This is a genomic window from Sulfurimonas sp. NWX79, assembly GCF_039667035.1.
In the GTDB taxonomy this organism is placed as follows: Bacteria; Campylobacterota; Campylobacteria; order Campylobacterales; family Sulfurimonadaceae; genus Sulfurimonas; species Sulfurimonas indica.
On the sequence record NZ_JALCZL010000004.1, the window covers coordinates 57,672 to 115,342 of the forward strand.

Genomic DNA, 57,671 nt, shown 5'->3' on the forward strand with positions numbered 1-57,671 from the left:
AGTCCACGTCCTCGTGCAGCTGATTCGCTGAGGGTGAGTGCCGTACCACTTGGTGCATCTTTTTTATGTCTGTGATGCATCTCTACGATTTCAATATCAAAGCCTTCTAAAGCTGCAGAGGCTTGATATACCAGTCTGTTTAAGAGTGCAACTCCTAAAGACATATTTGTAGCATAAAGTACAGGCATAAGCTCACTTGCCTGCTTTAAGAGGTTCAGTTGATGCGTATTGAGCCCTGTAGTTCCGATAACTAATGGTTTAGGAGTCTTTATCGCCTCTTCTAAGAGTAGTTCACAGGCTTCAGGAAGTGAAAAATCAACAATGATATCACTTGCACTTAAAAATGCATGCATATCAGATGTAACAAGCACGGAAGGATCGATTTGAAAATCGAGAGAGTTTCTAACATAGACACTGCTTAGACTCATACCCTCAGTAGCTTTTAAATCTTCAATAAGCAGTTTTCCAACACGACCGCTTGCCCCAAATACACCTACTTTAATACTTGCCATTTTTTTCCTTTAGTTTAATAATTCGTCAACATAACTAATTGCAGCAATACCTGCAACCGCACCGTCACCTGCAGCACTGACAACTTGTTTTGGTGCTTCAATACGCATATCACCTGCAGCAAAGAGACCAGGTATTGATGTTTTCATACTTAAATCAACGATAACCTGTCCTTGTTCATTTACATCACATAAAAATGTACCATCATTTTGGATGAGTGTTTGGTTATTTACATCGTTACCGACAAAAGTAAAGACGCCAGGGACTTCGATATCACGAATATTTCCTTCTTTGTCTTTGACTTTAATGCCTGTTACACCCATTGCATCTCCATAAACTTCCTCGGGAGTAGAGTTAAGAATGAGCTCAATTTTCTCATTGCCTTCTACACGTTTTACCGTATTTGGTGCTGCTCTGAAGGTATCACGTCTGTGGATAAGATAAACTTTTGAACAAATCTTTGCTAGGTAAAGTGCTTCTTCAAGTGCAGTGTCACCGCCACCGATAACAGCTACCTCCTTGTCTTTATAAAAAAATCCGTCACATGTCGCACAGGTACTTACACCTTTTCCGAAAAACTCATCTTCTCCTTTAAATCCTGCACGGCGTGGCGATGAACCGGTACATACAATTACAGAGCGTGAATGTGTAATACTCTCATCGCTCATAATAACAGAGAAAATATCTCCATCTTTTCTAATTTGTTTGACTTCAACCATTTCGTGTTTAAGTCCAAATTTTTGGCACTGCTCGGGCCATGGCATCATTAGGTCCATCCCTGTGATATCACCTGTGACTCCAGGATAGTTTTCTATCTCTGAACTTTGCGTGATTTGTCCGCCTGGCATACCTTTTTCAAACATTGTTACATTCTCAAGTCCACCACGAGTTGTATAAAGCCCTGCAGTAAGTCCGGCAGGACCTCCGCCAACGATTGCACAATCTAAAATATTTTTGCTCATAATTTTTTCACCTCTTTGCTTAATTCATCTAAATTATCAAGTTTACGTATCATACTATCTTGTTTATAAAGAGACTCTTTGATTCTTTTTATAAAGAAAATGGAAGGGACTTCATAAATATTAAATCGCTGAATGAATTTAAGCGATGTATTTGTCCCAGAACGTAAAAAAGTTGTTGTTTTTGAGTTTGCACTTATCTGATTGTAGTAGTCAATAGCAAGAATAGGGTTGTTTAAATCCAATTTTACCAACTTTTCTATACTCCCTTTTGTACGAGAGGAGTAAAAGACTACGATGTAGGTCTCTTCTTTTGGTGTGAAGATATCACTCTTCTCATAAAAAGCCCACTCTTTGAAATCGATAAATTTATATTCAGAAAATTTGTAATTGAAGTAAGCAAAAGCGCCGGCTATCATAGCGGCACCAAAGAAAGAGGCTAAAAGTGTGGAGAGAGAGAAGAGGCTTTTGCCTCCTTTTCTTGCCACCTTTTAATACCTTAAAATTACGCTAAAAGATCGTTGAGTTTTTGAGCGAATGCATCTTTAGAAGCTGCACCAACCATTTGGTCTACTAACTCACCGTTTTTGAAGAACATTACTGTTGGAATAGAGCGGATACCAAATTTTACAGCAATCTCTTGCTCTTCATCAGTATTTACTTTACAGATTTTTGCTTTTCCATCATAATCTTCAGCTAACTCTTCGATAACTGGAGCAATCATACGACAAGGACCACACCATGGAGCCCAAAAGTCTACTAGTGCTACACCTTCTGCAAGTGTTGCTTCAAAGTTATCAGCAGTTAATTCAATATATTTACCCATTAGGATTTCCTTTTTACATTTATTGTTTGAAGTATTATACAAGTGATATTATTAATTATAACTTTAAATATACTTATAGAAATTATTTGTATAATTCTGTCAAATTAATACGTGAAGGGAAGCAATTATGGAATTAAAAATTACAGATGGCAAACTTGGAGTTCGCCCTCCAGTTGCCAAACCACATCCCGGTTTTTTCTATGAAGTTGGTGAAGAGAGATTTCGTAAACTTGTTAATGATCATTACGATTCTATAAAAACAAGCGATATTGCATTTTTGTTTCCTGTCTTTGATGATGATGACTTTGCAGAAGCACAAAAGCATGCAGCAGATTTTTTGATAGAGATCTCCGGTGGACCTGACTACTTTACACAAACCCGTGGTGAACATCAGATGGTAGGGCGTCATGCACCGTTTCGTATTGACGAAAAAGCAAGACGTACATGGTTGGAACTCTATCAACCGCTTTTGATGGAGCTAGAAAATGAGGGGATTACGCAAGAGTATATAGAGTCCTTTTGGAACTATCTGGACCTGTTTTCTATTTGGGTTATCAATACACCTATACTAGAGAGTTAAAAACTTTCTCTCTCTGTTGACAAAATAGGCACATTCCCGGTAACCCACATCTTTTGCCATTCTGATGACCGCATCATTATAGAGTCCGACCTGTTCTGGCTTATGGGCATCTGATGAGAGTGTGATGGGAATATCGAGTGCATAGGCCTGTGTGAGAAGTTCTAGCGATGGATAGGCTTCCGCCACAGGTTTTCTGTATCCTGCGACATTGATCTCTAAAACCATATCACTTTCTTTAATAGCCAAAAGAGCATTTTTAGCCAGTTTGCCAATCTCTTTTGTCGGCATAAAATTAAAAACTTTGATAAGGTCCAAGTGCCCTACAATATCAAAAAGTTTGCTTTTGGCCATTGTTTCAATAGTGTCAAAATATTTCTGCCATACTTCATTGACATCCTGTTCTTTCCATTTTCCAATAAATTCTGGATTATCAAAGCTCCATCCCTCGATAAAGTGCACAGACCCAATAAGATAATCGACATTAGCCTCAAGTACTCTTTTATCCATATGCCCGGGAAGATAGTCAACCTCATAGCCTAAAAGGATTTCGATCTTCTCTTTATACTTCTCTTTTGCATTTCTTACTTGCGTCTCATACTGCTGCATATCTTCAAATTTCATACGATAAGCCGGGTCAAAATCCATAGGAGCATGGTCAGAAAAACCGAAAATTTTTGTCCCCTTTTCAATAGCTGCCTCGATGTACTCTTCTACTTCTCCTTCGGCATGATTACAAAGCGGTGTGTGGTTGTGCAAATCTACTATCATTTTTCTCTCGGATTTTTATATATTTTATGCTATTATAGTGACATTTAATAAATCAGCCCAATTTTGACGATGGAGAACCTTATGACACAAGAAGAATTAGATGCATTGATGAATGGTGATATGGACATAGATGAACTATCAGAGGAAGAATCATCACAAGAAGAAGTATCTCCTGAGAATGACGAAAAGCATGAAGAGGACTCTGCAAATCTTCTTGAAGAAAATATTAAATCTGCAAAACTGCCACTTCCTGCAACTGATGAGAACAAAATGGTCCATCAACTTGATGATGTGACAAAAGAGTCTGAAGAAAAAGCGAGTGAAATCTTTGACATTATTGAGACAATCAGTAATGATTTGATGGAGAAAGAGGAGTCATTAACGACTGTTCTTGAAGTACTTAATGCAAATATAGAGCTCTTTGAAAAATTAACAACAAAATTTCCTGATATTGAGATTTTTAAAACACAGTTGGAGTTAAATCAAAAAGCAGTTGAAGATACAAATAGTACGATTGAAGCATTGCAAAACAGTGGTGATTCGATTATGACAGTTATGGATATTATGCAGTATCAAGATATCCACAGACAGAAAATCGAGCGTGTTATCAATGTTATGCGTGCTTTATCGAAATATATGAATACTCTCTTTGAAGGTAAAATCGATGATGAAAAACGTGTCTCTTCGGCAACACACATTGCAGGTGATACACATAATGATGTAGCCTCAACTGAAGATATTGAAGCGCTTCTTGCGCAGTTTGGAAACTAATGGGTACAAAAGTCGAATTACTCTCTCCTGCAGGGACACTGGAAAAACTAAAAATTGCGTTTGACTATGGTGCAGATGCTGTATATGGTGGTGTGAGCCACTTCTCGCTGCGTATACGCAGTGGTAAAGAGTTCTCTTTTGAGGATTTTGAGGAGGGCATCAAGTATGCTCACGCAAGAGGAAAAAAAGTTTATGCCACAATTAACGGATTTCCTTTTAACTCTCAGCTGAATCTTTTAAAAAAACATATTCTCAAGATGGCAGAGTTACAGCCAGATGCTTTCATCATAGCAACGCCGGGCGTGCTTAAGTTGGCACATGAACTAGTGCCGGATATGCCACTACATCTCTCTACGCAAGCTAATGTTATGAATGTACTGGATGCAAAAGTCTACCATGACATGGGGGCTACAAGAATCATCACGGCACGTGAGATATCACTCAAGGACCTAAAAGCAATTAAAGAAGAGTTACCGGATTTGGAGCTTGAGGTTTTTGTGCATGGTTCAATGTGCTTTGCATATTCTGGGCGCTGTCTTATCTCAACGCTGCAAAGTGGTCGTGTACCAAATCGTGGAAGCTGTGCAAATGACTGCCGTTTCCCATATGAGATATATGCTGCAAATCCTGAGACGGGTACACTCTTTAAGCTGGAAGAGGAAGAGGGCATAGGGACTTACATTATGAACTCAAAAGATTTGAATCTGGCTTCACATATGCAAGAAATCTTGGACTCTGGTGTGGTTGACAGTGTAAAGATAGAAGGTCGTACCAAAACAGCATACTATGCAGCAGTAACTGCAAAAGCTTACAGAATGGCCATTGATGATTATTATGCTGATAAACTAGATAGCACAAAGTATCAGTATGAACTTGAATCACTGCAAAATCGTGGCTATACAGATGCTTATCTTGTTTCACGTCCTTTTGAGAAGCATGATACGCAGTCACTTGATTTTACCATGCAACTTGGAACGCATCAGGTAACAGGTGTGACAAATGAAGCAGGAACGCACTATATGTGTAAGTTTACAACACGTCCTGGTGATGAACTTGAAGTTGTGGCTCCACAAGACGCTAAGATAGAGCTGGTGGATAATGAGAATGGTAGAACTTATGAAAAAAATGGAAGACTTTATTTGCAATTTAAGCAATTAAAAGCCGAGAATGGAAAACTTTGGGAAACAGTCCATAGCGGAAATATCAACCCAATTGAGTTACCTACAAAGTTTCCTGCTTTTACATTTTTTAGAATTCCTTCACATCCTGATATGGGAACATATCCAAAAAGTTAAATGCCTAGAATGAAAATTTATCGAAGATGAAAAAGCTGCTTTTATGATATAATTGCAGCATAAAAAATTAAGGAAAAAAGATATGAAATTTGTTTCAATTGTCATAGGATCGAAGAGTGATTATGAGGTCATGAAGTCATGTTCTGATACATTGGAGAGTTTTGGCGTAAACTATGAGATGATTATCTCTTCTGCTCACCGTTCACCGGAGAGAACAAAAGAGTATATCGAAAATGCGGAGAAAAAAGGGGCTCAGGTATTTATCGCTGCTGCTGGTATGGCTGCACACCTTGCTGGTGTTTTGTCTTCTAAAACAGTAAAGCCTATCATTGGTGTTCCAATGTCAGCTTCAGCACTGAGCGGAATTGATGCCCTGCTCTCAACTGTTCAAATGCCAGCAGGTATGCCGGTTGCTACAGTTGCTATTGGAAAAGCAGGAGCGATTAACTCTGCATATCTGGCAATGCAAATTTTGGCACTTGATAATGAAGAGTTAGCTATAAAACTTCAAGAAGACCGTATCGCAAAAGCGAAAAAAGTGGAGATGGACTCTTTAGAGATAGAGACTATTATTAAATAGTTAACAGAAGCAGGAGATAATAATGAAGTGGATGAGCGACGACGAATACAGTGAGTTGACAGGCTTGGAATTATCAGCGATTGATGATTTGGTAGAGCGTGGTAAACTTACTGTAAAAGTTGAGGATGGTGTCCGTTATATTGACCCGTCAAAAGGTGCCACTGAAGTTATTGTTCCTGCAAAATTAAATGAACTGAGTGAAAAAAACAAGCATGAGATGCTTGTACAACCTGAGTTCGTTGAAAAAACAATTGGAACAATCATAAATCTTCATGAGAAAGTTCTTGATGCAAAAGATGAAACACTTGAAGCAGTACGTACAGAGAATGAATTTTTACGTGAGGCTTTGGCATCGCTCCAAGAACTTTATGATGAAGATAGAAAAACTATTCATACCCTGCAAGAGCAGCTCAAGCTCTCGCAACAAGAGGTAGAGTTTATGCGACGTAAGTATAAACTCATGTGGAACAAAGCTATCGAAGAACATACAGACAGTAACTCATGAAAATAGCGCAGGAGTGTGTTGGCTGTATTATCAACCAAAGTCTCAAAGTCGCTGATGCGATACATGCAGACAAAAAGCTCAAAAACAAACTGCTCTCTACTGTTGAACAGATGAGTCGAGATTTCTCATTTCAGCTTTCTCCTCCAGAAATCGCTGCAGATGTCTATGAAAAGATGGCTCAAATCGCTAACAAAAGGGACCTTTATGATGAGGTCAAAGCACTCTCAACAGATAAAGCACAATCTTTTCTCCCTTTTTTACAAGAAAAACTCTCAAAGAGTACAGATAAGCTTTTAACAGCGACCAAGATTGCCGTTGCAGGAAATGTTATAGACCTTGCTGCTGCAGTAGAGTTTGACCTAGAAGAAGAGCTTGAAAAAATCTTTCATACAGAGTTCTCACATAATGATTTTGAAATGCTCACGCAAGAGCTGGAAAATGCGAAAAGTGTTGTTGTTTTAGGAGATAATGTAGGTGAGCATATCTTTGACTATATGTTTATGGAAGTTTTAAAAGAGCTCTATCCGCACGTAGATTTTTCGTATATGGTACGAGGCAATCCAATCATCAATGATGTTACGATGAAAGAGGCATGTGAAGCCGGATTTGATACGTTGTGTGAACTTATTGATAGTGGTGTGAATACTCCCGGATTTACCTATAATCGTGCTAATGAATATGCACAAAAAAACTTTGACAAAGCAGATTTAGTGATTAGTAAAGGAATGGGCAATTATGAATGTCTTTCACCGTCACACCACAAAAACATCTGTTTTTTACTCAAAGTCAAGTGTGATGTTGTAGCACGCTCTTTAGGACAGAATGTCGGTGATATAGTTTGTAAAGTGGTAAAGGAGAAAGAATGATAAAAAAAGTCTTATTCGTTTTATTGTTGCTTAGTAATATAGTTACAGCCGAGACAAAAATGGAGTATAAAATCTCTTTTGTAGGTATGAACATGGACTATCGTGAGTATGACAGGTCTGGTAATATTCTTGATAGTGAAAAATCAAACTATTTAGATGTTATAGGTGCAGAGTTTGAATATAGATATTTTTTGGATGAACGTTCAAATATTGATTTTAAAGTCTTGGGAGTTGAGGGTGAGAGTGAATATGTAGGTTCATATATTGGTTCAGGAGCTGGATATGGTTCTGTTGTAAGTACAACATCAAATGCCATTCGAGATATCTCTCTTGGATACAATGCTACAAATATATCAGATTTTAATATTATGATGCTTGGTGGTCTTGGCCTAGGGTATAGATACTGGCAAAGAACACTTTCCTCTACACAGGTGGAAGTATATGAATGGTACTCTTTACGTGCTAATGTAGGAATGCGGTTTGTGCATAAAAATCTGACTGCATCTTTGATCGCAGAGTATCAGTATGGTATTAAGCCGACAATGACAGCTACGGGTATAGCAGATGATTTTGAACTCTCCTCTGCAAATATAGTAAAACTTTCTCTTCCTATTCGCTACATGATAAGTGAAAATATTGATTTAATCTGTACATATGTTTTTGAATATCAAGAGATACAAGAGTCTAATGTTGTTTATGACGCTGCAGCAAATGGATATGTTGAGCCAGACTCTACAGCATACAATCAATATCTGAAAGTTGGAATGGTTTTTAAATACTAAAAAAGCCACTTTAGATATAATACGAAAAATAAAATAAGGCAAGATATATGATAACTTTTAGTGAGATGTTACTTAAACTTCAAGAATTTTGGATGAAACAGGGGTGTAATATTGTACAGCCTTATGATATTCCAGCAGGAGCAGGAACATTTCATCCTGCTACATTTCTTCGCTCACTAGACTCTACTCCTTGGGCAACAGCTTATGTTGCACCCTCACGCAGACCGACAGATGGACGCTATGGAGAGAATCCAAACAGACTTGGAAGCTACTATCAGTTTCAAGCACTTATAAAACCTTCTCCTGACAATATTCAGGAGCTTTATCTACAATCACTAGAATATCTTGGACTTGATGTAAGTAAACATGATATCCGTTTTATTGAAGATAACTGGGAATCTCCAACACTTGGTGCTTGGGGACTTGGTTGGGAAGTATGGCTTAATGGTATGGAAGTGACACAGTTTACTTACTTTCAGCAGGTTGGAGGCATTGAGTGTTCTCCTGTAGCAGTTGAGATTACTTATGGGACAGAGCGTTTAGCAATGTATCTGCAAGGGGTTGATACTGTCTTTGATATTGTTTGGAATGAGGCACCTGATGGAAGTAAGACACTCTACAAAGATGTGCATAAAGAGAGTGAGATAGAGTTCTCTAAGTACAACTTTGAAGTGGCTGATACGGCTATGCTCTTTGATGAGTTTAATGCTAAAAGTGCAGAGTGTATGCGTACTCTTGAAGCAGGATTGCCACTACCTGCATATGATCTGTGTATGATGGCGTCGAACGTTTTTAATGTACTGGATGCAAGAAAAGCTATCAGCCAGACAGAACGTCAAAACTATATCTTAAAAATCCGTGAACTCTCACGTGGATGTGCTGAACTCTACAAAGCACAAGAAGAAGAGCGCAATAAAAGAGTAAACGGTTAAATCTTTCATTTTGTCATATTTTTTTAGAGTTTTTTGATTTTTTGTTAAAGTGGTAGTGTTCCTACCGATTATTCGGTAGGACAAATTCCAGACTGTAGGAGGTCGCTTTTGAAGCGATTTACCCTAAAAATCAGGCTAAAACTTAGACCTTTTAGCTTGAAAATAGAGGTAAGTGGGAATTAAGCCCACTCCTTAGTCTGGTATTATAACAAAAAAATAAAAATTCGTAAATGGATTGAAAGATGCAACTCACAAAAGAGCAAGAAGCAAAATTTAAAAAACTTGGTATTAATTCTATTAGCGAGCTTGCTCTTTTAATTCCCCACTCTTATGAAGATTATCGGCTTCAAGAGAAGCTCATACCTCACGCCAACCAACTTATTGATGCAACTGTTGAGTCTGTTTATCGTGCTCCTAATTCCATTCAGATAACCTTTTTCGCACATAATTTTGGACATAGAGTAACAGGTGTTTTGTTTCGTCCCAAGCCTTATATGATGCATCAGTTTAAGGTAGGGGATAGAGATTACTATTATGGAATGATAGAGTGTAAGATAGGAAACTGTTCTATGAGTATGCCAAGAAAAGTTACAAGTATTGGACAAATTACTCCTAAGTATAAATCTGCACTCAGGAGCGATGTGATGTTTCGCCTTACTCGTGAACTTCTTAACTTTGAGAACTTGCGTGAGGAGAGGCTTCCTGAGAAGATTATAGAAGAAGTTTTAGCACTTCATTTTCCAACTCTAGAAGTTCTTCAAAACAGAGAGTTAAGCCAAGAAGCTGTAGAAGCTTTAAAATATTTGGAACTCTATAATTATATGAAACAACTCTCTCTCAAACGAAGATATTTTCAGCCATTGGTATCAAAGAGAGGTTTTTATGATGCTTTTGTGAACTCATTACCGTTTCAACTTACAGATGAGCAGCTAAAGACGATACAAGATATACAAAAAGATTTCGCAAAAAGTGTAGCAGCAAAACGTATGATAGTCGGAGATGTTGGTAGTGGTAAGACTATGGTTATCTTAGCAGCTGCAATTATGATGATGCCACAGAGGTCAATTCTGATGGCTCCCACAACTATTTTAGCAAACCAGCTTTATGAGGAGGCTCTTAAATATTTGCCACGAATGAAGATAGCCCTTGTGACAAATAAAAGGAAAAAAGCTTCGTTAGAGGAGTATGATTTTATCATTGGAACACATGCCCTCTTGTACAGAGAATTACCAGAAGCAGCACTCGTTATGGTTGATGAACAGCATCGTTTTGGAACACAACAGCGAAATATGCTGGAAAAACTGATATCAAAGGGAGAAAAAAAGCCTCATTTCCTGCAATTTTCTGCCACTCCAATTCCTCGAACTTTAGCGATGATAGAGTCTGCACATATTGATGTGAGTCTTATTACATCTACACCTTATAAAAAAGATATTGATTCTCGAGTCATTCATAAGAGTGATTTTAAAGATTTGCTATTACATATAAAAAGAGAGATAGAGAAAAAAAATCAGATTCTTATTGTTTATCCTTTGGTTGAGCAGAGTGAAGTCTTGGATTATCAGAGCATTGATGAAGCACGTGAGTACTGGGAGAGAAATTTTAAAAATGTTTATATTACCCATGGAAAAGATAAAGAAAAAGAGCAAGTTTTGCTTGATTTTCGAGATAATGGAGATATCCTTATCTCAACTACTGTAGTAGAAGTAGGTATATCACTGCCAAGGCTTACAACAGTTGTTATTGTAGGAGCTGAGAGATTAGGACTTTCAACTTTGCATCAATTGCGTGGGCGTGTGAGTCGCACAGGGCTTAAAGGTTACTGTTTTTTATATACGAATCAAAAAAGCTCGGAACGACTTGATGAGTTTGTAAAGACCAGCAGTGGTTTTGATATAGCAAATCTTGATCTAAAGTATAGAAAAAGTGGTGATCTGCTTAAGGGAATAAATCAAAGTGGTTCACAATTTAAGTGGGTGGATTTTATAGAAGATACTCAGATAGTACAAAAGGTAAAAGAAGATCTGCTTCTTTTACCTAAAAGTGATTAATAAAGACCGAATTTACCATCATTTCTTTTGTAAAGAACACGTGTTTTTTGCTCATTGTCTACAAAAATTTCAAACATTTTTCCACTCTCTTTGAGGTCATTTAAAACATCTTCAACCTCACGTGGTTTGTAAAGATCAAGCTCAACAGGAATGATTTCATCTTCCATCTCTGAAGCTGCTTCTTTTACATCAACGATCTCAGCTTTTGCTTCATTGAGACCTACTTTTTGATGGTCAACTTCTCTGTCATGGAGGCGACGCATCGCTTTTTGTGCTCTCTCTGTTGCTAAATCGATCGCTGCATAGAGGTCTTGGTCATTTTGTTTGATAACAATAGTGTTTTTATGCGCTAGATTAATAACAAACTCAACAATAGAGTGCTCTTTGCCTTTTTTGGATTGTGTTGATACAATCACATTGACTGAAATGATATCAAGATTAAATTTTTTAAGTGTCTCAATAGAAGCAGTGATATGCTCTTTGATAGGCTCTGTTAGTTCTATATTTCTTCCTGTCATTGATATATTCATGATAAATCCTTTAATTTTTTTAGATTATATCACGAAAAAGTTTATAATGACACAAGAATTATAATTTTTGTATAGTTCTTCTAAAATATCTTACAGGCTCAGATGTAACATTTCTATCAGTAGGGACACTGACTGTTACATCGAGGATAACAGTACCATCTGAAGCAGTGTTGGTTGTATTGGCATAAACTACACCGGCTGCTGTAGCATTACCGTCACAGGAACTACCGGCAACTGTAATATAACTCATGGATGCATTAATATCATAAATATTGTTATAGGAGAAGTTAATGCTGCTGATGCTACATGGATTTGCTTGAGACAGTTTTAACATGACATACTCGGTAGCACTATGAGAAAGTATCGATGCTTGTTCATAGAGGTAGAGATCTGTGGTTTTCTTTGTTGTTTGTGACGTAAGGGCGAGAGAAAGTGCTAAAATGGTTGCAATGATGACAATAACAGAAATAGCCATAATCATTGCTATACCACTTCTTTTCATTAATGAAGAGCTCTTTAATAAATTGTTTTTTCTTTGCATAGTGCATACTCCTCACCTGTTAATTCACTTTTTGCACATACCTGAACCTTTATCAAAGAACCTGCGGAGCGGAATCTAAAAGTATTTATACCTTCTGCTAAAAGGACTTTTTTACCATTATTTACATAAGTTTCACCTTTCCAAGGTCTATAGTCATAATAAAAATAGAGATTACCTATGTGTGATGTGTCATTGTAGTCTCCAAGTTCAATTGCATAGGCTGTCCAAGCAAGTTTATAATATTCAAAAACTTCTTTTCCACTAAAGTCTGAACCATTAGGTAATAATTCATCTATATTTGTTCCTGCTTGAATAGGGTGAAGCGTCTCATTTTGATCATTAATGGGACCTTCGTATCCCCATGGATTTGCAGCAGAAAGATAGGAACCGATGAAATAAATAGCAGTATCATTTACTGTAGCATTATTAACATAGGAAAGAATACCGATTTGAGTGTTCAGTGCATTTGTATCGGTCGCCGGGGAGATTAGTTTTGTAGCAGTTGAAGCATTTAGATCAATAACTCCACTCCATAAAGGAGCATTTGTTCCTCGAAAACCATCAGTGTCTGCTGAAATCCACTCTAAAACAGTAGCATTTGGGTCAGAGAGACCAGTATCACTAAGATAATTATAGTCATTTATTATTAAATTTCTTGAGATAATAGAATTTTTTATACGATACTCTAAGCGTTTCGCGATAAACTCAACTGCAGCAGCACTCTTCGACTGTAGATCATTGTTGATTTTTGAAAATATAAAACTTTCATACGCTTGGGCAATAAATTCTACACCAAACTTTCCTAATATTCCCATAATGACAATAACAAAAATAAGTTCGAGCATACTAAATGCATTACGTCTGTTTTTAAACATCATTAAAAAATCCTACTTTCAGGCTTTACTTCACCGATATTTGCAGTATAGGCACGTAGCACTACTACCGTGTTTCCTGAACTATCTGTAATTTTTATTTCAGTCTCTTTAAGGTTAGAGTTATTTGTTTCTTGTCCAAACTGTATATAAGAATTAGGAGATATACATTGTGTGACAGTTGCTGTTGCATAATAGCTGTTTTTATATGTAGCGCTACCTGTTCCTGCGCTACCAGTTTCAAATACTAGTCTATTACTATAGATACTAGATGCATATTCGACTGATGTCGCATCACCAACTGTATTTACTACTGTTGAATTATTGTCTAAACATTGTCTATTTACATGACCAACTCTTTTGAATGGAGGTCCTCCGATAGTACAATCTCCTGTATTTACAACCCTTGAATAGCCACCTGAGATACTATTGTCTTCTGCTGAGTTAACATCCCAGTAGTATGTTGTAGACTCATTTAAAATGGTCTCTGCAGCAAATATAGCTTCTTGAATGATATTGTTTTCAATCCCTTTTGTCGTTGTTTGAATCATCATGGGCAAAGAGACAATTGATATTGCAATAATGACTATTGCAAATATCAACTCAATCATTGTAAAAGCATTTTTTTGAAGAGATAAATGTTTTCTTACCACATTATTCTCCTATTTGTTTTGCCTGCAGCTTCAGTATGCGTTGTCGTATTGTCTTCATATTTACCACTCCATCCACCATCACCTACAAACTGGATGATAAAAGTATTTGCTGTTGCATTTGCATCAGTATCATTGTTGATAAGCCAAGGAGATGATTGCATCTGCATAATAGCATCATATGGCAATGGACCACTATATTCAATCAGCGCTTCTGTTTCATATTTATTTGCTGTGATATTTCTAGTAGCCACTTCATTTACATTACCAGTAGCTGCAATTTCTGTAATCGTGCCTATGGTGCCATCTGTACCATCTGCAAGCCATCCGCCATCAATTTTATCATGATTTCGATTTTCGAACCATCTAACATCAGCAACTTGCCCAGCCCCACTTGGTAGATTGAGAGTATCACTACATGTTGTTGTACTAGGATTACAGTAAATAACGTAACTAATTAGCTCTTTAATATTATTATTATTTGTTGCATTCATTCCTGTTTTACAAGGTTTTTGATTACAAATAACCGTAATTTTTGGAGCAATTGTACGACCATAATAGTGTAGAACTCTCTGATTGACAGATACATTCCCTTCAGCATATTTATTGTTTGTGAGATCAGCATTGAAAAGTGTTGCATTGTCATCAACACTTATAGTTGTAAAGTTAATATCCTCAGGGTTTGCTGTTACATTGACATCTCTATTAAAATTGAGATTGGTCACTATCTGTGTTGTTCCATTCATATTTTTATGGAAGTAGGCACTTGTTGTTGTAAATGTAGGGTTTAGAGTTGTATTTCCTGCTGCTATTGTTTGATTGATATCATTTGCAGAGACAATCGTACCATTAATATCTTGATTGTGTACTCTGTAACTGTATCTCAGTGCTGTATTTGTTGTCGCTGTTTTGCCAATCTCAAGATTCATTGGTTTGGCAAAACATCCTGTAACATAATTGCTTAGAGGTGTTGTGCTATTTTTACCTATAGCTGATATCGTTGTATTTAAGTGTACAGACATATTTTCATCTTGAGCAACATTTGCCATATAAACGAACGGTTTAAATGTTGTTGGTGGTGTAACATTCCCTGTACGCAGTGTTACATTGTTGCTGACACTGTATTGGTATGGATGGAAAGTTATATTGAGGTCATTGTATCTGACATTGGTACTTGGATTAAGATGTGTTGTACTGATATCACAACCATTGTTTGTAGCTGCATTTACTAATTGAGTTGCTGAAGAATTTTGGACACAGTCGAGAGTAAGAAAAAAGTATGGACTGACATGGTGTGCCATAAATGTTGGATCACTATCAACTGCGGTCCATGTTTTATCGAGAAGATGGAGTCGATATTCACCTACTTGAGCCACTGAAGTATTTGCATCTACTTCACCATTGACAAAACGAATCTCTAGTGATTTGTTATCTTCATCATTACATGCACCTGTTGTAATACTTGTTCTTGGCTCCCATCTATACTCTGCAATATCATTTGGTGTTGTTGTGTTAAATGAACGAGTATAACCTAGTGAAGAGATATTGTTAATATGATTACTTGCATTAATCTCAATGTTATATTTGTAATCAGCTGCTAAATCAACTACTGGTGCTGTTGCCCCAACTGCACCAGAATAATTAGTTGTTAGTCTACTTTGACTTGTCTGTGCAGATTGGTTTTGATCATCAAGATTTAGCATGAATGCTTCTGGACGGATGGCGAAGTTGTCGCGTGAGCAGACAAGACGAGTATTATAACCATATACGCATTCCATACAAATAGCAATGTCTTGATATGTTAAATGATCACTATTATTTCCACAATAGGTTGCCACTGTATCCGTATTGTTGAGCTTGCCATCCATATCTTGAGCACATGTAGAGATATCTTGTACTAGTTCTGTAAAGTTAATACTACATTCTCCAGAAGCACAATCGCTTGGAGTAATCGTAACTAAATCATTATTACCATCATTTGTTTGATTATAGCTAATCCTAAAAGCGGTATTTTGTTTAGCATATTTATAAAATTCACTACTTGAAGCTAAAGAGGTCATACCCTGTGTTATGGCGTTCTCTAAAGCCTCTTTGTTAAATGGTGTTGAGCTTGTATTTCCATCAGTTATATTGCCAAATTTTACCCAAACCCTTGGTGTTATTGCACTTGCTAACTCCATACAGGATGCATTTGTATCATGAAAGGCAGATGCGTCAATCATCTCAACAGCAACTATAGTAGAAACTTCTTTTAAATCATCCAGGTTATCAGGGTCCATAGAAAGAACTTTAAAATTTCCTTCTCTTGATGTAACTTGTGTCGGAAGATTGTAGTATTTATTTCCGCTGCTTCCATCCCATGTATAGTAGTTATTGTGTACAATATTAAAAATACCTTTTGCCGGAGCATATTTAAAGTTAGAAGTAGAACACATTTCCATATTCTGTCCAAGTTGTAGCGAATAAGGAATAGTAACACCATTTAGGGTTAGATTATAGTTTGCACGTACATCAATTGTTCCGTTTAAATCAGAAACCAAAGGATCTAAACTATAGTAAACATAAAAGTGTTCGTTTGATTTTACTGTGCCTATATCGATACCTTGTATAAAACTATCTGAGACGGTTAAAGAGCTATCTGAAATCGATTGAGGAATAAGGTCTCCTATAGCGGCAAGTTTTGTGGTGTTTCTTATGTAGGTGGTCTGCGATGTATTGATATCAAGAATACTTACATTCATATCTGTAACTTCTAAATCAGAATCAACAAGATTACGAATAAAGATAGTCATCTCTATATCTTCGTGAGGAAACACTGTACCTGTTAGACGTGGCATTTTAGAACCATCATTTTTCTCTGTAAAATAGATACCTTGTTGTTTATAGGCATAGTCATAACAGAATTTTGGGGCATAAAGTTCAGTTGCAAAGACAAGCATACTTGGAGTGATATAGTCATTATTAGATTCCCACTGAATATATAAAGAGGTCAGATTTGGATTGGCATCCCTATATCCTTCCATCAGTGCTGAAACGTCGAAAGTATCAACATCGACACCATCATTGTTTATCTGTAAATTATTACTTGAACCATTAATGTCATCCCGTGTAATACCTGTTAGTTTTCCATCAAATATATTACTCTCGTCAATGCCTGTTGGAACAGGCATATTGTCATAGTTGATACCATCAGGACTTATCTGTATTCTGTCATATGCCCGTGTACTACCATCTCTATGCCCATATAGATACTCACCTTCGCCTGAGAAAAGAGAGAGTGTTGCATTGACGGTATTTTCTTTTGGTAAGATAAAGTCTGTTATTGTAAAAGGATCACTTGGATTATCAATAATATCAAACCCGCTGTAAACAGAGATATTACGCATTTTTCCTGACGAATTTTCAGCATAAATAACGACTAAAGACCATCCACCAAAAACACCGGGACTTGGTTCTCTACCTTCATCGGTTGTTAAGTTTGCTACAGTAAAAACATGTTTTCCATCACTTTGAACTTCTGAACTTATAATACTTGTGACATCGGCAAAAGCTGCATAGGTTGTACCGTCACTACTGTTATAAGTATAGATGGTATCAGCAACAACATTTTGGTATGCATTGCTATCTACTTTTAATTTTATATGATCTGCATTTGTATTAAGTAGTTCTGTTTCTGAAAAGTTACTGCCGTAGGTGCCGTCACTTGTTGTCTGGTAGCTAAATCCACTACCATTTTCATAGCCAAAACGAAGATCATACTCACTATCAGCACTAATTCTTCCTTGCCAAAAAAGACCTGCCCAAAGAACACCTTTTCCGCCTGTTGAAGGTGTATCGAAACTTGTTGGGATGGTAATATATGAAGAGGTGGAGTTCCATGTTGAACTATCATCATCAATATCGATGTATTTACTTACATGCAGGTTACTTGTTATTAATTCATAGTCGGTCATTCCATGGCATGTACCACCATATCCATCAGTTTTTTCTGTCAGACACATAACAGTATTCCCTGCAATGGCATAGTTCCCTTGCACATTGTAGGTGTCTGCCGGGTTGACCTTGTCAAAATCATGCAGTACTGCACTCCAGCCATTGCAAGCAAAAAGTAGTGTAAATAGAGAGAGGAGAAATTGTTTTGGTATTGTAAAAGTTTTCATAAGAAACCCCTTTTTGAAGTAAAAATCAGTGCAGTCAACATTTGGGCTCAGCACTAAAGTTCACTTGTCCTTATTTTATTGTAGCACTTTTTTTACAAAACTGTCTGAAATTTTTACGAAAACTATTTTTTTGATAAAAAAATAGACGTTTATTTATGTTCTTATTCTGTTTTTTTGGATATTTTGTTTGAAAAAAGAATCTATTTTTATTGTTTAATGCCTATTATATATCTTTTGGATAAAATAACAATCTAACTATAGTAAGGAATATTTTATTATGCGAAAAAATTTACACTATTTTTCTTTTTTTATTGCAATAACACTTCTCTTTTCAGCTTGTTCAAAAGAGGTGGATGAGTATAATAAACCGGCAGTTTATTGGTATGGAAAAATAGTAGAGTCTATCAGCAGTGGTGATATTGACCGAGCAGATGATTACTACTCATCACTTCAGGGAGAGCATATCGGTTCACCTCTTTTACCAGAAGCTACGATGATTTTAGCTATAGCACATATGCATTTTGAAGAGTATCTTTTAACGGAACATTTTTTAAATGAGTATGGTAAACGCTATGCAAACGAAAATGAGATAGAGTATGCCGAGTTTTTAAAGATTAAAGCAAAATATATGGCATTGCCAAATCCAAGACGTGATCAGGTTTTAATTGCCCAAGCCATTAAAGATGCAAATGCCTTTAAAGAGAAGTATCCACACTCTATGTACTACTCTTTAGTGGATAGTATGTTGACAAATCTTTACCTTGCAGATGGCGTATTGAATGAGACTATCGCTTCGCTTTATGAAAGAGTTGACAAACCAAAAGCAGCTGCTTATTATAGAGCAATCATGCCAGAGAAGTGGATAAAATGGGATGAAATTGAGCGTGCGAATACTCCTTGGTACAAAGCAATGTTTGAAGGAGACGGAACATCGTCTTGGTATGAAATAATAATCCCTGATACGAAAAGTGTTGTATCGCGTAATACTGTTAACGAAGATATAAATAATACGAAATAACTATAAAAGGATAACTGTTTATGAAGTTAAGTAACTATGGAGAATTTCCAGCTGACATTCCTGTAATAGCAGAAGATGAGATTTTTTTATATCCATTTATGATTTCTCCTCTTTTTTTGAGTGATGAGAAAAATATAGCAGCAGCTACAAAAGCGATAGAAGAGAACTCTTTAGTCATAGTCTGTCCTACAAAAACAGGTCATGAAGGTGAACGTGATTATGAATCACTCTATGATGCAGGTGTTGTTGGCTCTATCATGCGAAAAGTATCTCTTCCGGATGGAAGGGTGAAAGTTCTTTTTCAAGGACTTACACGTGCAAAATCACTCTATAAAGTGAGCGATGAACCATTAATTGCCCATGTGGATATTTTAGAAGCTACTCCGGTGAACTCACTTAAAATTGATGCGATTTTAGAAGTTGTACGTGAGAAGGTACGAGCTCTTTCTGCTGTAAGTAATTACTTTCCGCCTGATCTATTGCGAACAATTGAAGAAAATCATGATCACAACCGTATTATTGATTTGATATGTTCAACTGTAAAACTTAAAAAAGAGCAGGCCTATAAACTCTTTGTTGAGACTGATACAGAAAAAAGATTTTTAGATCTGATTGATATTCTCATCGATGAGATAGAGGCCAACAAACTTCAGCGTGAGATCCGCTCAAAAGTACATACACATATTGAAAAAGTGAACAAAGAGTACTTTTTAAAAGAACAGCTTAAACAGATTCAAAAAGAACTCGGTACCGATACGGCACGTGAAGAGGAGATAGAAGAGTACTATAAAAAGCTTGAAGCTAAAAAGTCTAAAATGGGTGAAGATGCCTACAAAGAGATAAAAAAACAGCTTGAGCGTTTTGCGCGAATGCATCCAGACTCTTCAGATGCCTCTATGACACAGACATATTTGGACTGGGTTTTGGAGATTCCATTTGGTTCATATTCTAAAAAATCACTCAAGATTGAAACTGTTGAATCGCAGCTTGATAAAGACCACTTTTCATTAGAAAAACCAAAAGAGAGAATAGTAGAGTATTTTGCTGTTAAAGAGCTTTTGGAGTTGCGTGGAATAGCACTGAAAAAGAGTGCAGGGGCAATTTTATGTTTCTCTGGACCTCCAGGTGTCGGTAAGACATCTTTGGCAAACTCCATTGCAACAGCACTCAAACGTCCACTTATCAGAATAGCCCTCGGTGGACTTGAAGATGTAAATGAACTGCGTGGGCACCGTCGTACCTATGTTGGTGCAATGCCGGGGCGTATCACACAGGGACTCATTGATGCGAAGAAGATGAATCCTGTTATAGTGCTTGATGAGATAGATAAAGTCTCACGCTCGCAACGTGGTGATCCAACCGCAGCACTTTTAGAGATACTTGACCCTGAACAAAACAGTGAGTTTAGAGATTATTATCTCAATTTTGACTTGGATCTATCAAATGTTATCTTCATCGCTACTGCAAATGATGTCGGACGTATTCCTGCCCCTCTGCGTGATAGAATGGAGTTTATTACACTCAGCTCTTACACGCCACAGGAGAAGTTCGAGATAGCAAAAAGATATCTCATTCCTCAAGAACTGAAAAAACATGGACTCAAAAAATCAGAGCTGAGTATTTCCAAACCGGCATTGCGTGAGCTTATTCACTCTTATACGCGTGAAGCAGGTGTGAGAAATTTGCGTCGCAGAATCGCTGAGATGTGTAGAAAAGCTGCTCGTGCGATACTTAAAGATGCAAGTGTAAGTAAGGTTTCTATTACGGTTAAAAATCTTAAAGAGTATTTTGACAAGTCAGTCTTTGAGATTGAGAAAACAGATAAAGTACCTGTAGTTGGTGTTGTAAACGGTCTTGCATGGACGGCAGTTGGTGGAGATGTTCTAAAAATAGAGTCTATTCGTATCAGAGGTAAAAGTAATTTGCAACTTACAGGAAGTCTTGGTGATATAATGAAAGAGTCAGCTCGTATTGCTATGAGTGTAGTAAAAACACTCATAGACAAAAGAAAGCTTAGAATCTCTGCAGATAATATTCCAGTGACTTACACAGAGAAACAGGAGAAAGTGAAAGTCGATGCAAGTGAGGTGTATAAACGTTATGACCTTCATATCCACGTTCCAGATGGTGCTACACCAAAAGATGGTCCAAGTGCAGGTATCGCGATGGTAAGTGTTATCGCTTCAATTTTGAGCTCACGAAAAATTCGTTCGGATATTGCCATGACAGGAGAGGTTTCACTTAGTGGAGAAGTACTGCCAATAGGCGGACTCAGAGAAAAACTCATTGCTGCGCATAAGGCTGAGATGAGTAAAGTGTTGATTCCTGCAAAAAATTATGAGAGAGATTTGGATGATATTCCAAAAGAAGTTCAAGACTCTTTAGAGATCATTCCTGTAAAACGTGTAGAAGAGGTGCTAAAACAAGTCCTTATTTAGACTTGTTTTAAACGATGACAGTCTCCATTTTGCTGATGAGGTCATCGTTTCTGATAGGCTTCATTAAAAATCCATTTGCTCCATACTCTAGTGCCTCAGCTTTTTTCGTCTCATCTGTCGTTAATACAATGATAGGAAGCTGACGAAGATTATCATCGGCACGGACAACTTTTAACATATCAATTCCACCCATTATAGGCATAATGATGTCCAGGAGAATAAGATCGATATCATTACGTCCTTTTAACTCTCCAATAGCATCTGAACCATTTTTAGCTTCGATAACTTCTTTTACATGACCACTTTTCATTAGCATAGATTTTAAAAGCTTTAAATTGATAATATCATCATCTACTGCTAATACTACTAAGTCTGTTCTTGTCATATTTTTACCTTTTATATAAATTTTTCTATTACACCGCGAAGTGTATCTTTGTTTATGATATTTTTCATAATTTCATCAACATAGCTCAAATCTGTTGCATCTTCTGGCATTGAAGGGTCAGCAAGTAAAATGAGTGCTGAGTGAATGCCTTTAGCCTCATTCTCTGACTTCACAAAGTTTGCAAATGTAACAAGATCAAGCTTTTCGGACTCTTTATCGAAAAGAACGATTTTATATGCATTCGATGCTATCTTATCATTCAACTCTTCGGATGAAGTAGCAACTTCATAGCTATATCCAAGTGAATCTAGAAGTTTTGTAAAGAGTTTTGTCTCAAACGGGCTTTTCTTCGCAAGAAGAATATCTGCATTATACTGAACTTCTTCTACTTCTGGAAGTGTTTCTTCTTCAACAGGCTCCGGAGTTTCAATTTGTTCTTCTTCTTCTTGTGCTTCTTTCTCTAAAGTATCATCTGTATCAAAACCTTCTTCTTGGAGTATCTCTTCATCTATCTCTATAGCAGGGATCTCCTCTTCATCACTCTCTGATGAGAGTTTTGGAACAATAAGCTCTTGTTGAGTTGTCTCTACTGCTGTCGTTACTTCATCTGCTTTTTTAGCTTTTTCTTTTAAAGCGTCTGCATTTGCCGGAACTGCATCATCAGCATCAACAATGTGGTCAGCAAGGAAATGATTTAGAAGTGTAACGATCTCTGCACGTACAAGTGGTTTTGTTGTATATTCATCAAGCCCTGCACGTAAGAATCGTTCTCTATCGCCTTTTAGTGCATTTGCAGTCAGTGCTAAAATTGGTACGTGAGGCTGGTTATAATCCTCTTCATACTCTAAAATCTCTTTTGTAGCTTCCATACCGTCAAGGAATGGCATCTGAATATCCATAAAGATAAGGTCATAGTTGCCATCTTTGCGTTTTTGGAATGCTTCAAGGCCATTTGAAGCAATATCAACAGTTAATCCTAAATCTTCAAGTGTACGTTTGATAAGCTTTTGATTAATGATATTATCTTCAGCTACTAAGATATTTGCATCAAACTTTGAAGATTCGGCATTGAACTTTTTACGATTTGCTTTTTTCGCTTTTTGGGCTTTAAAGTTTTCGTTGTTGTAATTTTCAAGAACTGCTTTGAGTTTTGTATTATTGAGTGGTTCATAGATAGTTTTGAAAATATCCAGAGCCATTGAGTCAATTTTTCTCATAAGGTATGATTTTGTAAGTAGAACTAACTCTTCAGGCATTCCACTATATGCCTCCAGCTCATCTTCTTTAGTATACTCATAATCAACAAACAGCAGGTCATAACTTACCTGTTTTTGTAGCATTTCAAGTTCATTTCTATCTGTAAACGTTGTATAGCTGATACCATAGAAGTCTAAATACTCACGCAGATAAGTGTCTTGTCTCTTTGTTTTGTGCGTTGACTCTAAAATCAGTGCATTGATACTTGAGAATGTACCTTTTGAACTCTCATTAAGTACTTCAATCTCTTCAAAGTCAATCGTAAAGAAGAATGTAGTACCTTCACCCGGTTCAGAATGCAGGTCAAGTTGTCCACCCATAAGTTCAATAAAGCGGGCAGAAATTGTAAGACCAAGACCTGTACCACCATATTTACGAGTAATTGATGTATCGGCCTGTGAGAATGCCTCAAAGATTCTCGCTTTTTGTTCACCTGTTACACCGATACCGCTATCTTGTACTTCAAATCGTACTCTTGTAATGCCTTCTTGTTCAGATTCAAGTTTTCTAATGTCAACATTGATAGCGCCAGAAGAGCTTGTAAATTTAACTGCATTTGAAAGCAAGTTAATGATAACTTCTTTAATTTTTGTCGGATCCCCTTTAAGCGGTTGCTCAAGCTCAGGATCGATGAAACATCCAAGGTCGATATGTTTTTCACTCGCACGTACTGCATAAACTTCAACAGCACTTTCAAACTCTTCAATCGGATTAAAGACAACATCTTCAATCTCAAGTTTATTAGATTCGATTTTGGAGAGATCGAGAATATTATTGATAATTTCAAGAAGGTTTTCTGATGATTTTTCAATAATCTCAACAAATTCTGCTTGCTCTTCGCGTAATTCTGTATCTTTAAGAAGCTCCGTAAATCCAACGATACCATTGAGTGGTGTACGAATCTCATGTGACATATTGGCCAAGAACATCGATTTTGCTTCAGAAGCTTCTTGAGCTGTTTCTTTATCGAGTTTTGTCTGTTCGATGATCTTCTCAAGAAGTTTATAGGCTTCTGCCGTACCTTGTGCAGTATGAAGGTTGATATTGATGGCAGTATCATCTTCATTTGTATCTTCGGCAACTTTTGTAAGAACGTCTTCGAGGTTACGGATGTTTCTTGCAATTTCATTTGAGAGTAGGAAACCAAGAATTGCCAGAATGATAGAGATCAACCAAACTGAAAGCGTTACCGCAAGAAACTGCAGGGCTTCTGTTTTTACTGTTACAGCTCGGGCATCCATTGTTCCCAAAACAACATTTTCTGCATCGGAGAGAAGATTAGACTTTTCAGAGAGCATCGCAAACCAGATACCTGCATTTGTTTCATATTCACCACTTGATGCAGATGTTAAAATACTTGCACGTTCACTATTGATATCTTCAAAAAGTTCCTGGGCATCTTCATTTTTAAAGATAGCATCAAGTTTTTTTACGAGTTCTTTATCACGAATCGTGTCATAACTGATAGCATCAGCTTTTGCAATAAGTGAGATCCATGTATTGATCTCTTCTTCTTCCAGTTCAGTAGAGCGGGCAATCGCAAAAGAGATAAAGTCACGCTCATCTGCAGTTGCTGCATTTGAACGCACTAAAGAGATATACTCAGTTGAGAACTCATTAATGAGTGCATCCATCTGATGATATGTAATCTCTTCTAACTCTTTGATACCGACTTTTTCTGCATATCCATAAACAATGTCATAAACATCATCAAAGTTTGTTTTTTGTTCATCAACGAGTTTTCTTGTCTCCTTAATCTGTTTAAGAGCAGTTTCAAGTTTTTCTATCTGCTCTTTTTCAGCTTTTGAATAGTTGTGGAGCGTTGACTGTTGCTTTATGTGTTCAAAGTAAAGTTTCTCTTTTTCATTAACTATCTTTCTCTGTTTTACCAGTGATTTTAGTGTATTTGGAGAGGAGTTACCAAGATACATTACCGTCATCCCTCTTTCACGAGAGATATTGTTTATAAGCTCATTGAGTTCTCTGTTTAGCGAAAGTCTATCTTGCAGGATCTGTGCTGCCTTATAATTTTCATAAGAGTTATATACGAAGTAACTTGTAATCGAGATAAGAATAATAATGGGGAAAAGTGAGATGAGTCTCAGTCTGTTTTTTAAGCCTAACTGCATCTTTTAAGCTCCTATTTCTGATATTTTATTGATTGTAGCATCAATTTTTTGGGCTGCTGCAATAATCTCATCTTTGTCTGATGAGTGAATAAGTGTTTCCAGTTCATTTGTGAATTCATGAAGACGCATATTATCGCTCATACCTTTAAATTTTAGTGCTTCATTACGGCATGTCCCTAAATCATCATTGCTTATAGCACTGTTTATTTTTTGAAAAATTTGATGGCTTTCATTCACAAAATCATCAAAAAGTTCATTAAAGCTTGCTTCATCAATACCTATCTCCTGAGCTGCTTGTGCTTTTGAAAATTGAGGAATCTCTTGTTCTGTATTTTCATTGCCTCCAAGGACAAGAAAGTCATCATCAGCAAGCTCTGGCATATCGATCTTCTCAGGTACATCTTTATCTTCGATATCGATCATAGCAATATCTTCATCATCTTTAAAATCCAAAGCTATATCAAAATCTTCCTCTTCGTCACTCTTTGAAAGTTCAGCTGTTTCTTCAGAAGATGTGTTTGTCATAACTTCATCATCATCTTTGAAATCAAGGCTAATAGTCTCTTCTTGTTCATTGCTTTCTATATTGATTTCTGTATCGTCTGAAACTGGTGCAACACTCTCTTCTATCTCTTCTTCAACGACGACAACTTTTTCAATTGGCTCACCAGCAAGTTTTGCAATGATTTTATAGAAGACATCAAGGTTATCTTCAATAACAGCCATATCTCCTGTTGCACTTACTGCCGATAAGACTTCATGAGCATCTTCGATACGGAGATTCGCAGCAACACCTTTTAGTTTGTGAGAAAGGATCTTAACATTGTTAACATCCCCTTCTGCGATTGATTTATCAATATCTGGTTTAAACTCTTTTGCCTGTGCAATAAAGTCTTGAATAAATTCTTCAATCAAATCAAGTGGAAGCCCTAACTCTTTTGAAGCGATGTGTGGGTCATACTGATAACCATTATCCCATTCTTCTGCAAGTTCTTTCTTTACTACTTTCTTAACAGGTTTTGTACTTGCTATAACATCCGATGCTGCCGGTTCAACAAGTGGTTCTGGAGTAGGTGTTGCAGGAGCCTCAATCTCTTCTTCAAAGACATCTAAAGAGAGATCTCCAACATCAAGAGTCTCCTCTTCATGTTCAGGCATAGAAAGTGGTTCATCAAAGTTCTGTGTTACTTCGATTGGAGCCACCTCATCTTCGATAGAGATTTGTTCTTCTGCTTGATATGGCTCAGGTACAGGTTCTGGTATGTTTGCTTCTGGTGCTATATCATAGTTGTCATGTACTGCTGCTGCAACTTCAGGTGCAGGTGTGAAAACTTTAGGTTCTTGTGGTGCTACTTTTGGCAGTTCTCTGTCAAGTATATCACTGGAGAGATTGTCGTTTTCACTTTTTGAAAGCGGACGAAGATTGTTCAGGTGGATAATGTAAGCAGGTGAAGCCGGATTATCAATTAAAAAGAGCGGTGATACAGAGAGCGTAGCTTTAAAGGTTTTGGAATTGACATTGATAAGGACTTTTGACTCTTCAGATACATCGGCATAGTTGACGAAATCTATCCAATGAACATGTTTGAAGTTGTGTACATATCCAGGTGTCTTTACAAACAGGTCGGCAAAGTCGGTTACCTCCGCACGTAATTCTGAGAGTGTATGAAAACCTAAGGTCTTTAAATCTTTCTCATCAATTCCTAAAAACTCTTTTTGAAAATTATAAATTAGCATATTCGTACCCTCTTAATCTTGTGTTTCAAGCATTTTTGTGTATGTCTCTTCATTCTCTTGGATGTCCTTACGAGACGCTGCTTTTCTTGCTGCTATATAACCAGTAATTTTGTCATCATTGTCTTTGATAGGAAGAATCTCTGTATCTACCCAATAGTATCTTCCGTCTTTTCGTAGATTTTTAACGAGTCCATTCCATGCCTGCCCGCTTTGAATTGTACTCCACATCTTTTCAAAAACGATTTTTGGCATATCCGGGTGCCTTAAGATATTGTGCGGTTTTCCTACGAGTTCCTCTACACTATAGCCTGAAACTTCGCTAAATGCTCTGTTCGCATAGGTTATAATGCCTTTGAGATCTGTCTGACTGATTATGGCAGAACCATCAAAAAAATACTCTTCATCAATTGGTGTAGCTCTATTCATTAAAAACCTTTGAGATAACTAAAATTATCACAAATATATCATAAAGGAGTGAAAAAAAAACTTAGTTATAAAATTTTTTGATAATTTTTGCATCTTTTTGACTCAAAACAGTACTAATTTCCTCAACTGTAAGCTTTTTTAAACTTTCAAATGTTCCAAAATGATTAAGTAGTTTTTGGATTTTAGCAGTTGAGATTCCGTGTAAACTTAAAAGCTTGCTCTCTTGGTCGAGCTTGAGTTTTGTCTTTTTATGAAAGCTAATAGCTGTGCGATGTGCTTCATCACGAAGCTTTTGAACCCATTGCAGACGTTTGTCACTCTCTTTGAGTCGAAAAACATCCTCTTTCGTATAGATGATATCTTTTGCCTTGCCTTTTGCACGATGTACTTTTGCATCAACTTTCTCTTTTGAAATAGCGATAACATCAAGCCAAACACCGTTAGATTCTAAAATCTCTAAGGCGAGCTTGAGCAGAGTTGCTCCGCCGTCCAGTATCCACAAATCAGGTGGAGAACTCTTTTTAAAACTCTCTACTCTACGTGAGAGAAGTTCTCTCATCTGGCCATATTCATCTCTTGCTTCTAAGTGATAGATACGGTAGGATTGCTTATCAAATTTGTTATTTTCATAAACAACCATAGCTCCAACAGTAGCAACACCTGACATATGTGAATTGTCAAAAATCTCAACCCTGTAAGGTATTTTTTCTAGAACACACAACTCCTGTATCTCTTTTAAAATTCTCTCATCTTTGGACTTTGATTCTTTTTTGAGCAGCTCTTGTGCATTCAGTAGTGCCAATGTAATGAGATCTTTTTTTTTCCCTCTTTTTGGTACCGTAAGCAGTGCTTTTTTCTTAAAAATACGGCTGAGGTGCTCTTGAATGAGCTCTATATCTTCAAAAGAATCTGCAAGTAAGATAGGAGCTATAATAGGTGGCTTTTCATCTTTGTAAAAATCAAGTAAAGCACGTGAATAGAGTTCATTTGCATCAAAGCCCTCACGCAGGTTGATAATATCATGTGAAGAGGAGATGATTTTACCATGACGCATAAAGATTCTCACAAGTGCGGCCTTTTGCTCAGTATGGGTAATTGCAAAAATATCATAATCTTCATTTGTTGCAAAATCTATCTCACTCTTTATCTCCGAACGGCTTATTTTGTCAATTCTGTCACGCAGTTCTGCAGCCTCTTCAAAGCGTAATTCTTCAGCATAAAACTCCATTTTCTTTTCCAGCTCTTTAATCAGGAGCTTTTTATTTTTGATGAGTTGTGTAGCTTTGTCTATCTCTTTTTGATAACGCTCTTTTGAGACTGGCAGCTCACATGGACCAAGGCATTTGTCTATCTGATAATAGAGACAGAGTTTTTTCGACTTTAGGCAGCCTTTTTTTTGAACAAGTTTTGCTATCTCATAAACGGAATTTAAAATATCCCTAGCCCCTACACTATAGGGACCATAGTAGCTAATCTCTTTACTTTTGATAATTTTGCGTGTGATGTCAAATCGTGGAAATTTTTCAGCGTTGTCAATATAGATGTAAGGGTATGTCTTATCATCACGCAATAAGATATTGTATTTAGGACTGAGCTGTTTAATGAGTGAATTTTCCAAAATAAGAGCGTCATGTTCGCTTTTTACGACAATATAGTTCAGAGATACGGTCTGCTCCAACATTTTTATAATGCGCACTGAGAGGTTTGGATTTGGACGTAGTTCAGGGCTGAAAAGCCAGTAGCTTTTGACTCTGTTACTGAGATTTTTTGCTTTTCCTATGTAAAGCAGTTTTCCGTTTTTGTCAAAATACTGATAGATACCGGCAGAGTCTGGGAGTTTCTGGATACTCTCTTTAAGATTCATGGAGCTCTTTTATAATATTTTGAATAGACTCTAAAAGCTCACGCAAATGCGCATCCTCTGTTGTGATTTTAAATGTCCCTGTTGCACGCTCAGGATAGCTTTGTGGTTCGTTTTGCTTCTCTTGAGTGCTCTTGCGTAAGGGAGTGTGTGTTACAAATGCTTTGATATCATTGATTGTAAAGCCCTCGCACTCTTTTGGTTGGACATACTTTAAAGCACTTTTAATGCTTTGTATATTATTATCAAACTCTTGTTTGGCACCTGGATGGTTCAGCACAAAGAAAAGTGTATCGTTTTTTATGTAAGCAAACTTAATCATTTTTTGCAGCGGTGCCGAAAAACTGAGGCGTATGGTGTCTATACACTTAAAACGAGATAATTTAGAAAATTGAGGTCGATTTTGAATAGAATTAATAATATCACGAGCATTTTTCATCTGATAATTATAACAAGCTTTTTATTAAGTTTGAGTGCTTGTGGATATAAAGCGCCACCATATTATCAAGAGGATGTGCCAAAAGGTGATAATAATGTTGAATTTCACTATAAAAAGAAAAGTTTTGAGAACAATGAAACGAATGCGAGCTGCAAATAATGTTTCATTATGATGTAATTATTGTGGGTGCCGGTGTAGCAGGACTCTATGCTGCAATGAATCTCCCTCGTGATAAAAAAGTACTGTTGATAAACAAACGACAAACCTTTAAATGTAATACTTTCTACGCACAGGGTGGCGTAGCTCTGGCACGAGATGCAGCAGATGTTCCTGTACACATCCAAGATACACTCTCAGCTGGTGATGGTCTGTGTGACAGAGAGGCTGTTGAGCTTTTAAGCAAACATTCCCGTGAGGTTATCGATGACTTGATAAAAAACGGTTTTGAGTTTGATAGAGATGAAGAGGGTAATCTGCTCTATACAAGGGAAGCGGCACACTCATGCGAGCGAATTTTGCATGCAGGCGGTGATGCGACTGGACGCTATCTGCATCACTTTTTACTCCAACACAATCCTCACGCAATGCTCAGTGATGCACGTGTTGTTGATCTACTCATCAAAGATGGGGAGTGCTATGGTGTGACAGTATTGGACCACAGAGAGAGTTATAATCTCTATGCAAAAGATGTCATCATTGCAAGTGGCGGTGTAGGTTCACTTTATGAGTACCATACAAACGCACCTTGTATCAGTGCCGATATTCAAGGCCTTTGTGTGATGAAGGGCATTGAACTGGACCGTATGGAGATGCTGCAGTTTCATCCGACTGTCTTTGTTAATGCTACAGGCGCACAGAAGATGCTTTTGACTGAAGCGCTGCGAGGTGAAGGTGCAACGATAGTTGATGAGAATGGTAAACGTTTTTTGTTTGAGTATGATGAACGAGGAGAGCTTGCTTCTCGTGATATCGTTTCCAAATCAATTTATAAATACAAGAAAAAGACAGGACTGCAGGTTTACTTGAATTTAGAGAACTTTGAAGAGGAGTATTTTGCACATCGTTTTCCAAATATCTATAAAAACCTGCGTGCGCTTGGTTATACGGTACCAAAAGACAGAGTGCCGATTTCTCCGGCATTTCATTATGCCATAGGAGGTATCAAAACTGACCTGCATGCACGAGTGCCAAATGTGAAAAATCTTTATGCTATCGGTGAAGTTGCTTCAACAAGGGTCCATGGTGCGAACAGACTTGCATCAAACTCACTCTTAGAAGGTCTTGTTTTTGCAAAAATAGCAGTTGATGATATCATGCAGAACAAAAACGAGAAGAAATTTCAGGAGTTTGCAGTCAGTGATGAGGTAATGAGCTTTAAAGATGACAAGGCAAAAAAGAATCAACTACGTCATATTATGTGGGAAAATGTCTCAATTATTCGAACAAAAAGTGGACTAAATGATGCTTTAGAGACAATTAATGCTCTTTTAAATGAAAAAATTGGTAAACTACTTAAATTTCGTTTATTGACAGCAAGAGAGATAGTGCTCTGTGCATTAAACAGAAGTGAATCCATAGGGGTTCATACAATACAAGAGGAGAAATGATGGAACACGGTTCAGTCGTAGAAGGTGCCCTTAAGGCACTAGAACATGCAACAACAGATGTAAATCTGGCTACAACATGGGTTGGATGGCTTAGTTTAGCTGTATTTGTTATAGCGTACTATTTTATAGCAACAGAAGAGAGATATGAGGTGAACAAAGCTAAGCCTGCACTATTTGCAGGTACTTTAATGTTTATGCTTGTAGGTATCTATTTTACAATTAATGGATTGAGTCCTGATCATCTTCATGATGAATTAGAAAATCTAATTCTTGAAATTGCAGAGATTTTCTTCTTCTTGCTTGTTGCCATGACATACATTGAAACGCTTATTGAACGTGGTGTTTTTGATTTGATGAAGTATAAACTTGTCTCAAAAGGATATACATATAAAAAACTTTTCTGGCTAACAGGATTTTTAGCATTTTTTATCTCTCCTGTAGCAGACAACTTGACAACTGCGCTCATCCTTTCAACGGTGCTTTTTACGATTGACAAGAAAAATATGGCTTTCTTGGTTCCTGGTGCTATCAATATCGTCGTAGCTGCAAATGCTGGTGGTGCTTGGTCTCCATTTGGTGATATTACAACACTAATGGCATGGACAGCTGGTAAGGGTGAGTTTATAGACTTCCTCTATCTCTTTCCTGCATCATTTTTAGGTTGGGCAGTAACAGCATTCTTACTTGCTATGTCAGTTCCTGATGGTGAACCTGCATTTAATGCTGCAACAGAGTCAAAGCCTGTAGTACAAGATGGTGGTATGGGTGTTGTTTATCTTGGTATCGGAACGATTACAATCGCGGTTCTTGGACATCAATTCTTCCATTTCCCTGCAATGTGGGGTATGATGTTTGGTTTGGCACTGTTAAAACTTTACTCAGTTACTCTAGAAAAAGGCGGGAAAAATGCTTTCAATATCTACATCAATATGCAAAAAATAGAAAATGACACGCTTCTTTTCTTCTTTGGTATTCTTTCAGCTGTAGGTGCACTACATTTCTTAGGTTTCTTAGAGTATATTCATGATCTCTATGGCATGATAGGTTCAACTGCGGCAAATATTGGTGTTGGTTTTCTTTCAGCTATTGTTGATAATGTACCTGTAATGAGTGCAATCTTAAAGTCATCTCCTGATATGGATTTAGCACAATGGATGTTGGTTACTATGACAGCCGGTGTCGGTGGTAGTCTTATCTCTTTTGGTTCTGCTGCAGGTGTCGGTGTTATGGGTCGTCTTCGTGGTATCTATACTTTTGGAAGCCATATGAAACATGCTTGGACTATTTTAGTAGGTTACATTGTTTCTGTATCTATTTGGTATATTCAATTTGAATTAATGGGACTTTATTAATTATTCTCCTATAAGCTCAGAGTTGAATTCTGAGCTTATATCTTCTAAACAAATTAAATCTTAATCTTGATTTTGCTATCCTTTCACAAATAATTTATTAAATTAAAACTTCTTTATTTCTCAAAAAACAGTGTTTTTTGTAGCTTTAGGGGGTTGTAGGGACGAAAAGTCCCTGCCATCAAAGATGGGCTTTGCTCATTTTGATGTAAAAAACTATAAAAAGGCATTTATATGACAAATGTTAGCATCATCGTTTTAGATTTCGGTTCTCAATATACACAACTTATCGCACGTCGTTTGCGTGAAGATAAGATTTACTGTGAAATTCTTCCTTACCATACAAAAGTAGAAGATATCAAAGCAAAAAATCCTAAAGGTGTTATCCTCTCCGGCGGTCCATCTTCTGTATATAATGAAGATGCTTATGAAGTAGATCAGGGTGTTTACTCTATGGGTATTCCCGTTCTTGGAATATGCTATGGTATGCAGAGAATTGCAGTTGATTTTGGTGGTAGTGTAATTCGATCTGATCATCATGAGTATGGAAAAGCAGAGCTTAATATTGTCGGATATCCTGATAATGTATCTCCTCTTTTTGCAGAGTGTGATAACAATCGTATCGTTTGGATGAGTCACTCTGACAGAGTTGAGACACTTCCTGAAGGTTTTAAAGTTATTGCAACTTCAGACAACTCTCCATATGCAGCAATTGCAAATGATGAAAAACGTGTTTATGCAATGCAGTTTCACCCGGAAGTTCAACACTCTGAAGAGGGTTACTTGATGCTTCGTAACTTCGCAAAAAATATCTGTGGTGTTACGGAAAAATGGAAAATGGAGCATTTCTTAAAAGAGCAAATCGCTAAAATCCGTGAACAAGTTGGTGATGGAAAAGTGCTTTGTGGACTCAGTGGTGGCGTTGACAGTTCTGTAGTTGCTGCAATGCTTTATGAAGCGATCGGGGATCAACTTATTCCTGTTTTTGTAGATAACGGACTTTTACGTAAAGGTGAGCGTGAGCAGGTTGAGCAGGTATTTAAAATCAATCTCAAAGTACCTTTGGTTGTTGCAGATGCAAGTGAGCTTTTCCTTTCTCGTTTGGCAGGTGTTGAAAATCCTGAAGAGAAACGTAAGATTATCGGACATACTTTTATTGAAGTTTTTGAGCAAGAGGCAAAAAAACACGAAGGTATTAAATTTCTTGCACAAGGAACACTCTATCCGGATGTTATTGAGTCTATTTCAGTAAATGGTCCATCTGAAGTTATCAAGTCACATCACAATGTTGGTGGACTTCCTGACTGGATGGATTTCGAGCTCATTGAGCCTCTCCGTGAGCTTTTTAAAGATGAAGTACGTAAAATAGGTCTTGAACTTGGTCTTCCAGAATCTATGATTAACCGTCATCCATTCCCTGGACCGGGACTTGCGATTCGTATCATGGGTGATGTGAATCCAACTGACTTGGACCTTCTGCGTGAGGCAGATGTTATTTTACTTGATGAGCTTAAAGCAAGCGGGTACTATGCAAAAACATGGCAAGCATTTGCAGTACTTTTAAATGTAAAATCAGTTGGTGTTATGGGTGATAACCGTACTTATGACAATACTGTTTGTGTGCGTGTCGTTGAAGCAGTGGATGGAATGACAGCAACATTTGCACATTTACCGCATGATTTACTTGAGAGAATTTCAAGAAGAATTATCAATGAGGTGGATGGAATCAATAGAGTTGTCTACGACATCTCTAGCAAGCCACCGGCAACTATTGAGTGGGAATAAATCAAGAAAAATTTCAATGCACTTTGAAATAATTTAGGCATCGGCATAGTTTACTATGCCTCAACCTAAAAACATTCCAAATTACATCAAACTTTTTATGATTTACAGTTTATCTTTTTTTGTTTTTTAATGAGGAGTCTTTATGATAACACCTAGACCTCTGTATCTTTTTTCTATCTCTTCACATCCTGATGCTATCAGCATTAACTCGCTAGACATTACCTTTTTTAAACCTAACATTAATTTCTCAAAATATGATGCTTTGATTATTACCTCTAAACAGGCTAGTAAAGCGCTTATGCAATATAAAAAAGAGGAGTATCTGCATCTGTCTGCTCTGTGTGTTTCTGTGCAGAGTGCCAAGTCTTATGAGGCTTTAGGTGGCAAAGTTTTGGATATTGGAGGAGGTTATGGAGATAATCTTGAGGGTAAAATAAAATCTTATCCAAAAGAGAAAAAATGGCTCTATCTAAGAGCCAAAATTGTAGCATCTGATTTTGTTCAGATATGTAAAGATGAAGGCTATAAAATAGATGAGAGCATAGTCTATGAAAGTGACTGTTCACAAGCTATAAATGAAGTGCAAGTTAAAGATGATGCAATACTCATCTTTACTTCTCCATCAAGTGTAAATTGTTATTTGAAAAATCATACTTTTGAAGAAGGACAAAGTATCATTGTTATTGGGAAAACAACTGCAAAAGCACTTCCTATAGGAGTAAATTACGTTTTATCTGATAAAACAAGTATAGAAAGCTGCATAACAATAGCAAAAGAGCAATTTCTAAAATAATTTCAAGCAAATTTTTAGTATAATATTTCATATAGTCTGAGTAGTTCGTGTCAGCACGTATATGAGGGTTCTACATATTCATATCGTGAACAAGTAGAGCTAGCGTGTGCCGATGATCTCGCTTGAGGTATGTTAACTCTGCCAATGAGACTGTCGCCGTCAGCTAGTTCTCTCTTCACCCAAATTCGGCTTTTAGAACCAAGCCAATAGTGTGACGGCTACTCGGATTATATATGAGACAACTTTAAAGAGTTTACTTAGAGTATGAAAGTACTTTAAGTAAACTTTTTTTATTTATATGGAGAATTAATGAAGATTTTAATACTTGGCAGTGGTGGACGTGAATACTCAATAGGTCTTGCTATTGCAAATGAAAATGCAGGGCATGAGCTCTTTTTTCAACCTGGTAATGGTGCTACAGATGAGCTGGGAACAAATTTAGACATTAAAGACTACAATGATCTGGCTGCATTCGCAAAAGAGAATGCAATTGAGCTGACAATTGTAGGACCTGAAGCACCACTTGTTGACGGTGTTGTTGATATCTTCAAAGCAAATGGTCTGACTATTTTTGGACCAAGTAAAGAAGCAGCACAATTAGAAGGTTCAAAAGTCTATATGAAAAACTTCTTGGCAAAGTATGATATCCCAACTGCTCGCTATATTGAGAGTGACTCGATAGAGGAACTTTTTAAATTTACAAATACTCTAGAGGCGCCAATCGTTGTAAAAGCAGATGGCCTTTGTGGTGGTAAAGGTGTTATTATCGCACAAAGCCATGATGAGGCAAAAAAAGCAATCAGTGAGATGCTTAGCGGTAAAAGTTTTGGAGATGCTGGAAAAAAAGTAATCGTTGAAGAGTTTTTAGATGGCTATGAGCTCTCTATGTTTGCCGTATGTGACGGAAAAGACTATATTTTACTTCCGGCTGCACAAGACCATAAACGTGTAGGTGATGGTGATACAGGACCAAATACAGGTGGTATGGGTGCATATGCTCCGACACCTTTAGTTGATGAAGAACTTTATCAAAAGGTTAAAGATAGAATTATCCGACCAACTTTAGATGGTATGCAAAAAGAGGGTGCACCATTTGAGGGTGTCCTTTTTATCGGAATCATGGTTGTTAATGGTGAACCGATTACTTTGGAGTTCAATGTTCGTTTTGGGGATCCTGAATGTGAGATTTTAATGCCACTTATGACATCTTCTGTTGCAGATATGTTCTATAAAGCAGCAACAAACCGTTTGGGTGAGATAAAAGTAGAATTTTCTGACCAGTATGCTGTAGGTGTGGTTATGGCGAGTGAGAACTATCCGTATAGTTCATCAACTCCAGCAGAGATTATTTTAGATGATGTACACCATGAAGAGATCGCAAAATATACGCATATCTCTTTTGCAGGGGTGAGCCGTGAAGATGGTAAACTTTATGCAACAGGTGGACGTGTTCTCGTATGCGTTGGTCTTGGGGATAGTATCAAAGAGGCACGTGACAGAGCATATCTACGTTGTGGACAGGTACATTTTGCCGGTAAAAAATTCCGTAGTGATATAGCCTATCAGGCACTCTAGGAGAATTGTTTGAATGAAGAGATAGAGAATGTACTGCATCGTGAGGGTTTGGTACTAGCTGATATTAAAAAAAGAGCGATGGCCTTTTTTATTGATGAGATGCTGCTCTCTTTTCTTCTAATCATTGCAATGTCGGACTCATTTTCCAATGCCAAAACGGTAGAAGAGATGATCATGCTTACAAATAACTTCATGTTTGAGTATCTGATAATGAAGATAGTATATCAGACATTTTTTGTTATGCAGTATGGTGCTACACTTGGTAAAATCGCTATGAAGATTCGAGTCATTGAGATAACAACTCTGCAAAATCCCTCTTTTTTATGCTCACTTAACCGTGCCATCTTTCGTGTTATTAGTGAGATGCTTTTCTATCTGGGGTTTTTATGGGGAATGATGGACCCTGCTCACCAGACCTGGCATGATAAAACTGCAAAAACTTTGGTTGTCAATGTTTAGACTCTTTTTTATTCTCTCACTTTTGATCGCATGTCTGTCTGCTGGAGATAAGGTAGAGATTTATGCTTCAAAACTCAGTTCACATAATGAAATCATCAATGTTGCCGGTGGAGTCTCTGTTATATACAAAGATTATATTATTACAGCAGACAGAGCAACATATGATAAAAAAACGGGTGACTTGGAACTCTTTGACAATATACGTGCCAATCATGCAGGTAAATACAAAATCCTTGGGAAATATGCCAAATTAAATATTGCCAAAAAAGAGCGTCTTTTTCGACCTTTTTATATGATTGACAACAAATCAGATGTCTGGATGAGTGGCGATGAGGGTAAAGCAACCGAAGAAGAGATAGATATAGCATCAGGTGTTGTGAGCGGATGTAACCCAATAGACCCGCTTTGGACGATGGAGTTTTCATCATCTGATTATGATACAGAGTCGATGTGGATAAATCTTTACAATATGCGTCTCTATATCTATGATATTCCAGTTCTTTATACTCCCTATTTTGGATATTCACTGGACACTACAAGACGAACAGGTCTTTTAAAACCTGCTATTGGACTCTCTAATGATGAAGGTTTTTACTACCAACAACCAATATATATCGCTGAGCAGAACTGGTGGGATTTAGAATTTTTACCACAGATTAGAACCTCACGTGGAGCAGGTATCTATACAAAGTTTCGTTTTGTAGACTCTAAAGTTTCTCATGGTGAAATTAAGATGGGATACTTTAAAGAAAAAGAGGATTATTTTTTAAAAAACAACCTCCAAAATAACTCACACTATGGATTTAATGTCAAGTATGACAACAGAGACTTTTTAAATCTTTGGAGCGGTTATGATTTTTCCGGACAGTCCGGGCTTTATATAGATATCAATCATATGAATGATGTTGACTATATCAACTTGGAAAAGGGAGATACAACTGATACAGCAACGGCAACGCAGGTTCTCTCACGTGTTAATATTTTTTACAACACTCGACAGAACTATTTTGGTACATATTTGAAATATTATCAAGATTTAACACTCGATAATAATGAAAACACTTTGCAAAAACTTCCGGTTGTTCAGTATCACTACTATTTGGATACACTGCTAAAAGACCATCTTTTGTACTCGCTTGATATAAAAAGTAATAATATCCGCAGGCAGACAAACAATAAAGTAGTTCAAACGGATATCAATCTTCCTGTAACCTTGCAGTCTTCTTTTTTTGATGAGTATCTTACCGCTTCATACACTGCAAATCTTTATATGCAACACTCTGCTTTTAGCGGGAATGATTCACGAACGACCTTTGATTACAGGGATGGATACTATACACGAAACTATCATACAATCAGTGTCGCTTCACAACTGACAAAACCGTATGAAAATTTCAGTCATATTATTGGTTTAGGTGTGACTTATAACCGTTCAGCATGGAGTCAAGAGAGTGGCTTTTATGAAGATAACTCAAAATATTGTTCAGATATCGCAAATACGACAGACCCGGATTATGATGCACGATGTGAGTTTTATAATATTACAGATATAGATAATGCAGCACAACTGGAATTTACACAGTATGTGTATGACAAACAAGCAAAAGAAGTGCTTTATCATAGATTGGCACAGCGTATATCGTACTCTTCGAATGCAAATCGTTACGGAGAACTCGAGAATGAACTCGATTATAAAATCACTTCCTATCTCTCCTTTTATAACAATATGTTTTACAATTATGATCAAAACAGATTTTCAAAAGTCTTTAATAAGGTCTCTTTTACAAATTATGGAGTAGCACTGCATCTTTCGCATCTTTATAAAGACAGTTTTATTAATCCTCAGACAAGCAGTGACCCTTTGAGATATACAAGTTATCTGACTTCGAGTGCAGAGTATGAATACAATAGACACTACTCTTTTTCAGCGCTGTATAATTATGATTTGGAATCCCGAGAGAAAAAAAGTATGTCAATAGGGTTTATGTATAAGAAAAGATGTTGGGACTTTGGTATAAAATATAGTGAGAATAACAGACCGATTTTGACACAGAGTGGAGAGTCGTCGATATATGACAAATATATCTATATAACAATTGTCTTAAAACCATTGATGCAGCCAAGTAAAAACAGCTCATTTATTACATATAAACTGCCAAACAAGCAGACAAACTAGGAAAGAGATATGCAAAAATATAAACATATGCTCCAAGACAGAGAAGATGCAGCTACAAGACTTATTGATATTATGCCAATGCAAAAGCTTAAAGAAGAAGAGTGGAATATTGTAGCGGTATCGAAGGGTGGATTGGAGCTAGGCTCTTATATTAAAGATGGACTCAAAAACTCTTTGGAAATTCTCTTTTTAGAAGCCATTATGGCTCCAAATAATCCTGAATGTGAAGTGGCACGTGTAAGCGAGACAGAAGAGATAGTCCTTAATGAAAATCTTATCAATGCCTTTGATATTCAGTACGATTATATCTATGGTGAAGCGCATAGAAAGCATGAAGAGGATATACTTAGCCATATATATCAATATCGAAAAGGTCAGCCTTTTCCATCTATGCAAAATCAAGTGGTTTTACTTGTGGATGAGGGAAGTGAAACAGGTACAAAATTTATGACAGCGCTCAAGACTGTTCTGGCACAAAAGCCAAAGGCAGTCTATATTGCTGTTCCAGTCCTTCCTAAAGATGTGCTAGAAGTATTAGAGACCTTTGTGGATGATATCTTTTTTTTATATGACATTGATGATTATGTAGAGACAGATCTGTACTACAAAAATTTAGAAAAGATAGATGATGAAAATATTGAAAAAATACTAGAGGAAAACAGATGAAATATGATGTAGAGTTAAATTTAGAAAACAGAGAAGAAGCGTATAGTTTTGGATACGTTGCAAAACAGGCAAATGGAAGTACATGGTTAAAATCAGGTAAAACGGTCATTCTTGCAACAGTGGTTATTGATGAGACTGAAGTAGTAAAAGATGACTTTTTACCACTTACTGTACAGTATATAGAAAAGACATATGCTGCAGGAAAGATTCCGGGAGGATTTTTCAAACGTGAGACAAAGCCGAGTGATTTTGAGACACTGACTTCTCGTATTGTTGACAGAAGTCTGCGTCCGCTTTTCCCAAAAGGTTTTGGACATCCAACACAAATTACGATTATGGTTTTCTCAGCTGACAGTGAATCTGATATGCAGGTTCTAGCACTCAATGCTGCTTCAGCTGCGTTGTATGTTTCAGACATAGATATCAACAGAAGCGTATCTGCTGTTCGTGCTGCAAAAGTTGATGGAGAGTTGATTTTAAATCCAACACTCACGCAACTCAAAAACTCAACACTTGATTTGTATCTCTCAGGAACAACAGAGGAACTCTTGATGATTGAGATGCGCTCAATCGGTAGTGAAAATATTGAAGTCGAAGAGATTCCAGAACCTGTACTAGATCCTATTATGGACCCATCTATCGGAACAATTGTTCTCTCACAGCATGTATCAAATGCCATGAATGAAGATGAACTTATCGAAGTGCTAGATAAAACAGAAAAGGTGCTTTTCGCTACCAATGTAGAGTATGAAGTGGCTTTTGGACCATACCAAAAAGATATCAAACCACTAGAATTAAAAGCACACCAGCTTAACAATGAAATGGTAGAGTATGTAAAAGAAAATCATCTCAGTGACATTGAAGATGCACTCTCCCAAATGGCAAAATCAGAACGTTCAACTGCACTGCGTGAGCTTCGTAAAAATATTATTGCTTCCAAGGAGGAGTGGGCAGATGTTGAGCTTGAGTTAGAGCTAAAAGATGCCATTGAAGCTGTTAAACGAGAGTTTGTAAGAGCACAGATTTTAAATGAGAGAGTTCGTGCCGATGGTCGTGCTTTAAATGAAGTAAGACCTATTAGCATCGATACAAATATATTACCCGCTGCACACGCTTCATGTCTCTTTACTCGTGGTCAAACGCAGGCACTTGTTGTCCTTACTATGGGTGGACCAAAAGATGCACAGATGTTTGAAGGTCTCACTGATGAAGGCACACAAAATGAGAACTTTATGGTGCACTATAACTTTCCAGGTTTCTCAGTTGGTGAAGCAAGTCCGATCATGGGAACAAAAAGACGTGAACTCGGTCACGGTAACTTGGCTAAACGTGCATTAGAGCCGATTGTAAATCTTGATGGACAGACTGTTCGCTTGGTTTCAGAGATTTTAGAGAGTAACGGTTCTTCTTCAATGGCTACAGTATGTGGTGGTTATTTGGCCCTTCGTGCAGCAGATATAGATACAAGTGATACAGTTGCTGGAATTGCGATGGGAATGGTGAGTGATGGTGACAAGTATGCGATTCTATCAGATATCATGGGACTCGAAGACCATGATGGTGATATGGACTTTAAAGTAACTGGTTCAAAAGAGGGTATCACTGCTATGCAGATGGATATCAAACTCGGTGGTATTTCACTTGATGTTCTTAAAGAAGCTCTTTATCAGGCAAAAGAGGGACGTAGTCACATTATAGATATCATGCTAGAAGCTGAAGAGAAGATAGAGTTTAATGATGGTGTACTTCCGTCAACGGAGCATTTCCATATAGACCCTGGATTTATCGGTGAGATTATCGGTCAGGCCGGAAAAACGATTCGTGAGATCATTGAGAAGTTTGAAGTGGCAATTGATATTGATAAAAAAGATGGAAAGGTAAAAATCACCGGTAAGAACAAAGAGGGCGTTTATGGTGCAAAAGCACACATTGAAAAAATTGTCAATACTCCAAAAAAAGAGAAGATAAAGTATGAAGTTGGCGGAGTCTATGATGGTGTTGTAAAACGTATTGTTGATTTTGGTGCTTTTGTTGAGCTTCCAGATGGGACTGACGGACTACTCCATATCTCAAAAATCTCTAAAGAGAGAGTCGATAATGTCAAAGATGTACTGAGTGAAGGACAAAAGGTAAAAGTAGAGATACTTGAGTTTAAAGGAAATAAAATTTCACTCGGTATGGCTGAGTAAGAAATCATTTAGTTATATTTGATATCCTTATGTGTATAAAATCATATAAGGATAGAGCATTGAAGATATCCAGAAGAGATGCGCTTAAAATTTCAGCAGCAACAGTAGCTGCCACTGCACTTTCTGCATGTACAAAAGAGGAGATAAAACCTCCTAAAAAAGTACAATTACCAACATCATTTTTACCATTTCCAAAAACTGCTTCTCCTCGAGTTGTTGTTGTCGGTGGTGGATGGTCTGGTCTCTCTCTTGCAAAACAGCTAAAAATTGAAGCTCCTCAGGCTGAAGTTATTTTGGTTGAGCAGCGTTTTGAGTTTGTATCGTGTCCTATGAGCAACCTTTGGCTGGTTGATAAGATTGATCTGGAGTTTTTGACACATGATTATCTTCAGGGTGCTCGTGAGAACAACTACACCTATTTTCAAGCTTCTGTCTACGGTATAGATAAAGAGGCAAAAATCTTAAAAACTACCAATGGTGATATCGAGTACGATTATCTAGCTCTTGCTCCTGGAATTGATTATGATTACTCTTTTTGGACAGATGACAAAGTTCTTGAAAACAGACTCAGAAATGAGTACCCTGCTGCATTTAAGCCAGGAAGTGAACATATGACGCTACGTGAGAAAATTTTAAACTTCAAAGGTGGTAATTTTATCTTTACCGTTCCGGGTGGAAATTACCGATGTCTTCCTGCACCGTATGAGAGAGCCTGTATGGTGGCAGACTATTTTAAAAGCAAAGGTATTAAAGCAAAAGTAATTCTTTTGGATGAAAACAATGATATTACGATTAAAGAGCATGGTTTTCATACTGCTATGAAAGAGTTGTATAGTGATTATTTAGAGTATGTGCCAAATGCAAAGATAGAAGAGATAGATTTAGATAAAAAAGTAGTAACGACAGAGTTTGATGAGTTCAGCTTTGAAGATGCATCATTTTATCCACATGTCAGAGGCGGGAAACTCTTAGAGATGCTTGGATTTGCAAAAGATACCATCTATAATAAAATGGAAGCAAACATTGACCCTTTTACTTATGAAGTGATAGGAGAAGAAAATATCTTTGTCAGCGGTGACGCTCGTCCTATGGGCTTTTCAAAATCTGGAAACACTTCCAATACAGAAGCAAAATATGTTGCACGTCTTATTGCTGGAAAAATCAATAAAGGGCCAAAAATTCAGTGGGAAACACCTGTAACTGTATGTATATCTTTAGTCTCCATAAAACCAGAAAGAGGTATCTTTATTCATTCAGAATATGCATACAATAAAAAGGTCGGTCAATTTGAATTTGCTACACCTGTAACAGATGAAATATGGAAAGGAGAGCATGGAGAAAAGAATGCTGCAGGTGCTTATGATTGGGCGAAGGCAATGTATACGGATATGTTTAATTAAAAAGCAGTTTAAACTACTTTTTATAAGAGAGCGGTTATAATTCGCCTATCAATTTCTAGTAGGGAAATCGTGGCATTTATGTTACGGTTGCTTCATGATACAAAATGAGGTTACGCTATCCGAACGGGTTGTAATAATTTAAAGGAACTTACAATGAAAAAAATTCTTTTTCTTTTAGTAGCATTATCTGCTGCAGCGTTTGCTAACGACGGTGAAGTTGCAAACCAAACTCTTAAAGCATACTCTATGCTGGCTGCTGGTTTAGCTATCGGTACAGCTGCACTTGGTGGAGCTATCGGTATGGGTAGCACTGCTGCTGCAACTATCGCTGGTACAGCTCGTAACCCAGGTTTAGGTGCGAAACTTATGACTACAATGTTCATCGCTCTTGCAATGATCGAAGCACAAGTTATCTATGCACTCGTAATTGCGTTAATCGCACTTTACGCTAACCCATATTTAGGTTAAGACTTAAATATACCTCAGTTCGACTCTTTAGGAGTCGGACATCTTTTTTAACTGCGCAGGTGGTGGAATGGTAGACACGCAACGTTGAGGTCGTTGTGCCTTCGGGTGTGGGGGTTCAACTCCCCCTCTGCGCACCATACTTTCAAATAGATATTTTTCAAAATTTCATTTTTATAATCATCAAACTTTAAAGCTACTTTGCATACAATGTTTCTAAATAATCTTCAAAAGGCATGGCATGAAATATCGCTATATTGGCAGAACTGGTCTACGGGTATCTCCTATCTGTATGGGTACGATGACCTTTGGTACGCAGACTCCGGATGAAAAAGTTGCATTTGAAATAATGGATAAAGCTTATGATGCTGGAGTGAATTTTTTCGATACGGCAGAGCTCTATCCAGTTCCACCAAATGCCAAACTAGCAGGTCTAACAGAAGAGATAGTAGGCAGATGGCTAAAAACGAAACCACGTGATAGTGTCATACTTGCTTCAAAAGTTGCCGGTGCTGCAAACGGATGGTTTGTTCCTCCCATTCGACATGGTCTAACTGCAATTGACAGTTTTCATATTGAACGAGCAGTAGAGGGAAGTTTAAAGCGACTGCAGACTGATTACATAGACTTGTATCAGATGCATTGGCCGGACACTGTAGTACCTATTGAAGAGAGTCTGAAGGCTTTTGACCGGCTTGTTCAAAGTGGAAAAGTACGCTACATCGGAACATCCAATGATACAGCCTATGGAACAACAAAAGCATTGATGACTTCAGAGTTTAAAAAGTATGCACGATTTGAGTCTATTCAGAACAATTTCTCTTTATTGAATCGCCGTTTTTTAGATGAACTTGCAACACTTTGTAGAAAAGAAAGTATTTCACTGCTTTCATACTCACCGTTAGGTGGCGGAGTACTGAGTGGAAAATACAATCAAGCTGAGATTAAAGAGGGAAGATTTAGCAGTTATATGAAAGCAAGTGATAAAAGACAGCGTCTGATGGCAGCACGATTTGTTAATGAAAAAACACTCGCTTCCACGCAGAAGTATCTTAAAATCGCAGCCGATGCGGGACTAGATCCAGTTACAATGGCAACGGCATGGTCGAAGCAGTTTGATTTTGTGGCATCGACTATCATTGGAGCTACAAAACCGGAGCAGTTGGATGCTACTTTAGCTGCGATGGATTTGGAGCTGAGTCAAGAAGTTTTAGATGCCTGTGATGCAGTTCACAATGAGATTTTATACCCTATGGGTTAGATCTCCCCGGCTTTCCATGCCTCGATGGCATCACTCAGTGTTTCAAACTCATCAGATTTTCCGATTATGAAAATCTCATCAAAGATATAGCAGATAATATGTCTACTCAGCGGTTCTAGTAAAAATACGGCATACTCTTCAATACTTTTCATATCGACAGATAAAACTCGCATACCATCAATGATATCATTGATTTGAGGGATGACATCATACTCAACATCTATAAGTTTTTTCCCATCACTTTGATAAATAGCCACAAGTAAACCTTTTTTAGTATAATTCTAGCAAAAAAAGGCAATATTTATGCAATCTGTTCTCTTTGTCTGTTTAGGAAATATCTGTCGTTCGCCATTGGCAGAAGGAATAGCGAAAGCAAAAGTTCAAAATATGGGTGTGAACATAGCAGTCGATTCTGCTGGAACAGGTGGTTGGCATCTTGGAGAGTCTCCATGTGAGAACGCTGTTAAAGTAGCTTCGATGCATGGCATAGATATCAGTTCTTTACGTGCGAGAAAAGTAAAGCCAGAAGATTTTGAAAATTTTGAGCTTATTGTAGCTCTTGATGAAAGTAATCTTGAGTATTTAAAGCAGATGGGTGCTCAAAATCTCGTCAAACTTGGAGATTTTGGATATGATGGCGCAGATGTGCCAGACCCTTACTTTTTTGATGGTTTTGATGGCTTTATAGAGGTCTTTAGCATGATAGAAGTTTGTGTAAATAACCTTTTTAGTGTAAAATTTGAAAAATTGACGCAATAGCAGGAATAATAGAATGAATATAGCAAATGATGTATCGGAATTGATTGGAAATACCCCTTTAGTGAAACTCAATTTTCCTTCACAAGAGAGTGGTGCGACTATTTTAGGAAAGTGTGAGTTTATGAATCCGAGCTCTTCAGTAAAAGATAGAATAGGCTTCAATATGATACGCCGTGGTATGGAAGATGGAACAATTACAAAAGAAACAACAATCATCGAGCCGACAAGTGGAAATACCGGTATTGCCCTTGCGTCTATCTGTGCAGCAAAAGGTTTGAAACTGATCTTAACGATGCCGGACTCTATGAGCGTAGAGCGTCGTAATCTTTTAAAGGCACTCGGTGCACAGCTTGTTTTAACACCTGCAGCAAAAGGGATGAAAGGCTCGATAGCAAAAGCAGAGGAGCTGCGTGAGGCTACACTAAATTCTGTAATCCTGCAGCAATTTCAAAATCCTGCAAATCCTGAAATTCACAGGCTTACAACGGCACGTGAGATATTGCGCGATACAGAGAGTAATCTTGATGCTTTTGTAGCTGCTGTTGGAACAGGTGGTACACTGACAGGAACATCTACGATTCTAAAAAAAGAGCTTCCTGAAATTGCTGTTTTTGCAGTTGAACCTGAGGCTTCGGCAATTCTCTCTGGAGAGAGTCCAGCCCCTCATAAGATTCAGGGGATCGGGGCTGGATTTGTACCGGATATCTTAGATACTTCACTTTATGGCGAAGTGATAAAAGTGAGTAATGAAGATGCCATTGCAACTGCGAAAATGTTGGCAAAACAAGAAGGGCTTTTGGTAGGAATATCAGCAGGTGCAAATGTTTATGCAGCGATGCAGGTAGGCTCACGCAAAGAGTTTGCTGGTAAAACGATTGTAACGATTCTTTGTGATACGGGCGAGCGATATCTTTCTACAGAACTTTTTAGTGAAGATTGAATTTTTAGAGACGATTAAAGTTCTTGATGGCAAACTATGCAATCTTGCATATCATCAACAACGTTATGAAAGGACACTGCGCTCTTTTGGTATAGAAAACTTTATACAACTCAAAGATATTTTAAAACCACCACATCAAGGGCTCTATCGCTGTCGTGTACTATACAGTACAGATGGAGAGCTCACACAGAGCTATCATCCGTATAAAAAACGGAATATGAAGAGCTTAAAACTAATAGATTCTGATACTATTGCGTATGATAAAAAATATGCCAATAGAGAAGCCTTAGAGAGACTTTTTGCAAAAAGAGAAGCGTGTGATGATATTCTCATTGTACAAAATGGACTTGTAACAGATACAACGATTGCCAATATTGCTTGTTTTGATGGAGATCTATGGCTAACACCAAAAAAACCGCTTTTAGCAGGTACAACACGTCAGAGATTACTTGAGAGTGGTTTTTTAAAAGAAGCAGATATTCCTACAGAGTCATTGAATCGTTTTGAGAAACTGGCAGTGATGAACGCAATGATAGATTTTGATATAATTACAGATAAAAAGATAGAGGAAATAATTTGCTAGAGAGTTTAATAGAAGATAGAGATTTTGCAAAAATGATGAAAAGACATATAGAAGAGTTGGTAGTGCTCTTTTTTCAAAAGGAGCAAAATTTCGGAATTCTCTGTAAAATAGAAGATGTTTCATTTAATCCAGAACTGCCAGATGGCATGAGTGCAGAGTTTCGACCATTGACACTCTTTTTTCTAGCAGGTTATACTTTTGAGACGGCGCGTATTGAAGATGAGATGTTTATCTTTGAAGCAGGTTTTGGAAGTGAGAACTTTGGCAGTGTCGTATCTGTTCCTCTACTGAGCATTTTACAAATTATTGTCGATGAGACTCCTCTTTTTATAAATATAGCAGTTGAAAATAAAGAAAAAGAGGAAGAAAAAAGTAAAAATATCGATGAAAAAGGAGTGAAAAACTCCATGGAATCTTTTTTAGCAAATCCTGAAAACTCAAAATTCCTAAAAAAGAAGTAAAAGTTTTATACTCTGTTTAAAGAGAGAAGATAATTTACTACATTATCTACAAAGGCATCATGTTTTCTGTCTTTGAGATAAGCAATGTAGAAGTTTCTTGTGATTTTATGATTTTTTAGACGTGCTTCAAAGAGTGTACCGTTTTCTACTTCCGCTTTAATAACATGGCGTGACATAATAGAAACCAATGGACGCTCAGCAGTTTTATCTGCATGTAAAATAGACTCTTTAATCGCTGTTGGAGAAGCAAGTACCCCAATAACATTGAAGTTGTTACACTGTACACCGATCTCTTCAAAAACTTCTGAAGTAAGTTTTCTTGTATGTGAGTCTTCATTTCTACAGATCCAGTCAAACTCAAGCAGATCGTCTGCACTTAAGTGTTTTTTGATTGGTTGATTAGAAAAAAGTACAAGTTCATCTTCAACCCACTCTCTGTAAATTACACCTTCTTTAAAAACAGGAGATTCGATCAGTGCAACATCTATCTTTTTATCTTCGAGTTGTTCAATGATATTTGCAGAGACATCAACATTCATAAATACTTCATTATCAATGCGTTTTTTAATCTCGCCAAGATAGTTAGGAAGAACATAGTTTCCGATTGCAAAAGAAGAACCCATTACAAAAGTAAACTCTTTATTGATGATTTTTAAGAGCTCTTTTTCAGAGTTTTGGATCGCTTTTTCAAGTCTTAGAGCAATGCGATAAAGATCTTCACCCTCTTTGGTAAGTACGATTCCATTCTTTTTTCTCTCAACGATTTTTGTATCGAGATAGTCTTCGATAAATTTTATCTGTTGTGTAACAGCAGGCTGAGAAATACCTAGTTTAGCGGACGCCTTAGAGAAACTTTTCTCTTTAATTACCATTAAAAATGTTTGTAATTTGGCAAAATCTTTTAACATAATAATTCCTATAAGTATTAATAATAAACAAAATTATAACTCATAATTATAATTATTGCAATAGTTTTGTAATAATTTGTGGCTTTTTTTGTTATAATATTACTACTTTACAAAAATAGTGGACTTTTATGGAAAAAATATTTAAAAATTTAAACGAGTCTCAATCTGCTGCAGTCAAACAGACAGAGGGACCTGTGCTTATTCTAGCAGGTGCCGGAAGTGGAAAAACCACAACCATTGTCTCACGCTTGGCATATTTGATTGAGGTTGTAGGTATTCCGCCGGCAAATACATTGACACTTACTTTTACCAATAAAGCAGCACGTGAGATGAAAGAACGTTCCATGAAGATGATGGAGAAAAACGGTGCATATCCACCACTTCTATGTACTTTCCATAAGTTCGGTCTGCTCTTTTTAAAATTTAACATTCATCTTTTAGATCGTCAGAATAATTTTGTAGTTATTGATACAGATGATAAAAAACGCATTATTAAAAAGATAAACTCAGAATTACCGACTCCACTAATAGCGAGTGAAATATCCCGTTATAAAAACTCTTTAATGAGTCCCGATGATGCCTATAAGCAGGCAGAACTCTTTAATTACAAACAGATTGCCGAAGTGTACCGTGAGTATGAAGAGTATTTAAAAGAGAACAATCTTGTGGATTTTGATGACCTGATAGCACTGACATACAAACTCCTTGATGAAAATCCGGAGCTTGCAGAAAAAACGTCACAAAAATACCAATACATTATGATAGACGAGTATCAAGATACTAATGAGTTGCAATTAAAACTGATCCAAAAACTCTGTACATCACACAACAATATTTGTGTGGTTGGTGATGATGACCAATCAATCTATGGATGGCGTGGAGCACATATTCGAAATATTATGGAGTTTGATGATGATTTTACAGGTGCCAATGTTTTTAAACTTGAGGAGAACTACCGTTCACGTGCTCCAATTTTAAAAACTGCCAATGCACTCATCGAACACAACCGTTCACGTCTTGGCAAAAAGCTCATTGCCACACGAGGCTCGGGTGATGATGTAACAACGCTAAATTCCAATGATGAGAATGAAGAAGCAAGAAAGATTGCCATCAAAGTGCAAAAGCTTTTGGACTCAGGTGTGAGTGCCAGTGAGATAGCAATTTTGTACCGTGTAAATGTACTCTCTCGTTCCATAGAAGATGGGCTTAACCGTGCGGGTATTGGTTACAAGCTTGTCGGTGGTGTCCGCTTTTATGACAGAGCGGAGATTAAGGATCTTATCTCTTACATCCGTGTCATTACAAACAACCATGATGATTTCTCTTTTAAACGCATTGTAAACAAGCCAAAACGCGGACTGGGAAAGGCAAGTGTCGATAAGATTGAACTGGCAGCTCACGTAAAGGGAAGTTCTATCTTTGAGTATCTAAAAAATGTAGATCTCACAGAGCTTGAAGCGCTTGTAAAGAAGAAAAATGCAGCAACATTGAAAAAGTTTGTCGCAGATATTGCAGATGTGGCAAAGGTTGCACAAGAGTCAACCTATGAGTTTATCGATGTATTAGAAGATACTTTTCATCTCAAAGATATCTATGCAAATATGCAGGATGCTCAAGAGAGAATACTCAATATGGATGAATTTTACGGACTCTTTAGAGATTTTATAAAAAACAACCCTGAAGCCTCTTTGGATGAGTTTTTAAATGAGCTGACACTGCAGAGTGAACAGGATCAGGTTGAGGGTGAGTCTATCTATATGATGAGTATTCATGCTTCTAAAGGTCTGGAGTTTGAACATGTCTTTGTCATAGGAATGGAAGAGGGCTTTTTACCACTTGTCGGTGATGGCAGTGATCTTGAAGAAGAACGTCGTCTTGGCTATGTTGCTTTTACCCGTGCGAAAGAGACACTGACTCTCTCTCACGCAGCCAGCCGTTTTTACAAAGGACGCAGAAGTGATCTGGCAAAGAGCAGGTTCTTCAATGAAGCAGGGCTTTGTGACGGCTCTTTGATTGTTGAGAAAAACACAGCTTTTAAAAAGGGTGATCTTGTTCGCCATAAGATTTTTGGTACAGGTCGTGTAACAGGGGTTAGTAAATCAGGACGTGAGTTTAAGCTGCAGATCAATTTTGCCGGAACAAAACGTGATATTTTGGCATCTTTTGTAGAAAGACTATGAATCGCCTTTTTGTTGCTTACAAGCCAAGCGGTATTGGTTCAAACAAGTTTCTCTATTCTCTGAAAAAAAAGTACAATGATAAAAAAGCGGGTTTTGCAGGTACGCTTGATCCATTTGCAAAAGGGGTACTGCTAGTTGGTTTTGGAAGTCATACAAAACTGTTTCGTTTTTTAAATAAAACACCCAAAAAGTACAGAGCAACACTGTGGCTTGGTGCTAAAAGTGACTCACTTGATATTGAGATGATTGACGAGGTAAATATTGTTCCCGAGCTATCTCTTACGCAGGTTGAAGAGGCTGTCAAGTCATTAGAAGGTGCATTGGAGTATGAACCTCCTATCTTTAGTGCAAAACGCATTAATGGACAGCGTGCCTATGATTTGGCACGTGCAGGTAAAGAAGTTACGCTAAATAAGATAAACTCAACAATCTATGAGACAAAACTACTTGCTTACTGCCATCCTTTTGTGACATTTGAAGCAACAGTAAGCGAGGGGACATATATTCGTTCACTTGGACGTATCATTGCACAGCGACTTGGTTTGGAACATGGCAGTCTGAGTATGCTTGAGCGGCTTTGTGAAGGGCAGTTTATCTATGAGAATGAAAAACCGCTCGATATCAAAAAATCACTGAGTATTCCTCAGAATTTCTATTTGGGTGATGAACAGAATGTAAGATATGGAAGAGTTCTTGCTTTAGAGGATTTTAAAGTGCAAGATGAAGGAACTTACTGGCTTGATAATGGGGAGAATATCTCTATTATAACCATAAGTCAAAATAGTGTAAAATATGAATTAGGAAGAATCCAATGTTAGTACTTGCAAGAAAATTAAATGAATCGATTGTCATTGGCGATAATATCACCATCAAGGTTGTCTCTGTGGAAAATGGTGTAGTCAAGCTAGGCATTGATGCTCCACGTGAGGTTTCCATCATAAGAAGTGAGCTTATACAAGAAGTGACAGCATCGAACAGAGCTGCGGTACAAAAAGATGGCATCGATAAGGATGAGCTGAATTCATTAAGTAAGTTGCTAGGGAAATCATAGAGATGAAAAAATATAAGGCTCATGCCAAAGTAAATATTTTTTTAAAAATCACAGGCAAACGAGAGAACTATCATGAAATAGTCTCACGTTTTATGCGTATTGATGACTTGTATGATGAGCTCTCTTTTATTTCCAAAGAGAGTATTGATGCAAAAACAAATGAGTTTAAGATTGTTGGTGATTTCTCTTGCGATACAAAACAAAACACTATTTATAAAGCTTATGGGGCACTCAAAAATGCAACAAATTCGGAAGCTTTAGAAAAGTTGATGCAGACACATGCTCTGCAGGTCACAAAAAACATCCCGGCTTTTGCCGGTCTTGGTGGTGGCAGCAGTGATGCAGCGACATACTTGAAAATGTGTAATGAAGTACTGCATCTTGGGCTCAGCCTCAATGAGCTGGCATCCATCGGTCTTGAAGTGGGTGCAGATGTACCTTTTTTCATCTATGGCTATGCAAGTGCAAATGTCAGTGGCATAGGAGAGGTAGTAGAGCCTTTTGAAGAGGAGCCACTTAGCTTTGATATCTTTACACCAAAGATAGAGATATCTACACCAAAGGTTTATCAGGTATACAGAGAAAATTTTTATGAGCCGATAGATGGTTTTGAAGCACAGCAATTAAAAGAGACGAGCTCACGTGAGGTTTTAGAGCATATGAGTGCTAAAGAGGCCAATGATCTTTTTGCGCCGGCACTGCAAGAGTACAAAGAGCTTAAAGAACATTACAGACAAGGTTACTTTTTTAGTGGTAGTGGGAGCAGTTTTTTTAAGTTAAAGGATAAAGAAGTAGAAAATGGGTGAGACAATAGCAAAAAATAAAAAAGCCTATCATGACTATTTTATAGAAGATAAATATGAGGCGGGACTCGTACTTAGTGGTAGTGAAGTCAAAGGTATCCGTGCGCATAGAGTAAACCTCAAAGACAGTTTTATCCGTTTTGTCAAAGGTGAAGCCTATCTCTTTAATGCGCACATCGGACGACTCGATACTACACACCACTTTTACGGACACGAAGAGCGAGCTTCAAGAAAGCTGCTTTTACATAAAAAAGAGTTGGCAAAACTGCAAAAAGCAGTCGATCGTGATGGTTATACGGTAGTGCCTCTGCAACTTTACTTTAACAATAGAAATATCGCAAAGCTCCAAATTGCTCTGGCAAAAGGAAAACACCTTCATGATAAAAGAAATGACCTTAAAGAGCGCGATCAAAAACGTGATATAGCAAGGGCTATGAAGGATTACTGATGCGAATCATATTGCTTTTTTTATGGAGCAGTGTAGCTCTTTTGGCTTTTAATTTTGAGATAATCAATCAAGAGTTGGCAAATGGTAAAAGCTCACTTATAAAATTTAAATATGAGCCTTCTGTAGAATACAAAAGCATACAGGTAGATGGTAAAAAGTATCAGATTTTTCCTTCCCCTCGTGAAAAAGGGAGTTTTTATGCACTCATCCCCTTCTCTTACTACGACAAACCGGCTACAAAAACGTTAGAACTTTATTATAAAGAGAACGATACTCTAAAACAAAAGTTGCTCTTTTTAAGACTTGTTCGTGGAAAGTATGCAAAAGAGACGATTCATGTGGACCCATCAAAAGTCAATCCAAAATCACCAAAGGTAAAAAAACGTATTGCCAAAGAGTACAGTGAAGCGATGAGGATATATAAGAGTGTAACACCAAAAAGCTACCTGCGTGAGCCTTTTATTTTACCGATGCAAAGCAAGATTACGAGTGAATTTGGAAAAGCAAGAGTCTATAACGGTTCACTCAAAGGGTATCACAGCGGTACAGATTTTCGAGCAAAAACTGGTACGCCGATAATCGCTGCCAATGATGGAAAAGTAGCACTTGTGAAAAATAGATTCTATTCAGGCGGAACGGTTATACTTGATCACGGTGAAGGAATATATACTTGTTATTTTCATATGAGCAAGTTTGATGTACAAGAGGGTCAAGTAGTTACAAAAGGGCAAAAGCTTGGTTTATCCGGTCAAAGTGGACGTGTAACAGGTCCTCATTTGCATTTTAGTGCTAGAATAGCTGGAGTACAGGTTGACCCGTTGCAGTTAATATCGCTGCTTAACAATAATTTATTAAAGGTACAAAATTAATGACATTTTTTCAACTCTTGATGCTTGGAGCATCGGCATTTTTCGCATATAAAATTTATCAGCATATACAGACACTGCAAGATCCGCAAGAGAGTAGTGATGAGCCAAGAAGTGCAGAGGCTTTCTCAACTTTTGATGCTCCCTCATTGATGGATAAAGCAGATGAAGCAATGCAAAAGGGTGACTTGCAAAAAGCACTTGCTATCTACTCGGAAGTAAATATAAAAACACCGAAAAATCCAGAAACACTCTTTAAAATGGGTTATGTCCTAACAGAACAAGATAGAGACGAAGAAGCGATGGAGTATTATAAAGAGGCACTGGACTTAGACCTTAACAATACCTACATCCATCAGGCAATAGCATCACTCTATAGAAAAATGGGTGAATTTGCAAGTGCAAGAAATCATCTCAATGCCTCCTTGGATATCGATGATAAAAATCCGATCACATATTACAACTATGGAAACTTACTCGTTGATATGAAACATCTTGATGAAGCAAAAGAGATGTATAAAAAAGCACTGGAGTTGGATGCTGATTTTACAGAAGCAAAAGAGGAATTAGCCAAACTCGAGGGAGAAAAAGAATGAAGATTTTAGAGATATATGAACTTTTAAATGAACTTTCTCCTTTTGAGTTGCAAGAGTCCTGGGATAATTCAGGACTTTTGGTAGGAGATTTTAATGAAGACATCACAACAGTGGCACTCAGTATCGATGTGGATGAAGAGTTAGTTGATTCGCTTGAAGAAGGAACGCTGCTTATAACACACCATCCTCTTATCTTTGGAGGTCTGAAGCAGTTGGAATTTTCAAAATATCCTGCAAATCTGCTCCATAAAATGATACGAAAAAATATCTCCAATATTGCGATGCATACAAATTTTGATCAGACACATCTCAATGATTATGTAGCAACAGAGATCTTAGGGTATGAGATAGTACAAAAAGATGGTTTTGTTGCCTATCTTGATATCAATGAAGATTTTGATAGTTTTGCTAAAAAAGTTGCATCTGCTTTTGGTCTGCCTCACGCAAAGTGTGTCAAAGCAAGAGATTTTGTAAAAAGAGCAGCACTCACCACTGGAAGTGGTTGTTCACTGATGCGAAGTTTGGATGCCGACTGTTTTTTAACTGGAGATGTCAAATACCATGATGCCATGGAGGCAAAAAGTATAAATCTCTCTCTAATTGACATTGGACATTATGAAAGTGAGCGATTTTTTGCCCAAATTTTACAAAAGCATTTGAAAAATTTAGGTTTAAAAGTTATAATTGCGTCATCAGAAAATCCATTTACATATATTTAAGTATATTTTAGCTGTGATGGATAACAGTAAAACCCCAAAGGACTCCAATGAACAAGCACTTAAAGCAACTAATTGATCTCTCTATTGTAGATAAAGAGATAGATGCGTTTGAGCCTCAAATCGAAGAAGCAAACTCAAAATATGAAGCAGCACTTGCAAAAAACAAGAGTATTGAGTCAGATATTGAAAATTTAACGAATGAAATTAAAGAAGAAGAAGTAAAAAAAGCAAAAAATGAATTGCACCTTGCAGAACTTTCTGCCAAACTTGAAGAGAATGCAAAAAAATCATCAGAAGTAAAAACTGAACGTGAGATGAAATCACTTCAACTCGAGGAAGAAATTGCAAAAGAGCAAATCACTTTTGCAAATGAAGAGATTGAGAGACTTGAGAAGATCATCGAAGCAAAAAAAGAGCAGATTGCAGCAGCACAGGCTTCATTAGAAGAATTTAGTACTTCTTTAGAGAGTGTAAAAGCTGATGTTGATGCAAAACTTGAGGCAATTAACAAAGAACGTCAAGAAGTTTTCAAGAAAAAAGAGAAACTTTTAGCAGACATCAACCAAAAAGGTCTTGCTTTTTATCAAAAAATCCGTAGATGGGCAAAAAATACAACAGTAGTACCTGTAGAGGACCAGGCTTGTATGGGTTGTCATATGCTTATCGGCGATAAAGTATATTCAGATGTAATCAAAGGTGAAGATATTACAACATGCCCACATTGTGGACGTATTCTTTACGTGAAAGCTGACGAAGAGTAGGCTTTGGGCCTCTTTAGCCTTTTTTACTTTCTTTTAAGTGCAGTGCTTTTTATCATAGCGCTGCCGCTTCTAATACTGCTTACTTTTAAAAAAAAGTACAGAGAATCAATTCCTGCAAGATTTTTTCTTTTTAGAAACCCTCCTTTTAAGAGCCGTGATGCTTTATGGTTTCATGTCTGTTCACTTGGTGAAGCAAGAGCACTCGGGCCGATTGTAAAAGAGCTAGATGGTGTAAAAACCCTTATTTCGACAATTACGCATACAGGACATGAAGAAGCAAAAAAATATGATGCTGAGGTACGCTATCTCCCTTATGAGATATACCTACCTTTTTGGATTAAAAGAGAGAGAGTGCTCATTGTTCTGGAAGCTGAGTTTTGGTATATGCTTTTTCAGGTGGCATTTGCCAAAGGAGCAAAGATCATACTTTTAAATGCCCGTATCTCAGATAAGAGCGTTGATAAATATATGAAGTTTGCATGGTTCTACAAAAGACTGCTTAGTCGTGTAGATATTGTTTATGCACAAAGTGAAGTCGATAAGAACAGATTTTTAGCCTTGGGTGTCAAACATATTGAAGTTATCGGTAATATTAAACTTGCAGGTGAGATTAAAAAAACAAAGAGTTACACAAAACCAAAAGGTAGTGAGCTTATTGTTGCAGGCAGTACACATCCTGATGAAGAAGCAGCAGTACTGAATGCTTTTGTGGAGTATAAAAAAGCCAACCCTCACGCAAAACTTATCATCGTGCCACGACATCCGGAGCGTTTTGGAACTGTTTATGAGCTTATGCAAAGATTTGCCAAAGAAGAAGGTATGACTCTTGAGAAGTTCTCACAGACAACAGCACTTGAGAGTGATATGGTTTTAGTCGATATGATGGGTGAACTAAATAATATCTATGCCATCAGTGACATAGCAGTTTTAGGCGGAGCATTTCGAGATGATGTCGGTGGACATAATCCGCTTGAGCCTGCTTTTTTTGGGTGTAAGATTATTA

At 37.3% G+C, this 57,671-nt stretch carries 55 protein-coding genes and 1 tRNA gene (2 of these 56 cut by a window edge); 38 read left to right on the top strand and 18 right to left on the bottom strand.

Annotated elements, in window-relative coordinates; genetic code table 11:
* The 4 genes in view from dapB to trxA are tightly spaced (at most 17 nt apart) and all read right to left on the bottom strand, a layout consistent with a single transcriptional unit that may run on beyond the window.
* On the bottom strand, positions 1–512 hold the 5' portion of the coding sequence (dapB, locus tag MNY27_RS03005) for a 4-hydroxy-tetrahydrodipicolinate reductase (RefSeq protein WP_152183368.1). 262 nt of this gene lie to the left of the window's left edge; 512 of the gene's 774 nt are visible here — the first part of the coding sequence; its start codon is at positions 510–512; its stop codon lies beyond the left edge, outside the window.
* Positions 513–521: 9 nt separating this feature from the next.
* Positions 522–1,460, bottom strand: coding sequence for a thioredoxin-disulfide reductase (trxB, locus tag MNY27_RS03010; RefSeq protein WP_188109429.1), 939 nt, complete (start codon positions 1,458–1,460; stop codon positions 522–524).
* Between the two features lie 8 nt (positions 1,461–1,468).
* Entirely contained in the window at positions 1,469–1,957 is a 489-nt protein-coding gene (locus MNY27_RS03015; protein WP_152183370.1) for a hypothetical protein, read from the bottom strand.
* 17 nt (positions 1,958–1,974) lie between these two features.
* A complete protein-coding gene (gene trxA / locus MNY27_RS03020; RefSeq protein WP_281346794.1) occupies positions 1,975–2,337 on the bottom strand; it encodes a thioredoxin in 363 nt (120 codons plus the stop codon).
* Positions 2,338–2,422: 85 nt separating this feature from the next.
* On the opposite strand from trxA, the gene MNY27_RS03025 reads away from it, so the two are divergent.
* On the top strand, positions 2,423–2,875 hold the full coding sequence (locus tag MNY27_RS03025) for a globin (protein WP_152183372.1): 453 nt from the start codon (positions 2,423–2,425) through the stop codon (positions 2,873–2,875).
* On the opposite strand, the gene MNY27_RS03030 is transcribed toward MNY27_RS03025, so the two are convergent.
* Positions 2,864–3,643 (bottom strand): histidinol-phosphatase, encoded by a 780-nt coding sequence (locus tag MNY27_RS03030; RefSeq protein WP_152183373.1) that lies wholly within the window; start codon positions 3,641–3,643, stop codon positions 2,864–2,866. The genes MNY27_RS03025 and MNY27_RS03030 overlap by 12 nt on opposite strands.
* Before the next feature lie 81 nt (positions 3,644–3,724).
* On the opposite strand from MNY27_RS03030, the gene MNY27_RS03035 reads away from it, so the two are divergent.
* The 8 genes from MNY27_RS03035 to recG all read left to right on the top strand — a co-directional run bounded on the left by MNY27_RS03035 (position 3,725) and on the right by recG (position 11,425).
* Entirely contained in the window at positions 3,725–4,414 is a 690-nt protein-coding gene (locus MNY27_RS03035) for a chemotaxis protein (protein WP_152183374.1), read from the top strand.
* Positions 4,414–5,709 carry a peptidase U32 family protein gene (locus tag MNY27_RS03040; protein WP_152183375.1) on the top strand — a complete coding sequence of 432 codons (1,296 nt, stop codon included), beginning with the start codon at positions 4,414–4,416 and terminating at the stop codon, positions 5,707–5,709. Before MNY27_RS03035 ends, MNY27_RS03040 begins: the two co-directional genes overlap by 1 nt.
* A gap of 82 nt (positions 5,710–5,791) precedes the next feature.
* Positions 5,792–6,289, top strand: coding sequence for a 5-(carboxyamino)imidazole ribonucleotide mutase (purE, locus tag MNY27_RS03045; protein ID WP_152183376.1), 498 nt, complete (start codon positions 5,792–5,794; stop codon positions 6,287–6,289).
* Between the two features lie 22 nt (positions 6,290–6,311).
* Positions 6,312–6,794 carry a DUF3972 domain-containing protein gene (locus MNY27_RS03050; protein WP_152183377.1) on the top strand — a complete coding sequence of 161 codons (483 nt, stop codon included), beginning with the start codon at positions 6,312–6,314 and terminating at the stop codon, positions 6,792–6,794.
* Positions 6,791–7,660 carry an ARMT1-like domain-containing protein gene (locus tag MNY27_RS03055; protein ID WP_152183378.1) on the top strand — a complete coding sequence of 290 codons (870 nt, stop codon included), beginning with the start codon at positions 6,791–6,793 and terminating at the stop codon, positions 7,658–7,660. Before MNY27_RS03050 ends, MNY27_RS03055 begins: the two co-directional genes overlap by 4 nt.
* On the top strand, positions 7,657–8,442 hold the full coding sequence (locus tag MNY27_RS03060) for a hypothetical protein (RefSeq protein ID WP_152183379.1): 786 nt from the start codon (positions 7,657–7,659) through the stop codon (positions 8,440–8,442). The genes MNY27_RS03055 and MNY27_RS03060 overlap by 4 nt, the downstream gene beginning before the upstream one ends.
* A gap of 47 nt (positions 8,443–8,489) precedes the next feature.
* Positions 8,490–9,374, top strand: a complete 885-nt coding sequence (glyQ, locus tag MNY27_RS03065; RefSeq protein WP_346391867.1) for a glycine--tRNA ligase subunit alpha — start codon at positions 8,490–8,492, stop codon at positions 9,372–9,374.
* A 242-nt stretch (positions 9,375–9,616) separates the two neighbouring features.
* The gene (gene recG / locus MNY27_RS03070) at positions 9,617–11,425 is read left to right on the top strand and encodes an ATP-dependent DNA helicase RecG (protein WP_346391868.1); all 1,809 of its coding nucleotides are present in this window, start codon (positions 9,617–9,619) and stop codon (positions 11,423–11,425) included.
* Here the strand turns inward: recG and raiA are convergent.
* Genes raiA through MNY27_RS03095 form a run of 5 tightly spaced genes read right to left on the bottom strand, consistent with a single transcriptional unit; the run spans position 11,422 to position 18,178 of the window.
* Positions 11,422–11,955 (bottom strand): ribosome-associated translation inhibitor RaiA, encoded by a 534-nt coding sequence (gene raiA / locus MNY27_RS03075; RefSeq protein WP_346391869.1) that lies wholly within the window; start codon positions 11,953–11,955, stop codon positions 11,422–11,424. The two genes, recG and raiA, sit on opposite strands and share 4 nt — an antisense overlap.
* A gap of 58 nt (positions 11,956–12,013) precedes the next feature.
* Positions 12,014–12,457: a hypothetical protein gene (locus MNY27_RS03080; protein ID WP_346391870.1), complete on the bottom strand. Its 444-nt coding sequence runs from the start codon at positions 12,455–12,457 to the stop codon at positions 12,014–12,016.
* Positions 12,458–12,471: 14 nt separating this feature from the next.
* On the bottom strand, positions 12,472–13,374 hold the full coding sequence (locus MNY27_RS03085) for a type II secretion system protein (RefSeq protein WP_246153807.1): 903 nt from the start codon (positions 13,372–13,374) through the stop codon (positions 12,472–12,474).
* The gene (locus MNY27_RS03090; RefSeq protein WP_346391871.1) at positions 13,374–13,979 is read right to left on the bottom strand and encodes a hypothetical protein; all 606 of its coding nucleotides are present in this window, start codon (positions 13,977–13,979) and stop codon (positions 13,374–13,376) included. Before MNY27_RS03090 ends, MNY27_RS03085 begins: the two co-directional genes overlap by 1 nt.
* 35 nt (positions 13,980–14,014) lie before the next feature.
* Positions 14,015–18,178, bottom strand: a complete 4,164-nt coding sequence (locus MNY27_RS03095) for a hypothetical protein (protein ID WP_346391872.1) — start codon at positions 18,176–18,178, stop codon at positions 14,015–14,017.
* Between the two features lie 277 nt (positions 18,179–18,455).
* Here MNY27_RS03095 and bamD point away from each other — a divergent pair, with 277 nt between their 5' ends.
* Both bamD and lon read left to right on the top strand, forming a co-directional pair.
* The gene (gene bamD, locus MNY27_RS03100; RefSeq protein ID WP_152183386.1) at positions 18,456–19,196 is read left to right on the top strand and encodes an outer membrane protein assembly factor BamD; all 741 of its coding nucleotides are present in this window, start codon (positions 18,456–18,458) and stop codon (positions 19,194–19,196) included.
* A gap of 20 nt (positions 19,197–19,216) precedes the next feature.
* Complete coding sequence (gene lon, locus MNY27_RS03105; protein ID WP_152183387.1) at positions 19,217–21,634, top strand: endopeptidase La; 2,418 nt, start codon at positions 19,217–19,219, stop codon at positions 21,632–21,634.
* A 7-nt stretch (positions 21,635–21,641) separates the two neighbouring features.
* Here the strand turns inward: lon and MNY27_RS03110 are convergent, their stop codons facing one another.
* The 6 genes from MNY27_RS03110 to MNY27_RS03135 form a co-directional block, all read right to left on the bottom strand.
* Positions 21,642–22,019: a response regulator gene (locus MNY27_RS03110; protein WP_152183388.1), complete on the bottom strand. Its 378-nt coding sequence runs from the start codon at positions 22,017–22,019 to the stop codon at positions 21,642–21,644.
* 11 nt (positions 22,020–22,030) lie between these two features.
* Positions 22,031–25,405, bottom strand: coding sequence for an ATP-binding protein (locus MNY27_RS03115; RefSeq protein WP_346391873.1), 3,375 nt, complete (start codon positions 25,403–25,405; stop codon positions 22,031–22,033).
* Positions 25,406–25,408: 3 nt separating this feature from the next.
* A complete protein-coding gene (locus MNY27_RS03120; protein ID WP_346391874.1) occupies positions 25,409–27,142 on the bottom strand; it encodes an Hpt domain-containing protein in 1,734 nt (577 codons plus the stop codon).
* Between the two features lie 12 nt (positions 27,143–27,154).
* A complete protein-coding gene (locus MNY27_RS03125) occupies positions 27,155–27,568 on the bottom strand; it encodes a PAS domain-containing protein (RefSeq protein ID WP_152183391.1) in 414 nt (137 codons plus the stop codon).
* A 61-nt stretch (positions 27,569–27,629) separates the two neighbouring features.
* The gene (gene uvrC, locus MNY27_RS03130; RefSeq protein ID WP_152183392.1) at positions 27,630–29,432 is read right to left on the bottom strand and encodes an excinuclease ABC subunit UvrC; all 1,803 of its coding nucleotides are present in this window, start codon (positions 29,430–29,432) and stop codon (positions 27,630–27,632) included.
* Positions 29,422–29,868, bottom strand: coding sequence for a hypothetical protein (locus MNY27_RS03135; protein ID WP_152183393.1), 447 nt, complete (start codon positions 29,866–29,868; stop codon positions 29,422–29,424). The genes uvrC and MNY27_RS03135 overlap by 11 nt, the downstream gene beginning before the upstream one ends.
* Before the next feature lie 158 nt (positions 29,869–30,026).
* Here MNY27_RS03135 and nadB point away from each other — a divergent pair, with 158 nt between their 5' ends.
* The 13 genes from nadB (at position 30,027) to MNY27_RS03200 (ending at position 45,593) form a co-directional block, all read left to right on the top strand.
* A complete protein-coding gene (gene nadB / locus MNY27_RS03140; protein WP_152183395.1) occupies positions 30,027–31,475 on the top strand; it encodes an L-aspartate oxidase in 1,449 nt (482 codons plus the stop codon).
* Positions 31,475–32,827, top strand: a complete 1,353-nt coding sequence (gene nhaD, locus MNY27_RS03145) for a sodium:proton antiporter NhaD (protein WP_188109428.1) — start codon at positions 31,475–31,477, stop codon at positions 32,825–32,827. Before nadB ends, nhaD begins: the two co-directional genes overlap by 1 nt.
* Positions 32,828–33,058: 231 nt before the next feature.
* Positions 33,059–34,609 (top strand): glutamine-hydrolyzing GMP synthase, encoded by a 1,551-nt coding sequence (guaA, locus tag MNY27_RS03150; protein ID WP_152183397.1) that lies wholly within the window; start codon positions 33,059–33,061, stop codon positions 34,607–34,609.
* Between the two features lie 142 nt (positions 34,610–34,751).
* Positions 34,752–35,402: a uroporphyrinogen-III synthase gene (locus MNY27_RS03155; RefSeq protein WP_152183398.1), complete on the top strand. Its 651-nt coding sequence runs from the start codon at positions 34,752–34,754 to the stop codon at positions 35,400–35,402.
* Positions 35,403–35,711: 309 nt separating this feature from the next.
* Positions 35,712–36,977 carry a phosphoribosylamine--glycine ligase gene (purD, locus tag MNY27_RS03160; protein ID WP_152183399.1) on the top strand — a complete coding sequence of 422 codons (1,266 nt, stop codon included), beginning with the start codon at positions 35,712–35,714 and terminating at the stop codon, positions 36,975–36,977.
* A 9-nt stretch (positions 36,978–36,986) separates the two neighbouring features.
* Positions 36,987–37,436, top strand: a complete 450-nt coding sequence (locus MNY27_RS03165; protein WP_152183400.1) for an RDD family protein — start codon at positions 36,987–36,989, stop codon at positions 37,434–37,436.
* The gene (lptD, locus tag MNY27_RS03170; protein WP_246153808.1) at positions 37,399–39,612 is read left to right on the top strand and encodes an LPS assembly protein LptD; all 2,214 of its coding nucleotides are present in this window, start codon (positions 37,399–37,401) and stop codon (positions 39,610–39,612) included. Before MNY27_RS03165 ends, lptD begins: the two co-directional genes overlap by 38 nt.
* A gap of 9 nt (positions 39,613–39,621) precedes the next feature.
* Positions 39,622–40,278, top strand: a complete 657-nt coding sequence (locus MNY27_RS03175; RefSeq protein WP_152183401.1) for a phosphoribosyltransferase family protein — start codon at positions 39,622–39,624, stop codon at positions 40,276–40,278.
* On the top strand, positions 40,275–42,467 hold the full coding sequence (locus MNY27_RS03180) for a polyribonucleotide nucleotidyltransferase (RefSeq protein WP_346391875.1): 2,193 nt from the start codon (positions 40,275–40,277) through the stop codon (positions 42,465–42,467). The genes MNY27_RS03175 and MNY27_RS03180 overlap by 4 nt, the downstream gene beginning before the upstream one ends.
* A 59-nt stretch (positions 42,468–42,526) precedes the next feature.
* Positions 42,527–43,867, top strand: a complete 1,341-nt coding sequence (locus MNY27_RS03185; RefSeq protein WP_346391876.1) for an FAD-dependent oxidoreductase — start codon at positions 42,527–42,529, stop codon at positions 43,865–43,867.
* A gap of 153 nt (positions 43,868–44,020) precedes the next feature.
* The gene (locus MNY27_RS03190) at positions 44,021–44,335 is read left to right on the top strand and encodes a F0F1 ATP synthase subunit C (protein WP_152183404.1); all 315 of its coding nucleotides are present in this window, start codon (positions 44,021–44,023) and stop codon (positions 44,333–44,335) included.
* A gap of 53 nt (positions 44,336–44,388) precedes the next feature.
* Positions 44,389–44,472: transfer RNA gene (locus tag MNY27_RS03195), tRNA-Leu, on the top strand.
* Between the two features lie 101 nt (positions 44,473–44,573).
* The gene (locus MNY27_RS03200) at positions 44,574–45,593 is read left to right on the top strand and encodes an aldo/keto reductase (protein WP_346391877.1); all 1,020 of its coding nucleotides are present in this window, start codon (positions 44,574–44,576) and stop codon (positions 45,591–45,593) included.
* Here MNY27_RS03200 and MNY27_RS03205 read toward each other — a convergent pair.
* Entirely contained in the window at positions 45,590–45,850 is a 261-nt protein-coding gene (locus tag MNY27_RS03205; RefSeq protein ID WP_346391878.1) for a hypothetical protein, read from the bottom strand. The genes MNY27_RS03200 and MNY27_RS03205 overlap by 4 nt on opposite strands.
* A gap of 46 nt (positions 45,851–45,896) precedes the next feature.
* On the opposite strand from MNY27_RS03205, the gene MNY27_RS03210 reads away from it, so the two are divergent.
* The 4 genes from MNY27_RS03210 to MNY27_RS03225 are packed head-to-tail and all read left to right on the top strand — an operon-like array spanning position 45,897 to position 48,336.
* Positions 45,897–46,352: a low molecular weight protein-tyrosine-phosphatase gene (locus MNY27_RS03210; RefSeq protein WP_346391879.1), complete on the top strand. Its 456-nt coding sequence runs from the start codon at positions 45,897–45,899 to the stop codon at positions 46,350–46,352.
* A gap of 13 nt (positions 46,353–46,365) precedes the next feature.
* Positions 46,366–47,292 (top strand): cysteine synthase A, encoded by a 927-nt coding sequence (gene cysK, locus MNY27_RS03215; protein WP_152183408.1) that lies wholly within the window; start codon positions 46,366–46,368, stop codon positions 47,290–47,292.
* The gene (locus MNY27_RS03220; protein WP_152183409.1) at positions 47,282–47,875 is read left to right on the top strand and encodes an aminotransferase class IV family protein; all 594 of its coding nucleotides are present in this window, start codon (positions 47,282–47,284) and stop codon (positions 47,873–47,875) included. Before cysK ends, MNY27_RS03220 begins: the two co-directional genes overlap by 11 nt.
* Positions 47,869–48,336: a hypothetical protein gene (locus tag MNY27_RS03225; RefSeq protein WP_152183410.1), complete on the top strand. Its 468-nt coding sequence runs from the start codon at positions 47,869–47,871 to the stop codon at positions 48,334–48,336. Before MNY27_RS03220 ends, MNY27_RS03225 begins: the two co-directional genes overlap by 7 nt.
* Before the next feature lie 5 nt (positions 48,337–48,341).
* Here MNY27_RS03225 and MNY27_RS03230 read toward each other — a convergent pair whose 3' ends face one another.
* Positions 48,342–49,244, bottom strand: coding sequence for a LysR family transcriptional regulator (locus MNY27_RS03230; protein WP_152183411.1), 903 nt, complete (start codon positions 49,242–49,244; stop codon positions 48,342–48,344).
* 128 nt (positions 49,245–49,372) lie between these two features.
* On the opposite strand from MNY27_RS03230, the gene MNY27_RS03235 reads away from it, so the two are divergent.
* The 10 genes in view from MNY27_RS03235 to waaA are tightly spaced (at most 47 nt apart) and all read left to right on the top strand, a layout consistent with a single transcriptional unit that may run on beyond the window.
* Positions 49,373–51,424 carry a UvrD-helicase domain-containing protein gene (locus MNY27_RS03235; protein WP_152183412.1) on the top strand — a complete coding sequence of 684 codons (2,052 nt, stop codon included), beginning with the start codon at positions 49,373–49,375 and terminating at the stop codon, positions 51,422–51,424.
* A complete protein-coding gene (gene truB, locus MNY27_RS03240; RefSeq protein ID WP_152183413.1) occupies positions 51,421–52,242 on the top strand; it encodes a tRNA pseudouridine(55) synthase TruB in 822 nt (273 codons plus the stop codon). The genes MNY27_RS03235 and truB overlap by 4 nt, the downstream gene beginning before the upstream one ends.
* Positions 52,236–52,475, top strand: a complete 240-nt coding sequence (csrA, locus tag MNY27_RS03245; protein WP_152183414.1) for a carbon storage regulator CsrA — start codon at positions 52,236–52,238, stop codon at positions 52,473–52,475. The genes truB and csrA overlap by 7 nt, the downstream gene beginning before the upstream one ends.
* 2 nt (positions 52,476–52,477) lie before the next feature.
* Positions 52,478–53,281, top strand: coding sequence for a 4-(cytidine 5'-diphospho)-2-C-methyl-D-erythritol kinase (locus tag MNY27_RS03250; RefSeq protein ID WP_152183415.1), 804 nt, complete (start codon positions 52,478–52,480; stop codon positions 53,279–53,281).
* Positions 53,274–53,726, top strand: a complete 453-nt coding sequence (smpB, locus tag MNY27_RS03255; RefSeq protein WP_152183416.1) for an SsrA-binding protein SmpB — start codon at positions 53,274–53,276, stop codon at positions 53,724–53,726. Before MNY27_RS03250 ends, smpB begins: the two co-directional genes overlap by 8 nt.
* Positions 53,726–54,595, top strand: coding sequence for a M23 family metallopeptidase (locus MNY27_RS03260; RefSeq protein ID WP_152183417.1), 870 nt, complete (start codon positions 53,726–53,728; stop codon positions 54,593–54,595). The genes smpB and MNY27_RS03260 overlap by 1 nt, the downstream gene beginning before the upstream one ends.
* Complete coding sequence (locus MNY27_RS03265; protein ID WP_152183418.1) at positions 54,595–55,188, top strand: tetratricopeptide repeat protein; 594 nt, start codon at positions 54,595–54,597, stop codon at positions 55,186–55,188. The genes MNY27_RS03260 and MNY27_RS03265 overlap by 1 nt, the downstream gene beginning before the upstream one ends.
* Positions 55,185–55,907 (top strand): Nif3-like dinuclear metal center hexameric protein, encoded by a 723-nt coding sequence (locus MNY27_RS03270; RefSeq protein WP_152183419.1) that lies wholly within the window; start codon positions 55,185–55,187, stop codon positions 55,905–55,907. The genes MNY27_RS03265 and MNY27_RS03270 overlap by 4 nt, the downstream gene beginning before the upstream one ends.
* Before the next feature lie 47 nt (positions 55,908–55,954).
* The gene (locus MNY27_RS03275; protein ID WP_152183420.1) at positions 55,955–56,668 is read left to right on the top strand and encodes a C4-type zinc ribbon domain-containing protein; all 714 of its coding nucleotides are present in this window, start codon (positions 55,955–55,957) and stop codon (positions 56,666–56,668) included.
* Between the two features lie 3 nt (positions 56,669–56,671).
* Positions 56,672–57,671: the 5' portion of a lipid IV(A) 3-deoxy-D-manno-octulosonic acid transferase gene (waaA, locus tag MNY27_RS03280; RefSeq protein ID WP_152183421.1), read on the top strand. 179 nt of this gene lie beyond the right edge of the window; the window shows 1,000 of its 1,179 coding nt (coding positions 1–1,000); its start codon is at positions 56,672–56,674; its stop codon lies beyond the right edge, outside the window.

Excerpts from the sequence above, each read along its gene's own strand:
- MNY27_RS03025 (WP_152183372.1), top strand. The coding sequence starts at position 2,423 with ATGGAATTAAAAATTACAGATGGCAAACTTGGAGTTCGCCCTCCAGTT.
- MNY27_RS03030 (WP_152183373.1), bottom strand. The coding sequence starts at position 3,643 with ATGATAGTAGATTTGCACAACCACACACCGCTTTGTAATCATGCCGAA.
- MNY27_RS03035 (WP_152183374.1), top strand. The coding sequence starts at position 3,725 with ATGACACAAGAAGAATTAGATGCATTGATGAATGGTGATATGGACATA.
- MNY27_RS03040 (WP_152183375.1), top strand. The coding sequence starts at position 4,414 with ATGGGTACAAAAGTCGAATTACTCTCTCCTGCAGGGACACTGGAAAAA.
- purE (WP_152183376.1), top strand. The coding sequence starts at position 5,792 with ATGAAATTTGTTTCAATTGTCATAGGATCGAAGAGTGATTATGAGGTC.
- MNY27_RS03050 (WP_152183377.1), top strand. The coding sequence starts at position 6,312 with ATGAAGTGGATGAGCGACGACGAATACAGTGAGTTGACAGGCTTGGAA.
- MNY27_RS03055 (WP_152183378.1), top strand. The coding sequence starts at position 6,791 with ATGAAAATAGCGCAGGAGTGTGTTGGCTGTATTATCAACCAAAGTCTC.
- MNY27_RS03060 (WP_152183379.1), top strand. The coding sequence starts at position 7,657 with ATGATAAAAAAAGTCTTATTCGTTTTATTGTTGCTTAGTAATATAGTT.
- glyQ (WP_346391867.1), top strand. The coding sequence starts at position 8,490 with ATGATAACTTTTAGTGAGATGTTACTTAAACTTCAAGAATTTTGGATG.
- recG (WP_346391868.1), top strand. The coding sequence starts at position 9,617 with ATGCAACTCACAAAAGAGCAAGAAGCAAAATTTAAAAAACTTGGTATT.
- raiA (WP_346391869.1), bottom strand. The coding sequence starts at position 11,955 with ATGAATATATCAATGACAGGAAGAAATATAGAACTAACAGAGCCTATC.
- MNY27_RS03080 (WP_346391870.1), bottom strand. The coding sequence starts at position 12,457 with ATGAAAAGAAGTGGTATAGCAATGATTATGGCTATTTCTGTTATTGTC.
- MNY27_RS03085 (WP_246153807.1), bottom strand. The coding sequence starts at position 13,374 with ATGATGTTTAAAAACAGACGTAATGCATTTAGTATGCTCGAACTTATT.
- MNY27_RS03090 (WP_346391871.1), bottom strand. The coding sequence starts at position 13,979 with ATGATTGAGTTGATATTTGCAATAGTCATTATTGCAATATCAATTGTC.
- MNY27_RS03095 (WP_346391872.1), bottom strand. The coding sequence starts at position 18,178 with ATGAAAACTTTTACAATACCAAAACAATTTCTCCTCTCTCTATTTACA.
- bamD (WP_152183386.1), top strand. The coding sequence starts at position 18,456 with ATGCGAAAAAATTTACACTATTTTTCTTTTTTTATTGCAATAACACTT.
- lon (WP_152183387.1), top strand. The coding sequence starts at position 19,217 with ATGAAGTTAAGTAACTATGGAGAATTTCCAGCTGACATTCCTGTAATA.
- MNY27_RS03110 (WP_152183388.1), bottom strand. The coding sequence starts at position 22,019 with ATGACAAGAACAGACTTAGTAGTATTAGCAGTAGATGATGATATTATC.
- MNY27_RS03115 (WP_346391873.1), bottom strand. The coding sequence starts at position 25,405 with ATGCAGTTAGGCTTAAAAAACAGACTGAGACTCATCTCACTTTTCCCC.
- MNY27_RS03120 (WP_346391874.1), bottom strand. The coding sequence starts at position 27,142 with ATGCTAATTTATAATTTTCAAAAAGAGTTTTTAGGAATTGATGAGAAA.
- MNY27_RS03125 (WP_152183391.1), bottom strand. The coding sequence starts at position 27,568 with ATGAATAGAGCTACACCAATTGATGAAGAGTATTTTTTTGATGGTTCT.
- uvrC (WP_152183392.1), bottom strand. The coding sequence starts at position 29,432 with ATGAATCTTAAAGAGAGTATCCAGAAACTCCCAGACTCTGCCGGTATC.
- MNY27_RS03135 (WP_152183393.1), bottom strand. The coding sequence starts at position 29,868 with ATGAAAAATGCTCGTGATATTATTAATTCTATTCAAAATCGACCTCAA.
- nadB (WP_152183395.1), top strand. The coding sequence starts at position 30,027 with ATGTTTCATTATGATGTAATTATTGTGGGTGCCGGTGTAGCAGGACTC.
- nhaD (WP_188109428.1), top strand. The coding sequence starts at position 31,475 with ATGGAACACGGTTCAGTCGTAGAAGGTGCCCTTAAGGCACTAGAACAT.
- guaA (WP_152183397.1), top strand. The coding sequence starts at position 33,059 with ATGACAAATGTTAGCATCATCGTTTTAGATTTCGGTTCTCAATATACA.
- MNY27_RS03155 (WP_152183398.1), top strand. The coding sequence starts at position 34,752 with ATGATAACACCTAGACCTCTGTATCTTTTTTCTATCTCTTCACATCCT.
- purD (WP_152183399.1), top strand. The coding sequence starts at position 35,712 with ATGAAGATTTTAATACTTGGCAGTGGTGGACGTGAATACTCAATAGGT.
- lptD (WP_246153808.1), top strand. The coding sequence starts at position 37,399 with ATGATAAAACTGCAAAAACTTTGGTTGTCAATGTTTAGACTCTTTTTT.
- MNY27_RS03175 (WP_152183401.1), top strand. The coding sequence starts at position 39,622 with ATGCAAAAATATAAACATATGCTCCAAGACAGAGAAGATGCAGCTACA.
- MNY27_RS03180 (WP_346391875.1), top strand. The coding sequence starts at position 40,275 with ATGAAATATGATGTAGAGTTAAATTTAGAAAACAGAGAAGAAGCGTAT.
- MNY27_RS03190 (WP_152183404.1), top strand. The coding sequence starts at position 44,021 with ATGAAAAAAATTCTTTTTCTTTTAGTAGCATTATCTGCTGCAGCGTTT.
- MNY27_RS03200 (WP_346391877.1), top strand. The coding sequence starts at position 44,574 with ATGAAATATCGCTATATTGGCAGAACTGGTCTACGGGTATCTCCTATC.
- MNY27_RS03210 (WP_346391879.1), top strand. The coding sequence starts at position 45,897 with ATGCAATCTGTTCTCTTTGTCTGTTTAGGAAATATCTGTCGTTCGCCA.
- cysK (WP_152183408.1), top strand. The coding sequence starts at position 46,366 with ATGAATATAGCAAATGATGTATCGGAATTGATTGGAAATACCCCTTTA.
- MNY27_RS03230 (WP_152183411.1), bottom strand. The coding sequence starts at position 49,244 with ATGTTAAAAGATTTTGCCAAATTACAAACATTTTTAATGGTAATTAAA.
- MNY27_RS03235 (WP_152183412.1), top strand. The coding sequence starts at position 49,373 with ATGGAAAAAATATTTAAAAATTTAAACGAGTCTCAATCTGCTGCAGTC.
- truB (WP_152183413.1), top strand. The coding sequence starts at position 51,421 with ATGAATCGCCTTTTTGTTGCTTACAAGCCAAGCGGTATTGGTTCAAAC.
- csrA (WP_152183414.1), top strand. The coding sequence starts at position 52,236 with ATGTTAGTACTTGCAAGAAAATTAAATGAATCGATTGTCATTGGCGAT.
- MNY27_RS03250 (WP_152183415.1), top strand. The coding sequence starts at position 52,478 with ATGAAAAAATATAAGGCTCATGCCAAAGTAAATATTTTTTTAAAAATC.
- smpB (WP_152183416.1), top strand. The coding sequence starts at position 53,274 with ATGGGTGAGACAATAGCAAAAAATAAAAAAGCCTATCATGACTATTTT.
- MNY27_RS03260 (WP_152183417.1), top strand. The coding sequence starts at position 53,726 with ATGCGAATCATATTGCTTTTTTTATGGAGCAGTGTAGCTCTTTTGGCT.
- MNY27_RS03265 (WP_152183418.1), top strand. The coding sequence starts at position 54,595 with ATGACATTTTTTCAACTCTTGATGCTTGGAGCATCGGCATTTTTCGCA.
- MNY27_RS03270 (WP_152183419.1), top strand. The coding sequence starts at position 55,185 with ATGAAGATTTTAGAGATATATGAACTTTTAAATGAACTTTCTCCTTTT.
- MNY27_RS03275 (WP_152183420.1), top strand. The coding sequence starts at position 55,955 with ATGAACAAGCACTTAAAGCAACTAATTGATCTCTCTATTGTAGATAAA.